Annotated in this window: 54 protein-coding genes, 1 tRNA gene and 1 pseudogene; 20 read left to right on the top strand and 36 right to left on the bottom strand. The window is 66.9% G+C overall.

Going from position 1 to position 57,516, the window contains the following annotated elements:
- Positions 1 to 16: 16 nt before the first annotated feature.
- From J7I85_RS08725 to J7I85_RS08635, 19 genes are all read right to left on the bottom strand, one after another.
- Positions 17 to 90 (bottom strand) — tRNA-Leu (locus J7I85_RS08725).
- A 20-nt stretch (positions 91 to 110) separates the two neighbouring features.
- Positions 111 to 1,061, bottom strand: a complete 951-nt coding sequence (locus tag J7I85_RS08720; protein ID WP_214849988.1) for an N-acetyltransferase — start codon at positions 1,059 to 1,061, stop codon at positions 111 to 113.
- 186 nt (positions 1,062 to 1,247) lie between these two features.
- On the bottom strand, positions 1,248 to 2,735 hold the full coding sequence (locus J7I85_RS08715) for an NAD(P)/FAD-dependent oxidoreductase (protein WP_214849977.1): 1,488 nt from the start codon (positions 2,733 to 2,735) through the stop codon (positions 1,248 to 1,250).
- A 34-nt stretch (positions 2,736 to 2,769) separates the two neighbouring features.
- Positions 2,770 to 4,167: a S8 family serine peptidase gene (locus J7I85_RS08710; protein ID WP_214849967.1), complete on the bottom strand. Its 1,398-nt coding sequence runs from the start codon at positions 4,165 to 4,167 to the stop codon at positions 2,770 to 2,772.
- Positions 4,168 to 4,185: 18 nt separating this feature from the next.
- Positions 4,186 to 5,142, bottom strand: a complete 957-nt coding sequence (locus J7I85_RS08705; protein WP_214849964.1) for a Ppx/GppA phosphatase family protein — start codon at positions 5,140 to 5,142, stop codon at positions 4,186 to 4,188.
- On the bottom strand, positions 5,139 to 5,819 hold the full coding sequence (locus J7I85_RS08700) for a DUF501 domain-containing protein (RefSeq protein WP_214849961.1): 681 nt from the start codon (positions 5,817 to 5,819) through the stop codon (positions 5,139 to 5,141). Before J7I85_RS08700 ends, J7I85_RS08705 begins: the two co-directional genes overlap by 4 nt.
- A gap of 75 nt (positions 5,820 to 5,894) precedes the next feature.
- Entirely contained in the window at positions 5,895 to 6,698 is an 804-nt protein-coding gene (locus J7I85_RS08695) for a septum formation initiator family protein (RefSeq protein WP_214849958.1), read from the bottom strand.
- An 88-nt stretch (positions 6,699 to 6,786) separates the two neighbouring features.
- Entirely contained in the window at positions 6,787 to 8,067 is a 1,281-nt protein-coding gene (gene eno, locus J7I85_RS08690) for a phosphopyruvate hydratase (protein ID WP_214849955.1), read from the bottom strand.
- Positions 8,068 to 8,188: 121 nt separating this feature from the next.
- Entirely contained in the window at positions 8,189 to 8,833 is a 645-nt protein-coding gene (locus tag J7I85_RS08685; RefSeq protein WP_251024132.1) for a MazG nucleotide pyrophosphohydrolase domain-containing protein, read from the bottom strand.
- A gap of 187 nt (positions 8,834 to 9,020) precedes the next feature.
- Positions 9,021 to 10,166, bottom strand: coding sequence for an adenosine deaminase (locus tag J7I85_RS08680; RefSeq protein WP_214849952.1), 1,146 nt, complete (start codon positions 10,164 to 10,166; stop codon positions 9,021 to 9,023).
- Positions 10,167 to 10,266: 100 nt separating this feature from the next.
- Positions 10,267 to 10,953, bottom strand: a complete 687-nt coding sequence (locus tag J7I85_RS08675; RefSeq protein WP_214849950.1) for a DedA family protein — start codon at positions 10,951 to 10,953, stop codon at positions 10,267 to 10,269.
- 102 nt (positions 10,954 to 11,055) lie between these two features.
- A complete protein-coding gene (locus J7I85_RS08670) occupies positions 11,056 to 11,673 on the bottom strand; it encodes a DedA family protein (protein ID WP_214849948.1) in 618 nt (205 codons plus the stop codon).
- 2 nt (positions 11,674 to 11,675) lie between these two features.
- Positions 11,676 to 12,989: a thymidine phosphorylase gene (locus J7I85_RS08665; protein ID WP_214849946.1), complete on the bottom strand. Its 1,314-nt coding sequence runs from the start codon at positions 12,987 to 12,989 to the stop codon at positions 11,676 to 11,678.
- Positions 12,986 to 13,387 carry a cytidine deaminase gene (locus J7I85_RS08660; RefSeq protein ID WP_214851197.1) on the bottom strand — a complete coding sequence of 134 codons (402 nt, stop codon included), beginning with the start codon at positions 13,385 to 13,387 and terminating at the stop codon, positions 12,986 to 12,988. Before J7I85_RS08660 ends, J7I85_RS08665 begins: the two co-directional genes overlap by 4 nt.
- Positions 13,388 to 13,596: 209 nt before the next feature.
- Entirely contained in the window at positions 13,597 to 14,625 is a 1,029-nt protein-coding gene (locus J7I85_RS08655) for an NADP-dependent oxidoreductase (protein ID WP_214849939.1), read from the bottom strand.
- The gene (locus tag J7I85_RS08650) at positions 14,622 to 15,053 is read right to left on the bottom strand and encodes an organic hydroperoxide resistance protein (RefSeq protein WP_214849937.1); all 432 of its coding nucleotides are present in this window, start codon (positions 15,051 to 15,053) and stop codon (positions 14,622 to 14,624) included. Before J7I85_RS08650 ends, J7I85_RS08655 begins: the two co-directional genes overlap by 4 nt.
- Positions 15,054 to 15,106: 53 nt before the next feature.
- A complete protein-coding gene (locus J7I85_RS08645) occupies positions 15,107 to 15,541 on the bottom strand; it encodes a MarR family winged helix-turn-helix transcriptional regulator (RefSeq protein WP_214849934.1) in 435 nt (144 codons plus the stop codon).
- 124 nt (positions 15,542 to 15,665) lie between these two features.
- Positions 15,666 to 16,865, bottom strand: coding sequence for an amidohydrolase (locus tag J7I85_RS08640; RefSeq protein ID WP_214849921.1), 1,200 nt, complete (start codon positions 16,863 to 16,865; stop codon positions 15,666 to 15,668).
- A 163-nt stretch (positions 16,866 to 17,028) separates the two neighbouring features.
- Positions 17,029 to 18,162, bottom strand: a complete 1,134-nt coding sequence (locus J7I85_RS08635) for a mannose-1-phosphate guanylyltransferase (protein WP_214849918.1) — start codon at positions 18,160 to 18,162, stop codon at positions 17,029 to 17,031.
- Positions 18,163 to 18,419: 257 nt separating this feature from the next.
- On the opposite strand from J7I85_RS08635, the gene sdhC reads away from it, so the two are divergent.
- The 5 genes from sdhC to J7I85_RS08610 all read left to right on the top strand — a co-directional run bounded on the left by sdhC (position 18,420) and on the right by J7I85_RS08610 (position 22,949).
- A complete protein-coding gene (gene sdhC / locus J7I85_RS08630) occupies positions 18,420 to 18,800 on the top strand; it encodes a succinate dehydrogenase, cytochrome b556 subunit (protein ID WP_076798412.1) in 381 nt (126 codons plus the stop codon).
- 3 nt (positions 18,801 to 18,803) lie between these two features.
- Positions 18,804 to 19,295, top strand: a complete 492-nt coding sequence (locus J7I85_RS08625) for a succinate dehydrogenase hydrophobic membrane anchor subunit (RefSeq protein ID WP_102970629.1) — start codon at positions 18,804 to 18,806, stop codon at positions 19,293 to 19,295.
- 105 nt (positions 19,296 to 19,400) lie between these two features.
- Complete coding sequence (gene sdhA, locus J7I85_RS08620; protein WP_214849915.1) at positions 19,401 to 21,203, top strand: succinate dehydrogenase flavoprotein subunit; 1,803 nt, start codon at positions 19,401 to 19,403, stop codon at positions 21,201 to 21,203.
- A 1-nt stretch (position 21,204) separates the two neighbouring features.
- Complete coding sequence (locus J7I85_RS08615; protein ID WP_214849913.1) at positions 21,205 to 21,987, top strand: succinate dehydrogenase iron-sulfur subunit; 783 nt, start codon at positions 21,205 to 21,207, stop codon at positions 21,985 to 21,987.
- A 191-nt stretch (positions 21,988 to 22,178) separates the two neighbouring features.
- Positions 22,179 to 22,949 (top strand): S9 family peptidase, encoded by a 771-nt coding sequence (locus tag J7I85_RS08610; RefSeq protein WP_214849910.1) that lies wholly within the window; start codon positions 22,179 to 22,181, stop codon positions 22,947 to 22,949.
- Here the strand turns inward: J7I85_RS08610 and J7I85_RS08605 are convergent.
- From J7I85_RS08605 to glyA, 13 genes are all read right to left on the bottom strand, one after another.
- Positions 22,906 to 23,970, bottom strand: a complete 1,065-nt coding sequence (locus J7I85_RS08605) for a YihY/virulence factor BrkB family protein (protein ID WP_214851195.1) — start codon at positions 23,968 to 23,970, stop codon at positions 22,906 to 22,908. The genes J7I85_RS08610 and J7I85_RS08605 overlap by 44 nt on opposite strands.
- Positions 23,971 to 24,007: 37 nt before the next feature.
- On the bottom strand, positions 24,008 to 24,604 hold the full coding sequence (locus J7I85_RS08600) for a 2'-5' RNA ligase family protein (RefSeq protein ID WP_251024097.1): 597 nt from the start codon (positions 24,602 to 24,604) through the stop codon (positions 24,008 to 24,010).
- A gap of 16 nt (positions 24,605 to 24,620) precedes the next feature.
- On the bottom strand, positions 24,621 to 25,709 hold the full coding sequence (trpS, locus tag J7I85_RS08595) for a tryptophan--tRNA ligase (protein ID WP_214849895.1): 1,089 nt from the start codon (positions 25,707 to 25,709) through the stop codon (positions 24,621 to 24,623).
- A gap of 18 nt (positions 25,710 to 25,727) precedes the next feature.
- Positions 25,728 to 26,561 (bottom strand): exodeoxyribonuclease III, encoded by an 834-nt coding sequence (locus J7I85_RS08590; RefSeq protein WP_214849892.1) that lies wholly within the window; start codon positions 26,559 to 26,561, stop codon positions 25,728 to 25,730.
- Positions 26,562 to 26,571: 10 nt separating this feature from the next.
- On the bottom strand, positions 26,572 to 27,135 hold the full coding sequence (locus J7I85_RS08585; protein WP_214849889.1) for a hypothetical protein: 564 nt from the start codon (positions 27,133 to 27,135) through the stop codon (positions 26,572 to 26,574).
- A gap of 101 nt (positions 27,136 to 27,236) precedes the next feature.
- The gene (locus tag J7I85_RS08580) at positions 27,237 to 28,070 is read right to left on the bottom strand and encodes an ABC transporter permease (RefSeq protein WP_214849886.1); all 834 of its coding nucleotides are present in this window, start codon (positions 28,068 to 28,070) and stop codon (positions 27,237 to 27,239) included.
- A complete protein-coding gene (locus J7I85_RS08575; protein WP_214851180.1) occupies positions 28,067 to 28,885 on the bottom strand; it encodes an ABC transporter permease in 819 nt (272 codons plus the stop codon). Before J7I85_RS08575 ends, J7I85_RS08580 begins: the two co-directional genes overlap by 4 nt.
- 85 nt (positions 28,886 to 28,970) lie before the next feature.
- Entirely contained in the window at positions 28,971 to 29,942 is a 972-nt protein-coding gene (locus J7I85_RS08570; protein WP_214851182.1) for an ABC transporter ATP-binding protein, read from the bottom strand.
- Between the two features lie 288 nt (positions 29,943 to 30,230).
- Positions 30,231 to 30,539 (bottom strand): SHOCT domain-containing protein, encoded by a 309-nt coding sequence (locus J7I85_RS08565; protein ID WP_214849873.1) that lies wholly within the window; start codon positions 30,537 to 30,539, stop codon positions 30,231 to 30,233.
- Positions 30,540 to 30,678: 139 nt separating this feature from the next.
- Complete coding sequence (locus tag J7I85_RS08560) at positions 30,679 to 31,344, bottom strand: response regulator transcription factor (RefSeq protein ID WP_214849870.1); 666 nt, start codon at positions 31,342 to 31,344, stop codon at positions 30,679 to 30,681.
- Positions 31,341 to 32,537: a sensor histidine kinase gene (locus tag J7I85_RS08555; protein ID WP_214849868.1), complete on the bottom strand. Its 1,197-nt coding sequence runs from the start codon at positions 32,535 to 32,537 to the stop codon at positions 31,341 to 31,343. Before J7I85_RS08555 ends, J7I85_RS08560 begins: the two co-directional genes overlap by 4 nt.
- A gap of 192 nt (positions 32,538 to 32,729) precedes the next feature.
- Positions 32,730 to 33,623, bottom strand: a complete 894-nt coding sequence (locus J7I85_RS08550) for a bifunctional methylenetetrahydrofolate dehydrogenase/methenyltetrahydrofolate cyclohydrolase (protein WP_214849865.1) — start codon at positions 33,621 to 33,623, stop codon at positions 32,730 to 32,732.
- An 8-nt stretch (positions 33,624 to 33,631) separates the two neighbouring features.
- Positions 33,632 to 34,936 (bottom strand): serine hydroxymethyltransferase, encoded by a 1,305-nt coding sequence (gene glyA / locus J7I85_RS08545; protein ID WP_214849863.1) that lies wholly within the window; start codon positions 34,934 to 34,936, stop codon positions 33,632 to 33,634.
- A gap of 304 nt (positions 34,937 to 35,240) precedes the next feature.
- Here glyA and purU point away from each other — a divergent pair, with 304 nt between their 5' ends.
- Entirely contained in the window at positions 35,241 to 36,101 is an 861-nt protein-coding gene (gene purU / locus J7I85_RS08540; RefSeq protein ID WP_214849861.1) for a formyltetrahydrofolate deformylase, read from the top strand.
- Between the two features lie 115 nt (positions 36,102 to 36,216).
- Positions 36,217 to 36,576, top strand: a complete 360-nt coding sequence (locus J7I85_RS08535; RefSeq protein WP_214849850.1) for a class I SAM-dependent methyltransferase — start codon at positions 36,217 to 36,219, stop codon at positions 36,574 to 36,576.
- Here J7I85_RS08535 and J7I85_RS08530 read toward each other — a convergent pair.
- Positions 36,491 to 37,549: a DMT family transporter gene (locus J7I85_RS08530; RefSeq protein ID WP_214849847.1), complete on the bottom strand. Its 1,059-nt coding sequence runs from the start codon at positions 37,547 to 37,549 to the stop codon at positions 36,491 to 36,493. The genes J7I85_RS08535 and J7I85_RS08530 overlap by 86 nt on opposite strands.
- On the opposite strand from J7I85_RS08530, the gene J7I85_RS08525 reads away from it, so the two are divergent.
- The 3 genes from J7I85_RS08525 (at position 37,548) to J7I85_RS08515 (ending at position 39,949) form a co-directional block, all read left to right on the top strand.
- Positions 37,548 to 38,960, top strand: a complete 1,413-nt coding sequence (locus J7I85_RS08525) for a PLP-dependent aminotransferase family protein (RefSeq protein WP_214849844.1) — start codon at positions 37,548 to 37,550, stop codon at positions 38,958 to 38,960. The genes J7I85_RS08530 and J7I85_RS08525 overlap by 2 nt on opposite strands.
- Positions 38,961 to 39,054: 94 nt before the next feature.
- A complete protein-coding gene (locus J7I85_RS08520) occupies positions 39,055 to 39,375 on the top strand; it encodes a multidrug efflux SMR transporter (RefSeq protein ID WP_214849841.1) in 321 nt (106 codons plus the stop codon).
- Between the two features lie 49 nt (positions 39,376 to 39,424).
- Positions 39,425 to 39,949 (top strand): gamma carbonic anhydrase family protein, encoded by a 525-nt coding sequence (locus tag J7I85_RS08515; protein ID WP_214849836.1) that lies wholly within the window; start codon positions 39,425 to 39,427, stop codon positions 39,947 to 39,949.
- Positions 39,950 to 40,015: 66 nt separating this feature from the next.
- Here J7I85_RS08515 and J7I85_RS08510 read toward each other — a convergent pair whose 3' ends face one another.
- Positions 40,016 to 41,740, bottom strand: a complete 1,725-nt coding sequence (locus tag J7I85_RS08510; protein WP_214849833.1) for an NAD(P)/FAD-dependent oxidoreductase — start codon at positions 41,738 to 41,740, stop codon at positions 40,016 to 40,018.
- Positions 41,741 to 41,773: 33 nt separating this feature from the next.
- Positions 41,774 to 43,312, bottom strand: a complete 1,539-nt coding sequence (locus J7I85_RS08505) for an amino acid permease (RefSeq protein ID WP_214851178.1) — start codon at positions 43,310 to 43,312, stop codon at positions 41,774 to 41,776.
- Positions 43,313 to 43,414: 102 nt separating this feature from the next.
- On the opposite strand from J7I85_RS08505, the gene J7I85_RS08500 reads away from it, so the two are divergent.
- Positions 43,415 to 45,133, top strand: coding sequence for a PucR family transcriptional regulator (locus J7I85_RS08500; RefSeq protein WP_214849824.1), 1,719 nt, complete (start codon positions 43,415 to 43,417; stop codon positions 45,131 to 45,133).
- Here J7I85_RS08500 and J7I85_RS08495 read toward each other — a convergent pair.
- On the bottom strand, positions 45,120 to 45,923 hold the full coding sequence (locus J7I85_RS08495; protein WP_214851171.1) for a nitrilase-related carbon-nitrogen hydrolase: 804 nt from the start codon (positions 45,921 to 45,923) through the stop codon (positions 45,120 to 45,122). The two genes, J7I85_RS08500 and J7I85_RS08495, sit on opposite strands and share 14 nt — an antisense overlap.
- 225 nt (positions 45,924 to 46,148) lie before the next feature.
- Between J7I85_RS08495 and J7I85_RS08490 the strand changes: the two genes are divergently transcribed.
- The 9 genes and pseudogenes from J7I85_RS08490 to J7I85_RS08450 all read left to right on the top strand — a co-directional run.
- Entirely contained in the window at positions 46,149 to 47,339 is a 1,191-nt protein-coding gene (locus J7I85_RS08490; protein ID WP_214849821.1) for an ROK family transcriptional regulator, read from the top strand.
- A gap of 129 nt (positions 47,340 to 47,468) precedes the next feature.
- Positions 47,469 to 49,025, top strand: a complete 1,557-nt coding sequence (mmsA, locus tag J7I85_RS08485; RefSeq protein ID WP_214849818.1) for a multiple monosaccharide ABC transporter ATP-binding protein — start codon at positions 47,469 to 47,471, stop codon at positions 49,023 to 49,025.
- A 44-nt stretch (positions 49,026 to 49,069) separates the two neighbouring features.
- Positions 49,070 to 50,347, top strand: coding sequence for a multiple monosaccharide ABC transporter permease (gene mmsB / locus J7I85_RS08480; protein WP_214849816.1), 1,278 nt, complete (start codon positions 49,070 to 49,072; stop codon positions 50,345 to 50,347).
- Between the two features lie 53 nt (positions 50,348 to 50,400).
- A complete protein-coding gene (locus J7I85_RS08475; protein ID WP_214849814.1) occupies positions 50,401 to 51,501 on the top strand; it encodes a sugar-binding protein in 1,101 nt (366 codons plus the stop codon).
- Between the two features lie 200 nt (positions 51,502 to 51,701).
- Positions 51,702 to 53,168 carry an ABC transporter permease gene (locus J7I85_RS08470; RefSeq protein ID WP_214849805.1) on the top strand — a complete coding sequence of 489 codons (1,467 nt, stop codon included), beginning with the start codon at positions 51,702 to 51,704 and terminating at the stop codon, positions 53,166 to 53,168.
- Positions 53,169 to 53,170: 2 nt separating this feature from the next.
- Entirely contained in the window at positions 53,171 to 53,878 is a 708-nt protein-coding gene (locus J7I85_RS08465) for an ABC transporter ATP-binding protein (protein WP_214849803.1), read from the top strand.
- A gap of 229 nt (positions 53,879 to 54,107) precedes the next feature.
- Positions 54,108 to 55,178 carry a Gfo/Idh/MocA family protein gene (locus tag J7I85_RS08460; RefSeq protein WP_214849801.1) on the top strand — a complete coding sequence of 357 codons (1,071 nt, stop codon included), beginning with the start codon at positions 54,108 to 54,110 and terminating at the stop codon, positions 55,176 to 55,178.
- Between the two features lie 128 nt (positions 55,179 to 55,306).
- Positions 55,307 to 56,509, top strand: coding sequence for a hypothetical protein (locus tag J7I85_RS08455; protein WP_214849799.1), 1,203 nt, complete (start codon positions 55,307 to 55,309; stop codon positions 56,507 to 56,509).
- A gap of 87 nt (positions 56,510 to 56,596) precedes the next feature.
- A pseudogene (locus J7I85_RS08450) lies at positions 56,597 to 57,516 on the top strand (hypothetical protein); the annotation flags it as partial.

Genomic DNA, 57,516 nt, shown 5'->3' with positions numbered 1-57,516 from the left:
CGGAGGAGAAAAGTTGTACCCCAGGTGGGACTCGAACCCACAACACGCGGATTTTAAGTCCGCTGCCTCTGCCAATTGGGCTACTGGGGCGCCCGGTCAATCGTATCGCCTCAGACGGCGGCCAAGGGCCCCGCGTACCGGAATGTGCCGTGGACCCCGCCAGGCCACAGAGCGAGGGGCAGCAGCTGGAAGTGGTCGCCCCATTTCCTGTCCGGCGCCTCGATGCCCAGGGACGACGCCGGGACGAAGCCGAACCGGGGGTAATAGTCGGTGCTTCCGAGCAGCGCGATGCCCTTCTCCCCCGCGGCATTGGCACGGACGACAGTTTCGCGCATCAGCGCCGAGCCGATACCGTGGCGCTGCAGCCGGGGCGTTACGCCAATGGGCCCGAGCCCCAGCAGCTTGAGGTCCTCCACCCACGCGCGGGTGCTGATTACATGCCCGACGATTTCGCCGTCCAGTTCGGCGACGATGCTGAACTCCGGCAGGTACTCCTCGGCGACGAACAGCTCGCGGAGCACCCTGACCTCAACAGGCTCCCCGTCCACGGGCAGTCCGGTGACCGGTGAAACGGCAAAGGCTTCGGCGGTCAGGGCAAGGACCGCGTCGCGGTCCCCGGGCTGCTCGCTGCGGAGCACCACTTCCCGCACCGGTTCGGGCTCGGGGGCGTTGGCGGCCGAGAGCTCAGACAGGACCTCCAGCGCCCGGGCGGAGTCACCCACCGGCACCAGGATATGGTCGTGGTGGAAGCCTGCGAGCATGTTGCAGCTGATCCGGGCCTGGGTCAGCGCCCTGCTGACCGCCGCGGTCAGGCCCACCGCTTCCAATGCCGAGTGGACCTCCAGAGTGACCCAGGCCGCGACGAAATCGTAGGGCAGCTCCAGCGCATCCGCTTCGGCCCGGGGCAGGACCACCGTGAGCCCCTCGGCTTCCCGGACGGCGGCTTCGATGTGCCCCGCCAGCGGCTTGCCGTGCGGCCAAAGAGCGTAGACGTACTCCCCTTCCCGGAGTACCGGACGCATCGAGGCAAGGAGCGTTTGGAGGTTCTTTTCACCCGTCATGGAGCCAGTCTATGTGTGCACCCTGCCGTGTCGGGGAGGGCTCCCCCACCGGTGGAACCGCCCCAGGGAAACGCGAAAGCGGCCGTTCCCCCTTGAAGGGAACGGCCGCTTTCGTTATTTTTGCGGGGCCACCGCCGCCGAGGGTTCCCTGGCTGAGCGGAGCGAAGCGAGGGAGGCGGTGGGGACTTACTTGGCTTCAGCCTTGACAGGGTCCTTGGCGCCGCCCTGGGCCGGGTCCGCAGGCTTGTCGGCCGGAGCCTTCCCAGCCGGCACCGGTGCGGCAGGAGCCGCGGCTGCGGGCTTGGGCGCCGGGGTGGCGGCGGCCACGAAAGCGCCGCGCGGGTTGTCCAGGTCCAGCAGCTGGGTGGTGTCGCGGCCCGCGAAGAAGCTCAGGATCCAGTTGAAGATCACGCGGAACTTGCGCTCGAACGTCGGCATGGCCATGCCGTGGTAACCGCGGTGGGCCAGCCAGGCGAGAGGGCCCTTGAGCCCGATGCGGCCGAGGAGGTTGATGTTGGCAACACCCTTCCACTCGCCGAAGCCGGCCACAGCACCGAGGTTCTTGTGCTTGTAGTCGACGAGCGGCTTGTCCCAGCGGGAAGCCCACAGGTTCTTGGCCAGGCGCTTGGCCTGGCGCAGCGCGTGCTGGGCGTTGGGAACGCAGGTGCCGTCCGGCAGGCCAGCGCCCGTCAGGTCGGGAACCGCGGCGATGTCACCGGCAGCCCAGGCGTTGTCGATGATGCCTTCGTCGCCCGAGATGCGCAGATCCGGCAGGACGCGGACGCGGCCGCGGGGTTCCAGCGGGAAATCGGTGGAGCGGACCATCGGGTTGGCCTGGACACCGGCGGTCCACACGAGGGTGTCGGACTCGAATTCCTGGGCCAGCGTCTTGTCCGGCAGGTTGATGAGTTTGAGGGCGCCCTCGGCGTTGTCCAGCGACGTGTTCAGCAGGACCTCGATCCCGCGGCTGCGGAGGTGCTCCACAACCCATTCGGCCTGCTTCGCGGTGACCTCGGGCATGATGCGGCCCATGGCCTCTACGAGGACGAAGCGGACTTCCTCCTGCTTGATGCGCGGGTTGTTCTTCACCGCAGCGCGGGCGAGGTCTTCCATTTCGGTGATGCACTCGATGCCGGCGAAGCCGCCACCCACCACCACGAAGGTCAGGGCGCGGGCGCGTTCGGCGGGGTCTGTCATGGTGGAGCCGACCTCGATGCGGTCAAGGACCTTGTTGCGCAGCGCAACGGCTTCCTCGATGGTCTTCAGGCCGATGCCCTTGTCCGCCAGGCCCTTGATGGGGAACGTGCGGGTGATGGCGCCGGCGGAAAGCACGACGTCGAAGTACGGCATCTCGAAGTTGGCGCCGCCGTCAGCCGGGGCAACCACGGCCGTGCGGTTGGCGTGGTCAATGGAGACGACGCGGCCCTGGATGAGCTCGCTCTGCTTGAGGTGCTGGCGGTGCGAGACCACTGCGTGGCGGGCCTCGATGTTGCCGCCCGCAACTTCCGGCAGGAAGGGCTGGTAAGTCATGTAGGGCAGCGGATCGACGACAGTGACGATGCCGCCTGCGTTCGCGATCTTCTTCTGCAGTTTGAGGGCTACGTAGAGGCCGACGTACCCGCCGCCGACGACGAGCACACGCGGACGATCCTGGAGCTGTGGGGTGGTTGCCATAACTCCAGAATACAGTACTTTGTGAAAATCTTCACTAACTTGGCCGGTCTGCCGGATCCACCCTCGTCACCGCGCCAGTCTCCGGCTCTTCCACTCCCCCGCCCGACGCACGGTAGGCCCGCCGCAACTGGACAGCACCCGCCACAATAATGGCTATGAAGAGCGCGCCGAACCCAATGACCACTGCCGCCGGCAACGCACTGTCCAGCTGTGACGGCGGCACGGCGACCGGCACGGTCGCCTTGGGCAGCGTGGCGTGCGGGGTGGGCACCCCTGCCGTCGGCTCGGGCGCGGGAGTGGCAAAGTTCCCGCGCCGGTGGACACGGATCCACTCCGCGATGGAACCCAGCGGGTTGGCCTTCGTTTCGGCCACATCGTCCTTGAGCGCCGCCTCCGCATTGAGGACCCCGAAGCCGTACAGCGGGTCCTTGCCCGGCGTGCCCTCGTCCTTGGCGGTGGAGACGATCCTGTTGATGACCTGCTTGGCACTCATCTCCGGCCACTTGGAGCGGATCAGCGCCGCAACGCCGGAGACGATGGGGGTGGCACCGGACGTGCCGGCCCATTCCGCGTAGCTGCCGCCGGGCAGTCCGCCGGCGAGCTTCTCCGCCGGCGCGGCCACGCCGATGCTGATGCCCTGGGAGGAGGAATCGGTGCTCGCCTGCCCGGTCCGGTCCAGGCCCGCAACGGTCAGCACGCCGGGGATGGTGGCCGGAGCCCCCACCTGCACGTTGCCGCCGACGCGGTTACCGGCCGCGGCCACGATGACCACGTCCTTCTGCTCGGCGTACAGAAAGGCGGCGTCCCAGCTTTGCGGCCACTCCGGCGACGTGCTGCCCAGCGAAATGTTGATGACCTTTGCGCCACTGTCCACCGCCCAGCGCACAGCCTCCGGGATCTGGTCCTGGTCGCTCTTGCCGCCAGGGTTGGCCGATCCCAGCCAAGTGGATACGGAGAGGATCTGCGCCTCGGGCGCCACGCCGATAATGCCGTCCGGCATGGCTTTGGATGCCGTCGCGGTGGCGTTCTGGGAGGGCTTGGCGTTGGCCGACGTCTTCTTCGGCGCCTGGTGCCCGCGGCCCGCAAGCATGGTGGCCACGAGTGTGCCGTGCTCGGGCTTGGCACCGATGCTCTTCTCGCCGTCGGGGGCGCCGGCACCGGAGACGTCATGGCCGCCGGCCAGCACGCCCTTGAGGTCGGGATGGCTTCCGTCCACGCCGCTGTCGATCACAGCGACCTTCACGTTGGCGCCTTTGGAGACTTCCCAGGCCTTGGTGATGCCGGCTTCCTTGAGCCAGTACTCCTTGTCCCGCCAGGAATCGGCCTGCGCGGCCGGTGCGGTGGCGACGGCGGACGCGGCGATGCCACCGGCAAGCACCGCGGACAGAAGGGCCGAGACCGTCCGGCGAAGCCGGGCTGTTGCTCTGGTCATTCAGAATCCAATTTTCGGTTAACTCGGTGCCTCGGCACTCAGGGCAATTCCGTCCAGAATATCGTGCTCACTGGCGGTGGCCGTAATTATGCGGCCGCCGCTGAGCTCGCCCATGCGGGTAAGGATGCGCCGCCAGACCAGCGCGCCGGCGCCGATGACGTCCACCCGGCCGGGGTGCATGTACGGCAGTTCCGCCCGCTGCGCCCGCGTCATCTGCAGCAGATCGGTGGCCGCGGCCTGGACAGCGGAGATGGACAGTTCTGCGCCGTGGATGGCCCCCGGCAGGTATTCGGGCAGCCTGAGCGCGTGCGCAGTGATGGTGGTGATAGAGCCGGCAACCCCGACGACGGCGGTGCTGCGCTCGAGCGGAACGTCCAGTCGCGCTTCGGCGATGGCGGCGTCGACGTCGGCCTCCGCGGCGGCGATCTGCTCCGCCGTGGGCGGGTCCGACGTGAGGTGGCGTTCGGTGAGCCTGACGCAGCCGATATCCACGGACCTTGCAGCGATCACGCCGCTGGCATCGCCGAGCACAAACTCCGTGCTGCCGCCGCCCAGGTCCACCACCAGGACCTTGTCCTCTGCCGAAATGGGGAGCACGCTGCTGGCGCCGGCGAAGGAAAGCGCGGCTTCCTCGTGGCCGGTGATCACCTCGGGCTCCACCCCAATGAGGTTCTGGATGCCGTCCACGAACACCTGGCGGTTCCGGGCGTCCCGGCTGGCCGAGGTGGCCACGAACCGGACTTTCTGGGCCTGGTACTCGCGGATGAGCGCCGCGTAGTCGGCCGTGGCTGCGAAGGTTCGTTCCAGCGCTTCGGGCGCCAGTTCCCCGGTGGCGTCCACGCCCTGGCCGAGCCGCACCACGCGCATTTCACGCACGACGTCGGTGAGCTTCGTGGTGCCGTTGCTGCGGTCAATGTCGGCGATGAGCAGGCGGATGGAGTTGGTTCCGCAGTCGATGGCGGCCACCCGGGTCATGCGCCTTCCTCCGTCGTGGTTGCTTCCGTCTTGGATTTGCGGACGGGCGCCGGCCGGCCGACGATATCCGGCAGCCCCTGCGGCCCGTGGCGGCTGAGGTCCCTGGACGGCGTCTCGCCGGCCGTGTCCCATGCACCCTCGCAGTAGCAGCGGTCGGCGGTCCACCATTCGCTGATGGCTGCAATGGCTTCGTCGCCCAGCGGATTCACGCCCGCACCGGCGGCCAGCGAGTGTCCCACCAGGACGTGCAGGCACTTGACTCGGGTGGGCATGCCGCCGGCGGAGACGCCGTCGATCTCCGGGACGTCGCCGATCCCCGACCGTGCCCCGATGGCGGCGCGGGCAGCCAGGTATGCCTCATGCGCCGCTTGGTAGGAGGCTGCCAGGGACTCGTCGACGGCAAGCCGGTCATTCATGTCGTTCATGAGGCCGCCGGCTTCAAGCCGGGAGACCGCTGACGTGATGACGGGGTGCGTCAGGTAGAACGTGGTGGGGAAGGGAGTTCCGTTGCTGAGGCGCGGGGATGTTGCGGCCACAAGCGGGTTCCCGCAGACGCAGCGCGCCGGGATTTCCACAACGTCGCGCACCGGCCTCCCCAGCTGGCGGCTGAGCACATCGAGGTCCTGTGCTGATGGCTGCCTGGCGTCACCGGGGGCGGTTGCCGTGTTGTCGTCCACTGGCGTGGCCGTCCTTCCTGCCCGGATCTGGCTGCCCCGAAATTCCGGTAGGCAGTCCCGCGGCGGGCGCCGCTCCTAGTCTGTTGCCGAGCGCCTGATCGACTCCCAGAGGGAATCCACCCAGGGCACGTCGGCGGGGTCTTGTGTTTCTGCTGCACTGGGCTGGCTGCCTGATGCGCCGGCCGGCAGGTCGCTGCCGAAAACCCAGTAGCCGGTCTCACCCGGCATAACCATGTTAATGCGGTCGCGTGCCTGCTGCTTGACGTAGTTGGGATCCTGCCAGCGCGAGACCTGCCGTTTGAGGTTGTCCTGTTCTGCCTTGCTGTCCGAGATGTCCGACTCCAGGGCCGCGATTTCTGCCCGCTTGTCGATGAAGATCTTCACGGTGGGGGCCAGCATGATGGTGATGGCAACCATCACCACGGCCAGCGCCAGCATGCGGCCGGAGAACGCCTTGGCAGGAACGGGGTCGAGGTTGCCTTCCCCGGCGGTGACGGCGGATGATCCGGACTTTCCGCGGCTGCTGCCTGTCTTTCCGGCGCCAGCCTTGGTGCCCGCGCCAGCTTTTGGGGCAGTGCCAGCGACTGAACCGCTGCCCTTCGTACCTGAGCCCTTCGCACCGGCGCCTGTGGTACTCGCGCCCGTGGCGCCCCTGGAACCCGTGCCAGTCTTGGCAGCAACGCCAGATTGGATACCAGCGCCGTTGGCCCTGCCCGCGGCCTTGGCCTCGTGTCCCGTTCCCGTTCCGGCTTCGTGGGTGGCCTGCGCCGAGCGGGGGCCGCGGAAGTCCGCCTGGATGACGTCTCCCCCGGCAGAGCCGGCGGAGGGCTGCTGTGCTGGTGGGGTCACCCTGGGAACTTTGGGACGGCGGGTAGCCATGACACTCCTGTAACGTGTGGGCGCCTAAAACAAAACCGGTGGCTATGGTCTTTCCACCATAGCCACCGGTCAGCTGTTTCTTTGGCTACTAGGCCTTGAAACGCGGGAACGCGCTGCGGCCGGCGTAGCGTGCGGCGTCGTCGAGTTCCTCTTCAATGCGCAGCAGCTGGTTGTACTTGGCAACGCGCTCGGAGCGGGCCGGGGCGCCGGTCTTGATCTGTCCGGCGTTGGTGGCAACGGCGATGTCGGCGATCGTGGTGTCCTCGGTTTCGCCGGAGCGGTGCGAGGTGATGGTGGTGTAACCGGAGCGCTGGGCCAGGGAAACGGCGTCCAGGGTTTCGGTCAGCGAGCCGATCTGGTTGACCTTGACCAGCAGGGAGTTGGCCGTGGCGGCGTCGATGCCCTGCTGCAGGCGCTCGGGGTTGGTGACGAACAGGTCGTCGCCCACCAGCTGGACCTTGTCACCGATGGTGTCGGTGAGGATCTTCCAGCCTTCCCAGTCGTTCTCGTCCAGCGGGTCCTCGATGGAAACCAGCGGGTAGTCGGCAACGAGTTCGGCGTAGTAGGCGCTCATCTCGGCGGCGCTCAGGGCCTTGCCTTCGAACTGGTAGGCACCGTCCTTGAAGAACTCGGAGGAGGCGACGTCCAGGGCCAGGGCAATGTCGGTGCCCGGGGTGTAGCCGGCGTTCTTGATGGCTTCCTGGATCAGGTCCAGGGCAGCGCGGTTGGACGGCAGGTTCGGGGCGAAGCCGCCCTCGTCGCCAAGGCCGGTGGAGAGGCCCTTCTGCTGCAGCACGGACTTGAGGTTGTGGTAAACCTCGACGCCCCAGCGCAGGCCCTCGGAGAAGGTCTCGGCGCCGATGGGGGCGATCATGAATTCCTGGATGTCGACGTCGGAATCCGCGTGCGAGCCACCGTTGAGGATGTTCATCAGCGGAACGGGCAGGACGTGGGCGTTCGGGCCGCCCAGGTACTTGTACAGCGGCAGATCAGCGGAAGCTGCCGCGGCGTTGGCGACCGCCAGGGAGACACCGAGGATGGCGTTGGCGCCCAGCTTGGCCTTGTTGGCGGTGCCGTCCAGGTCGATCATGGCCTGGTCGATGCTGCGCTGGTCGGTGGCGTCAAAGCCGGTCAGGGCCGGTGCGATCTGGTCGATGACGGCGTCAACGGCCTTCTGGACACCCTTGCCGAGGTAGCGGCCCTTGTCGCCATCGCGCAGTTCAACGGCTTCATGCTCACCGGTGGACGCACCGGACGGAACGGCAGCGCGGCCGATCTGGCCGTCGGAGAGGAGAACTTCAACTTCGACGGTGGGGTTGCCACGGGAATCGAGGATCTCGCGGGCGTGGATGGCATCGATAAGCGCCATGGATGTGCTCCTTGTGGGCGATTTACTGGGGACTTTAGGGGAAAAAATCTCGACGTCCTCGTCAGTGACTAGCGTAGTCGAGAGTGGTGCACGTTACGGAAACCTATCCAGAACCCGGACGTCATGATCCGGGCGCGGAAGTCTCCGGGTGGCGGTTCTGGTATCGCCGGACGGCCCCGCGGAGGGCGCGTTCGGCGTCGAACCCCCTGTTCCGGGCTGAATGGACGACGGCGAGCAGCAGCTCGCCGAGTTCGGCTTCGGTTTCTATTGTTTCGGCCAGAGAGGTTTCCACAAGCTCAACCAACGGGGTTCGTTCAACCACCGGGGTTCGTTCAACCAACGGGGCTTGCAGCCCGGCCCGCTCGGCCCGGTCAAGGGTTTTCTGGGCCCGGGCCAACGCGGGCAGAGCCGCCGGGATGCCTTCGAACGGCGTGCTGCGCTGTGGGCTTTCGGCCTTTTTCACGGCGTCCCACTTGAGCACGATCTCCTCCACCGTGGCGGGAAAGGAGTCCTGGAGGGATCCGTCCGGACGAAACACGTGGGGGTTGCGGCGGATCATCTTCTGGGTGAGGCCGCGGGCGACGTCGCCGAAGCCGAACACGCCTCGTTCCTCGGCGAGCCGGGCGTGCAGCACCACCTGGAGCAGCACATCGCCCAGCTCGCCTTTCAGTTCAGCCTCGTCCGCACCCGTCTCGATGGTCTCGGCCACTTCATAGGCCTCCTCCAGCAGGTACTCCACGAGCGACTCGTGAGTCAGGGCGCCCATCCAGGGGCAGTGCTCGCGGAGGGCGGCGATCCTCCCCAGCAGCTCCCCCACCTCGCAAGCTCGGTCGGGGACCCCTGCTGCCGTGGTCCCACCCAGCAGGTCCCCCACCTCGCAAGCTCGGTCGGGGACCCCTGCTGCCGTGGTCCCACCCAGCAGGTCCGCCGTTTCACTGGCGGGTTCACGGATTTCAGCCAAGGTCGCCGTACGCGTCGTTGATGTACTCCACGAGGGCTTCCTTTTCCTCCAGGGGCAGGAAGGACGCTTCGGCTGCGTTGAGCGTGAGTTCCAGCAGGTCGTCGAGGTCGTAGTCGAAGGTCTCCACCAGGAGCTCGAACTCGTCGGTAAGTGTCACGCCGCTCATGAGGCGGTTGTCCGTGTTGATGGTTACGTTGAAGCCCAGCTGGTACAGCATGTCCAGCGGGTGGCTTTCGATGCCCTCTCCAAAGCCGGCAACCGCGCCGGTCTGCAGGTTGGAGGACGGGCAGATTTCCAGGGCGATGCCGCGGTCGCGGATCCAGCTGGACAGGTTGCCGAGGGTGACCAGGCCGATGTTGTCGCTGTCCTCGTCGTCGGCGTCGTCCTCGTCGAACTCCACCATGATGTCCTCGGCGATGCGCACACCGTGGCCCAGGCGCAGCGCGCGGCCGTCAACCAGGGCGGACTGGATGCTGTCCAGTCCGGCGGCTTCGCCGGCGTGCACCGTGGCCGGGAAGTTGTTTTCAGCCAAGTACGTGAAGGCGTCCCGGAAGCGCGAGGGCAGGAAGCCGTCTTCGGCGCCGGCGATGTCGAACCCTACAGCGCCCTTGTCGCGGTGCCGGACGGCGAGTTCGGCGATCTCCTGACCGCGGTCGGCGTGCCGCATGGCCGTGATCAGCTGGCCCACCTGGATCTCGCGGCCGGTCTCGGCCACGGCATCCACGCCGGCTTCGAGACCTTCCTGGACGGCTTCGACAGCCTCGTCCAGCGTCAGTCCGTTCTGGAGGTGCTGCTCAGGTGCCCAGCGCACTTCGCCGTACACCACGCCGTCGTCCGCCAGATCCTCCACGAACTCCTTGGCGACGCGGAACAGGCCTTCCTTCGTCTGCATGACGGCGACCGTGTGGTCGAACGTCTCAAGGTAGCGGACCAGCGAGCCGGAGTCGGCGGATTCGCGGAACCATTCGCCCAGCGCGGTCGGGTCTGTCGACGGGAGGGCGTGCCCCACGGCCTCCGCCAGCTCGATGATGGTGGCAGGGCGCAGGCCGCCGTCCAGGTGGTCGTGAAGGGATACCTTGGGCAGGCTCTTCAGGTCGAAGTCAAGGGCAGGGGCGGCGTCAACGATTGGCTCAGTCACGTACCAACTCTAGGGTTGCACGGGCGGCAATGCCAACGCGCGCGCTGCATGGCGACAGGCGGACTGAAAGGCCGCTCAGCCGTGCTGCTAAGCAACGGCCCTAAGCCACGCGGCTGGTCTTTTCCGGGACGTTGCCCTGTTCCGCCGCCCGGCTCTCCTCCGGCGCAGCGGCGGCATCATTGCGGCCGAGCCGCTTGTGCCACCAGCGCAGGGCGTGGTCAATGATGATGCCCAGCAGGATGGCGAACACGACGGCGATGCCGGCGCCCAGCAGCGGGTTGCTGTGTAGCCACGGAAAAGAGCTGGCGACGAGGCCGATCCCGATCGAATAACCCACCCACGTGAAGCAGGCCAGGGCGTCCAGCAGGAAGAACCGGCGGTGCGGGTATCCGGTGGTGCCGGCGACGTAGTTCACCGCCACGCGTCCCCACGGGATGTAGCGCGCCGTGAAGATCAGCACGGCGCCGCGCTTCTCCAGTTCGTAGCGCGCCCAGCCGAAGACTTTCTGCACCCTGGGCCGGCGCATCCACTTCCAGCGCTCCAGGCCGATCTTCCGGCCCAGCATGTAGGCCATGTTGTCGCCGGCCATGGCGCCGGTCAGGGCAGTCAGGCCGAGGATCCACAGGTTGGGCTCCCCGCTGTGCCGGGAAAAGGCCGCCAGCGCCACGATGAGCGTCTCGCTGGGGACCACCATCGCGAACCCGTCAACGAAGAAGAACATGAGGAGAACGGGATAAATCCACCACTGCCCCGCTGCATGGAGCACGGCCTCATTAATAAACTCCACGCGGGTGTTGCTCCTCGGCAATATAACAGGACAGGAAGTGACGCAAATCGCTCTTTAGTGTCGCACGGCCGGAGGATAGTCCGCTACGCCTTGATTGGAAAGTCAACGTTCCTGGAGCGGATCCTGAATGCGGCCCCGCAGCCGGTTGATGCCGAGGTCCACCAGGATGCCCAGCACAATGGCGCAAACAATGGCGATCACGGCCCCCAGCAGGTGGTTCTCCTCGAACCACTGGCCGAAGAACAGCCCGATGGCCACGGAATACGAGGCCCAGAGGGTGGCGGAAAGCACAGTCAGCCCGATGAAGCGCGGATGGGAATAATGCGTGGCTCCGGCGGTCAGGTTGACCGCCACCCTGCCGATGGGGACGAACCGCGCCACGAGGATCAGCGACGCCGGCCGCTTGCGCAGCTCGCGCCCGGCCCACCGGAATGCCCGCTGCATCCGCGGCCCACGCATCCACCCCCAGCGCTGCGTGCCCACGCTCCGGCCGATGAGGTAGGCTGCGTTGTCGCCGGTGAAGGCGCCCAGTCCTGCCACGGCGGCGAGCAGCCACGGGTTGGGGACGTCCGCCGTCGCGGCCACGGCTGCCAGCCCCACCACCACCGATTCACTGGGAATGGGCGGGAAGAAGCCGTCGATGACGCAACAGGCCAGGACTATGAAAAGCACCCAGGGCTGCCCGGCGGCGGCCAGGATGAAGTCATTGATGGCCTGCACGGTCAGGCGATGCGGTCGATGATGAGCTGCTGGGCAGGCCTGGAGCCAACCGGTGCGATGGTGACGGCGTGTTCAAGCGCTTCCTTGGCCCGGGTAAACTTCTCAGGCGTGTCCGTCAACAGGGTCATCAGCGGTTCGCCGGCACGCACAGTTGCGCCAGGCTTGGCGTGCATGCGGACGCCCGCGGCGGCCTGCACTGCGTCTTCCTTCCGGGCCCTCCCGGCGCCGAGCCGCCAGGCCGACACACCCACGGCGAACGCGTCGAGCTCCACGAGGACTCCGTCGGCGGGCGCGTAGATGGTTTCAGATTCCCGGGCCACCGGCAGCTTCGCCCGCGGGTCCCCGCCCTGGGCCTCGATCATCCGGTTCCAGACGTCCATGGCCCTGCCGTCTTTGAGTGCCGCGGCCGGATCGGCGTCGGGAACACCGGCGCACCGCAGCATTTCCTCCGCGAGGCTCACCGTCAGTTCGACCACGTCGGCCGGGCCGCCGCCGGCGAGGACCTCAACGGATTCCTCCACTTCGATGGCGTTGCCCGCGGTGAGCCCAAGCGGTGTGCCCATGTTGGTTAGCAGGGCCACGGTTTCCACGCCGGAGTCCTTGCCGAGCGCCACCATGGTCTCCGCCAGTTCGCGTGCGCCGGCCTCGTCCTTCATGAACGCCCCGCTGCCCACCTTGACGTCCAGCACCAGCGAGCCCGTGCCCTCGGCGATCTTCTTGCTCATGATCGACGAGGCAAGCAACGGGATGGACTCGACGGTGCCCGTGACGTCGCGGAGTGCATAGAGCTTCTTGTCCGCAGGGGCGAGCCCTGGTCCGGCGGCGCAGATCACCGCGCCCACCTCCTGGAGCTGGGCCAGCATTTCGTCGTTACTCAGGGCCGCGCGCCAGCCAGGAATGGACTCGAGTTTGTCCAGCGTGCCGCCGGTGTGGCCCAGCCCGCGACCGGACAGCTGCGGCACTGCCACTCCGAAGACGGCTACGAGGGGCGCCAGCGGCAGGGTGATCTTGTCCCCCACTCCGCCCGTGGAGTGTTTGTCGGTGGTTACCTTCACGCTGCCGTCGGGCCGCCGGAGGCCGGAGAAGTCCATCCGCTCCCCGGAGGCGATCATCGCCGCGGTCCACTGCGCGATCTCCGCACGGTCCATGCCGTTGAGCAGGATGGCCATGTTCAGGGCGGCCATCTGCTCCTCCGCGATGACGCCACGGGTATACGCGTCGATGGTCCAGTCAATCTGCTCGGGGCTCAGCGCCCCCTTGTCGCGCTTGGTCCGGATGATATCGACGGCGTCGAACGCCTCGGTCCTCTGGGTCACCGGGTTCCCTCCAGGTGTTCGGGGCCAAATGCGTCGGGCAGCACTTGGTCCATGGTCTTGATCCCGCGCGTCGTCATGACCTCCATGCCGGGCGCCCGGAACTCGTACAGCAGCTGCCGGCAGCGTCCGCAGGGCATGAGCACGTTGCCGCCGCCGTCCACGCAGCAGAAGGCCCGCAGCAGGCCGCCGCCGGTCATCTGCAGGTTTCCCACGAGGACGCACTCGGCGCACAGCGTCAGGCCGTAGCTGGCATTCTCCACGTTGCAGCCGCTCACGATCCGGCCGTCCGCCGTGACGGCCGCGGCACCCACGGGAAAGTTCGAATAGGGCGCGTAGGCGGCCTTCATGGCGTCGAGCGCGGCGGCCTCCAGGGCCGGCCAGTCGATGCTGGCGCCCATTTCGTTGGCGTCGTTCTGCACGGCCGTCACCCCTTGGCGTACGGGATGCCGCTGGCCGGCACCCTGGTGCGCCGCAGCGCACTCATGAGCCCACTTTAGTGTCCTGCTCCCTGTCCGGGTAACGCGCTGAGCGCGAACGGACACTTGTGGCCCCTCAGCAGGGGCCTAAGTGTCCGTCCGCGCTCGGGGGTGACGACTGTTACCCCGGGTTAAAGCCGGACGAGCATCTTCCCGGTGTTCCCGCCGTCGAGCATGTCCATGAAGGCCTGCGGCGCGTTCTCCAGGCCGTCAACCACCGTCTCGTCGTACCGGACGGTGCCGTCGGCCAGCCAGCCGGCCATCCGCCCGGCGAACTCGGCGGCGTGCTGGCGCTGGCCGCCCACCAAGAACCCGCGCAGCGTGAGCTGCTTCCCGATAGCCACGGCAAGGTTGCGCGGCGCAGCCGGCGGCTCCGTCGAGTTGTACTGGGCGATGGCGCCGCACATGGCCACGCGGCCGCCCACGTTCAGGACGGACAGTGCGGCTTCGAGGTGGTCGCCGCCGACGTTGTCGAAGTACACGTCTATGCCATCGCTGCCGGCGGCGGCCTTCAGCTGGTCCAGGACCGGGGCATCGCGGTAGTTGAACGCCGCGTCGAAGCCCAGGTCCAGCAGCCGGGCAACTTTTTCCGGTGTGCCCGCGCTGCCAATAACCTTTGACGCCCCCATCGCCTTGGCGATCTGCCCCACGAGCGAGCCCACTGCGCCGGCGGCGCCCGAGACGAACACGGCATCCCCGGGCTTGAACTCCGCAACCTTCAGCAGGCCTGCGTACGCGGTGAGTCCCGTCATGCCCAATGCACCCAGGAAGGCTGAGGCCGGGGCGAGGTCCGTGTCCGCGGGAGTTGTCCGCTCCGCGTCCACCACCGCATGCTCCCGCCAGCCGAGTTGATGTACGACGACGTCCCCCACCTTGCGCTCATCGGACCGGGACGCGATCACCTCACCCACCGCACCGCCGTCGAGCGCTTTGTCCAGCGCAAACGGCGCTGAATAGGATTTGGCGTCGTTCATGCGGCCGCGCATGTAGGGGTCCACCGAGATGAACAGGTTCCGGACCAGGACCTCGCCCTCCTTGAGGGCCGGGACTGCCGTCTCGGCAAGCCTGAAGTTGTCCGGGACCGGCCGCCCTTCCGGCCGGGAGGCCAGCTGGATCTCCCGGGTGGTCACCGGCAATGCTGTTGCTGCGCCCGCGCTCACGCTGCGAACTCCACGAGCGTGAGTGCGACGTCCATGTTGCCGCGCGTCACGTTGGAGTACGGGCAAATGGTGTGCGCCTTGGCCATGAGGCTCTCGGCAGTGCCGCGGTCCAGTGCGGGGAGGGCAATTTCCAGCTCTGCGGCCAGGCCGTAGCCGTCGCGGTCCTCGAGGGCGCCGAAGTGGATCTTGGCGGCGACAGCGGAGTCCGTAAGGTCTGCCCGGGCCTGCCGGCCGACCACGCGGAGCGCGGAGTGGAAGCATGCCGCATAGCCGGCGGCAAACAACTGCTCCGGGTTAGTGCCCTGGCCGCTGCCGCCCAGCTCCACCGGGCTGGCGAGGTTGACGTCGAGTTTGCCGTCCTTGGTTCGCGCGGAACCGTCGCGGCCTTCGCCGGACGCCAGGGCCTCGGCTGTGTAGAGAGTCTTCAATGTGTTTCCTTCTTCCTGGGGAAGTCTGGTGGTTTGTCGTTCTGGGCGCTGCGTTAGAGCGAATCGTGCAGGGCTGCTGTGAGCTTGCCGAGGGTTTCGCGCAGCTGGTCAAGCTCGCCGGGGCTCAGGCCCGCTGCGGCAGCGAGGTGCTGGGGCACGCCGGAGGCTTTGCCGCTCAGGGCCTTGCCCGCGTCGGTCAGGTGCACCGCGACGCGGCGTTCATCCGCGGCCGAGCGCCGCCGCTCAACGAGTCCCAGCGCTTCGAGCCGCTTCAGAAGGGGCGAGAGGGTTCCGGAGTCGAGCCCAAGCTCCTCCCCCAGTTCCCGCACGCCGCGCGGCTCGTTTTCCCAGAGCACCAGCATGACAAGGTACTGCGGGTACGTCAGGCCCAGCTCCTCCAGGAGCGGGCGGTAGACGGCGGTGGCAGCCCGCGACGCGGAGTAGAGGGCAAAGCACACTTGGCGGTCAAGACGGGGAGCATCGGGCATACCCACAACGGTAGCGGGCAATTCAATTGCGCACAACTTACCTTGGGCAAAGGAAAGCGCGAACGGACACTTGCTGCCCTGGAATCGGGGCTTAGGTGTCCGTTCGCGCTGGAAGGTGGTGCGCCTAGAGGTCGCGGATGGTGCGGAGCGCTGCGGCGGTGAGGACCTGGATACCGAAGCCGAGGGCACGCTCGTCCAGGATGTAGTCGCCGCGGTGCAGGTCGTACTCCTCGCCGCCGGGAGTCTTGGTGCCGAGGCGCATCATGGCTCCCGGCAGCTCGGCGAGGAACCAGGCGAAGTCCTCCCCGCCCATGGACTGCGGGGTCAGCACCACTGCACCCTCACCGATCTCGGCGCGCGCCGCGGCCTCGATCAGTGCCGTCTCATGCTCGGAGTTGACCACCGGAGGAACACCCCGGGTGTGCTCCAGTCTCACGTCGACGCCATAGGGCGCGGCCACCTGGTGCACCACTTCATCCAGCAGTTCACCGGCGCTGTGCCAGGCGTCGCGGTCCAGGCACCGCATGGTCCCTGCCATGTATCCGGTGCCGGGGATCGCGTTGGGCGCCGAGCCCGCGGAGATGTGTCCCCACACCACGGAGACGCCGCTGCGGACATCCACCCGGCGGGACAGGACGGCCGGCACGTTCACGGCGATCTGCGCCAGCGCGAAAACGAGGTCCTCGGTCAGGTGCGGGCGCGAGGTGTGCCCGCCGCGGCCGGACAGTTCGATCCTGATGGTGTCCGACGCCGAGGTGATGGCGCCGATGCGCGTGCCGATCTTGCCGACTTCGATGCGCGGGTCGCAGTGCAGTGCCAGGATGCGGGGCACACCTTCCAGGACGCCCTGCTCGATGCAGGAGTGCGCCCCGCCGGGCATGGTTTCCTCGGCGGGCTGGAAGATGATGCGCACGGTGCCGCCCAGCGGGGACTCCTGGTGCATGCCGTGCAACACCAGTGCGATGCCCAGCATGGTGGTGGTGTGTACGTCGTGGCCGCAGGCGTGCGTGACGCCGTGGTTCTTCGAGGCGAAGGGCAGTCCCGTTTCCTCGATGATCGGGAGCGCATCGATGTCGCCGCGCAGCGCCGTGGCGATCGGGCCCTCGCCGATGTCCACGGTCAGGCCGGTGCCCTCCAGCCGGCGGGGCTCGAGGCCTGCAGCCTCGAGCCGCTCCGCCAGCTTGTCGGTGGTCCGAAATTCCCTGAAGGACAGTTCGGGGTGCGCATGCAGGTCACGGCGAAAATCGATCAGTTCCGGCAGCAGGGGCTCTAGCCACGGCCCCACCAGGGCGGTGGGCTCAGCTTCAGTAGTGTAATTGCGCACATCTCAACTGTAGCGACGCCGCGAAAATTAGCGGCATCGCCTTCTCCGCGTTACGTGTTCGCCGTCTCGGCTTTAGCTAGGGCTGGAGGGCGCCGGATTTCTGGTTAAAGCATTATTGGAGGGCGCCGGATTGCTTGCGGCGCCCTCCAATATGGTCGGCCTGCTAGAGAACGTCGGTGTCGCCGCTGGCCTTCAGCGCGTCCACTGCCTGCTTCACCCGCTGGGAGTGCTGTTTGGTGGTGACCAGCAGCGCATCCGGGGTGTCCACAATGACGACATCCTTGATACCGATCAGCGCGATGACGCGTTTGGTGTCCGAGACCACCACGCCGCTGGCGTTTTCGGTGAAGACGCGGGCGCCCTCGCCGAGGACGGTCACCTCGTCCACTTCCTTGGCGCTGTTGAGCCGGCCCACAGAGGCGAAGTCACCGACGTCGTCCCAGCGGAAGGAGCCGGGCACGACGGCGACGTCCCCGGCCACCGCTGCGGGCTCGGCCACCGCGTAGTCAATGGCGATCTTGGGCAGGGTGGGCCAGATCCGGGCCGTGACTTCGTCCCGCTGCGGGGTGTCCCAGGCCTGTGCGATTTCCTGGAGGCCGTTGAACAGCTCGGGCTGGTTCGCTTCCAGGTGCTTGAGCATGAGGGAAACGGGCGCTACGAACATGCCTGCGTTCCAGACGTACTCGCCGCTGTCCACGTACTGCTGGGCGACCTCCTCGTCCGGCTTCTCCACGAACTCCACCACCGCCTGGGCGCTGGGCGCGCCGGGGATGTTCAGCGAGTTTCCGGACCGGATGTAACCGAAGCCCGTGGATGGGTGCGTCGGCTTGATGCCGATGGTCACGATTTTGCCGGCTGCGGCGGTGTGGATGGCTTCGCGGACGGCGTCCTGGAAGAGACCGTCCGGGCTGATCACGTGGTCCGCTGCGAAGGAACCCATGATGATGTCCGGGTCCCGCTGGTGCAGGATGGCTGCGGCCAGACCGATGGCGGCCCCGGAGTCCTTGGGTTCACTCTCGAGCACGAGGTCGCCGTCCTGAACCTCGGGCAGCTGGCTGCACACGGCGTTCCGGTGCGCCACGCCAGTGACCACGAGGACGCGGTTGCCTGCCAGCGGTTCAAGACGGTCGTAGGTGGCACGCAGGAGCGTGCTGCCGGAACCGGTGAGGTCATGAAGGAATTTGGGAGCTGCTGCACGTGACAGAGGCCAGAGGCGGGTCCCCACACCGCCTGCAGGAATCACAGCGATAAAACGGCTGAGAGGTGAATCCTGGCTTATCACTTTGTCGTTACTCATCACGCCCTACTTTAGCCGACGCACCTCAGGGCGGTCTTTCGCGGCCCGCCAGCATGTGGATACAGTGGCAATAGATGTGGTCTTCGTCTCAAAATAGTCGAAAATCCGTACAGTACGTGGCGGGCAAGGAACGCCTGAATTGAATAAGCTGTGAGCGAAGCCTAGATTTAGGCCTGAGCTACGAGTGCTCTCGCAGTAGGCGTTCCCCCCGCGTGGATCCCACGCCAGCGCCACTGTTTTGCAGGGAGGTTTATTCAGTGCCGACGAAACCAGCTGGCACCTTGTACCGCGGCCGTGAGGGCATGTGGTCTTGGGTTGGACACCGCATTACTGGTGTAGTGATCTTTTTCTTCTTGTTGGTCCATGTGCTGGACACCTCCCTGGTGAGGGTGTCGCCTGAGGCCTATACCGCAGTAATCGGTGCCTACAAGAACCCGCTGATGGCCCTGGGTGAAACGGGCCTCGTCGCAGCGATCGTATTCCACGCCTTCAACGGCCTGCGGATCATCGCTGTCGACTTCTGGAAGAAGGGCGCCAAGTACCAGCGTCAGATGCTCTGGGTGGTGTTGGGCCTGTGGGTCGTCACCATGGTCGCCTTCGCCATCCGCCACTTGTCCCTCGCGCTCGGAGGTCACTAAGCCATGTCTGCAACTGAGATCCAGTCCCCGCGCAGCGGACAGATCGCCGGCAAGCCCGAGTCCGGCAAGATCGCCCCGAAATACCGCCGCAACGGCAACTCGCGCGGCAACTTCGAAATGCTGGCCTGGCTGTTCATGCGCCTCTCCGGCGTGGTCCTGGTCGTGCTGATCTTCGGCCACCTCATCGTGAACCTCCTGGTGGGCGAAGGCATCCACGCCATCGACTTCGGCTTCGTAGCCGGCAAGTGGGCAGATCCGTTCTGGCAGTTCTGGGACCTGGCCATGCTGTGGCTCGCCATGCTGCACGGCACCAACGGCGTGCGCACCATCATCAACGACTACGCCGAGAAGGACTCCACCCGCTTCTGGCTCAAGATGGTCCTCTACGCAGCCTCTGCCGTCATCATCATCCTCGGCACCCTGGTGATCTTCACCTTCAACCCGTGCCCGGTGGTGGACGGCGTCCAGCTGCCCGGCGGCTTCTGCCCCGCGTAGCATCCCGTGGCGGCCCGCCATCCACTGGCGGGCCGCAGTTTTGTGCGGAGACGGCTAAGACCGCCCGCTGTTTTATTGCGAATTTTGAGAGAAAGAGCGTCTGGTATGCAGGTCCATAAGTACGACGTCGTCATCGTCGGTGCCGGTGGCGCCGGGATGCGCGCCGCGATCGAGTCCGGTCAGCGTGCGCGAACAGCAGTACTGACCAAGCTGTACCCCACCCGCTCCCACACGGGCGCGGCGCAGGGCGGCATGTGTGCAGCCCTGGCCAATGTCGAGGAAGACAACTGGGAATGGCACACCTTCGACACCATTAAGGGCGGCGACTACCTGGTTGACCAGGACGCCGCCGAGGTCATGGCCAAGGAAGCCATCGACGCGGTGCTGGACCTCGAGAAGATGGGCCTGCCGTTCAACCGCACGCCCGAGGGCCGCATCGACCAGCGCCGCTTCGGCGGCCACACCCGTGACCACGGCAAGGCTCCGGTGCGCCGCGCGTGCTACGCCGCCGACCGTACGGGCCACATGATCCTCCAGACCCTGTACCAAAACTGCGTCAAGCACAACGTTGAGTTCTACAACGAGTACTACGTCCTGGACCTCCTGACCGTCGAGGAAGACGCCGTGCGCGAAGACGGCACGCCGTTCAAGCAAAAGCGCGTGGCTGGCGTTGTGTCCTACGACCTCGCCTCCGGCGAGCTGCACGTCTTCCAGGCCAAGTCCGTGGTGTTCGCCTCCGGCGGCGCCGGCAAGGTCTTCAAGACCACCTCGAACGCCCACACCCTGACCGGTGACGGCATGGGGATCGCGTTCCGCCGCGGCATCCCCCTGGAGGACATGGAGTTCTTCCAGTTCCACCCGACCGGCCTCGCCGGCCTGGGCATCCTCCTGTCCGAGGCCGCCCGCGGTGAAGGCGCCATCCTGCGCAACTCCGAGGGTGAGCGCTTCATGGAGCGTTACGCCCCCACCATCAAGGACCTCGCTCCGCGTGACATCGTGGCCCGCTCCATGGCCAACGAGGTCCGCGAAGGCCGCGGCTGCGGTCCGAACAAGGACTACGTGCTCCTTGACCTGACGCACCTTGAGCCCGCCCACATCGACGCCAAGCTGCCGGACATCACCGAGTTCGCCCGCACCTACCTCGGCGTGGAACCCTACACGGAGCCGGTCCCCGTCTTCCCGACGGCGCACTACGCCATGGGCGGCATCCCGACGAACATCACCACCGAGGTCCTGCAGGACAACGACACCGTGGTTCCGGGCCTGTACGCTGCCGGCGAGGTGGCCTGCGTGTCCGTGCACGGCTCCAACCGCCTGGGCACCAACTCCCTGCTGGACATCAACGTGTTCGGCAAGCGCGCCGGCATTGCGGCCGCCGAATACGCCAAGACGGCCGACTTCGTGGAGCTGCCGGAGAACCCGGAAGACTTCACCATCCGGCTGCTGGATGTGGCCCGCAACGCGAACGGCACGGAGAAGGTTTCCGCGATCCGCAAGGAGCTGCAGGACACCATGGACGCCAACATGCAGGTGTTCCGCACGGCTGACACGCTCAACCAGGTCCTCAGGGACATCGAGTCCTTCGAGGAGCGGTACCAGCGCATCAACGTCCAGGACAAGGGCAAGCGCTTCAACCTTGACCTGCTCGAGGCCGTTGAGCTCGGGTTCCTGCTGGAACTGGCACGGGTCATGACGGTTGCTGCCCTGCACCGTGAGGAATCCCGCGGCGGCCACTTCCGCGAGGACTTCCCGGACCGCGACGACGAAAAATTCATGAAGCACTCCATGGCGTACAAAGAAGACCACGCACCGGCCGACGGTTCCGCGGAGGAGGCAATCGCCGGTGTCCGGCTTGCCACCAAGCCGGTTGTCTTTACGCGCTACGAGCCGATGGTGAGGAAGTACTAATATGTCCGCTGAACTTGCTGAGCCAGCCTCCAAGATCGAACTTCCCGCCGGTGTTGGCGGCGGCGGGGAAATCCCGACGTTCGACATCACCATGCGCGTCCGCCGCTACAACCCGGAGGTCTCCGAGGAGGCCACCTGGGACGAGTACAAACTGACCATGTACGGCACCGACCGTGTGCTGGACGCCCTGCACAAGGTGAAATGGGAAATTGACGGCAGCGTCTCCTTCCGCCGTTCCTGCGCCCACGGCGTCTGCGGTTCCGATGCCATGCGCATCAACGGACGCAACCGCCTTGCCTGCAAGACCCTGCTGAAGGACCTGGACACGTCCAAGCCCATCACCGTGGAACCCATCAAGGGCCTGCCGGTGGAGAAGGACCTGATCGTGGACATGGAGCCGTTCTTCCAGTCCTTCCGCGAGGTCATGCCGTTCCTCATCAACAAGGGCCACGCACCCACGAAGGAACGCCTGCAGTCCGCCGAGGACCGTGAGCGCTTCGACGACACCACCAAGTGCATCCTGTGCGCCGCGTGCACGTCCTCCTGCCCCGTGTTCTGGACCGATGGCCAGTACTTCGGCCCGGCAGCAATCGTGAACGCCCACCGGTTCATCTTCGACTCCCGTGACGACGCCGGCGACATGCGCCTGGAGATCCTCAACGACAAGGAAGGCGTGTGGCGCTGCCGCACCACCTTCAACTGCTCAGAGGCATGCCCCCGCGGCATCCAGGTCACGCAGGCCATCGCAGAGGTCAAGCAGGCCATCCTGGCCCGCAAGATCTAAGGATTTAACGCGGACGACGGCGTCGCTCACCACGTACGGTAAACGTACGGTGAGCGGCGCCGTCGTCGTTTCAGATACTGGTGATCGAGCCCGTCGAGGTCCCGGTTTCTCCTCACCCGCCCCCTGACCTCGCAAGCTCGGCCAGGGAACCCGGCGGGCGTGGGCCCAGCTCAACCACCAGGAGGACACAGATGCACCGCTCCGAAAAAGTCTCGTTCCAAGGCACCACCGGCGAACTGCTCTCCGGCATCCTCGATGTGCCGGACGGCCCGGTGAAGGGCTGGGGCGTCTTTTCGCACGGCTTCACGCTGGGCAAGGACAGCCCCGCGGCGTCCCGGATGTGCAAGGCGCTGGCGGACAACGGGATCGGCATGCTCCGTTTCGATAACGTGGGCCTCGGCGGCTCAGCGGGCCAGTGGTCAGCAGGGTCCTTCAGCCACAAGGTGGCGGACACCGTCCGGGCTGCGGAGTACATGCGGGCCGAGGGCCGGGCCATCTCACTGCTGGTGGGGCATTCCTTCGGCGGCGCCGCCGTCCTCGCGGCCGCGTCCGAAATCCCGGAACTCGATGCGGTCGCTACCGTCGGGGCGCCCTTCTCCCCCAAGCATGTGGCCCACGTCTTCGATGCGGCGCTCGACAAGATCCTCAGCGAAGGCAGCGCCGAGGTGGACCTGGGCGGCAAGCGCGTGGAGATCCGCCGGCATTTCGTGGAGGACCTCGAGAACGCCGACCTCACGGACTGCATCAAGCGGCTACACAAGCCCCTGATGGTCCTGCACTCCCCCACGGACAACACCGTGGGCATCGAGAACGCCAGCACGATCTTCCAGACCGCCCGCCATCCGCGGAACTTCGTCTCGCTGGAGGGCAGCGACCACCTGCTGACCGGCAAGGGGCAGGCGGCGCGGGCGGCGAAGATTATCGCGGCGTGGGCCGACCAGTACCTCGACGCCGGACACTGACGCCCACGGGGCGCGGGTGCTCGGCCGGGTGGCGCACTTCCACGGGCGTCTTTCCGGGCTGCACCTGCCGTGACCCCCAGCCGGTGGTCTTGGCTGCAGGCGAGGCCTTCAGATCCTCCTCACGGATGGCTGACCAGGACGCGGCCACAAGGTAAACCCGGCTGACCAGGTTGAACCAGATCAGCAGCCCGATGATGATCGCGAACGGCGCCAGGATGGGGTTGCGTCCGGCACCGGCCAGCAGTTCGGTGCTGAAGACCTGCAGCACAGTGGTGCCCACGCCCGCGAGGATCGTTCCTTCCAGCAGCGCCCGCCGGGACAGCTTCAGGCCGCCGGCCAGGCGGAACATGATCAGCGCCGTGATCCAGCTCAGGACCAGCGGCACGGCGATCTTAATCAGGGCCGCCAGCGGGCCGGCCACGGCCGGGTCCAGGCGGAGCTGCTCCATCGCCCAGCCCGCCGCGGTGCCGAACACGAGGGACGCACCCGAGCTGATGATCAGGGCGACGCCGAGCAGAAGCAAGGTACCGGCGTCGTGCAGTTTGAGGATCACGGGATTGAGTTTGAGCGGTCCCAGCATCATCACGCCGCGGAGCCCCTCCCGGAGGCCGGCGATCCAGCCCAGGGACGTAACGATGGTGACGACGGCGGCGATCACTGCCGTCCAGCCGAGTCCGTCCGGGTTCAGGAGGTCCTTCGGGTCCACCAGCCCGTCGCCGCCGTCGACCTTCAGCAGCCCGGGGGCGCTTTCGGCCACGCTGGCGGTGATTCGGTCCAGGAGCGCGGGCTGGCCGCGGAGCGCCAGACCCGCGATTGAGAAGCCTGTAGCCAGCAGACCGGTGATGGAGAAGAACATGTTGAAGCCGGTGCCCGCGCTCATCAGCGGGCCGTGCTGCCGGGTGAAGTGCTGCCAGGCCCGCATCGGCCGGAAGGCGTTCAGCCGGGCCTGGAGCCACTGGACCAGGGCCATGAGCTGGGGAAACGCTCCCTGGCCGGACCTGCGAGCCTTGCCCCACTCCACCTGCTTGCGGATGACCTCCAGCAACAGCTGCGCACGCTCAGTGGGGAGCGGTGGCTCCGTCGGCGTTTGTTGCCCGGAGTGCGTCCCGTTCGTCGTCTGGTTCGGTACCAAAGTCAAGCTCTTCCCGTAGCTGCCAAATACCGTCGGTGTCGTGCTCGTAAAGTCCCATGCTAACCACCGGGAAGGTGGCCCTGTAGTCTTTCAGCACCGTTTCGGCCTCATCGAGGCTCTCGGGTGCGACGTCGTGGGCAATGGTCACATGGGGATGGTAGGCAAAAGGCAGCTCACGTTCGAGCGGCCCGGTCTGGAGCTTTTCGTGCAGGTCGACGCATTCCCGGAAGCCGTCCTCCACGTTGATGAAGACCACCGGGGAGACGGGCCGGAAGGACCCCGTTCCGCAGATGGTCACCATAAACGGCGCCTGCTTCCGGGCCACCTGCCGCACGTGGTCACGGGCCGCTTCCCAGTCATGGGTGGGCGTGGTGGTGACCAGCGTGATGTGCGCCGGGATGACGGTGGCCATGGGGTCCCCGAAGGACGCCCGCCACCGCTGCAGTTCCTCGGCGATTTCAGGCGGGAAGCCCAGAATGACCCCTAGGCTCATTCCGTTGCTGACTCCGCTGTTGGCGGGCATAGGCGCCGGCATCTCGCTAGCGGGCTCCGGCATATGGCAGGAAGCCGGTCTTGGCATAGACATCTGCGAGGGTGGCAGAGGCGATTGCGCGGGCCTTGTCGGCGCCGTGGGCCAGCAGCCGGTCCAGCTCGGCCGGGTCGGCCAGCAGCTCGTTCGCGCGGTCGCGGATCGGGGTCAGGCGCTCCGTCACCACCTCGGCAAGGTCCACCTTGAGGTGGCCGTACATCTTGCCCTGGTAGTCGCCAACGAGTGCATCCACAGACCGGCCCGTGATGGCCGAGTAAATGGTCAGCAGGTTCGAGACCCCAGGCTTGGTTTCCCGCTCGAACCGGATTTCTGTCTCCGTGTCCGTGACCGCCGACTTGATCCGCTTGGCGATGACCTTCGGATCATCCAGCAGGTTGATCAGCCCGGCCGGGGATTCTGCCGACTTGGACATCTTGGCGGTGGGGTTCTGCAGATCGTAGATCTTCGCGGATTCCAGCTGAATGAAGGGCTTAGGCACGGTGAAGGTCTCGCCGAAGCGGGAGTTAAACCGGGTGGCAAGGTCGCGGCTGAGCTCGACGTGCTGGCGCTGGTCCTCGCCCACCGGAACGCCGTGGGGCTGGTACAGCAGGATGTCCGCGGCCTGCAGGACGGGGTAGGTGAACAAGCCCACGCTCGCCTGATCCGAGCCCTGCTTCTGCGCCTTGTCCTTGAACTGTGTCATGCGGGACGCTTCGCCGAAGCCCGTGATGCAGTTCAGGACCCAGGCCAGCTGGGCATGTTCGGGAACCTGGGACTGGACGAACAGGGTGCACTTGTCCACGTCCACGCCGCCGGCGATGTACTGCGCCGCCGTGACCCGCGTCCGGCGTGCCAGCTCGGCGGGGTCCTGGGGAACTGTGATGGCGTGCAGGTCCGGGATGAAGAAGATGGCGTCGTACTCATCCTGCATCCGCACCCAGTTCACGAGGGCGCCGAGGTAGTTGCCAAGGTGCAGCGAGTCGGCGGAGGGCTGCATGCCGGACAGGATGCGGTGCCGGATCCCGGCAGCCGCCTGGGTTCCGTTTGCTGCTTCGGGCTGCGCAGCTGCGGCGTCGGTCACGGTGGAAGTGGAGGTCATTCGTCGGAGCCTTTGGAACTAGAGCCGGTAGTCCACTACCAGCGGGGCATGGTCAGAGAAGCGGGTGTCCCACGAGGGCGCCCGGTCCACGACGGCCGAAACTGCTGCGGCCGCGAGGGCGGGGGTGGCCAGGTGGTAGTCGATGCGCCAGCCGGTGTCGTTGTCGAAGGCCTGGCCGCGCTGCGACCACCAGGTGTAGGGGCCGTTGACGTTACCCGCCAGGCCCCTGTGAACATCCTTCCAGCCGATTTCCTCACCGAAGAAGCGGTCAAAGTAGGCGCGCTCCTCGGGCAGGAAGCCGGCACGCTTGACGTTGCCCTTCCAGTTCTTGATGTCCAGCTCGGTGTGGCCGACGTTCAGGTCACCGGTGACCAGGGCGTGGTCGCTGTGCTTGGTGAGCTCGGGCAGACGCGTGCTCATGACATCCAGGAAGCGGTATTTGTCCTCCTGCTTGGGGGTGCCGGCCTCGCCGGAGTGCACGTAGGCGCTCACAACGGTCAGCTGGGACGCGTTGCCCTCGGCGTCGCGGACCCGGAAGTCCGCCTCCACCCAGCGGCCGGCGGTGGCGAAGTAGTCATCGCCGATGTGGTCGCGGGTAACGAGAGGCTCCTCGCGGGAGGCGATGGCGACGCCGGCGCGGCCCTTGGCCTCGGCTTCCGCGTGCAGGATGTGCCACCCTTCCCCGATGAGCTGGCGGACGATGGCGTCAGGGGCCCGGACTTCCTGCAGCGTCAGGATGTCCACTTCGCGGGTCGCGAGCCATTCGGACATGCCCTTTTTGTAGGCAGCACGGAGGCCGTTGACGTTGACTGTTGCGATGCGAAGGTGGTCCTTCTTCAATGCCGAGCTCACCCGTTCCACTCTAGTCGATGATGGTTCCGGTCACGGGCTCGCCGGAGCCGCCGGACGACTTGATCATGTCACGTGCGTTGGTGGCGGTGATTTCGATGGTCTCCAGGGCGCGGCGGATGGTGTCCTGGTCCGCGGCTGCGCCCTTGGCCCGCTCCTGCTCCACCACGCGCACCTGTACCTGCACGATCTTGAAGGAGTGGTCGAGCTTCATGTCCCGGATCTCCTCCACCTCGCCGCGTTCGCGGACCAGACGGGTTCCGCCGTGGTCGGCCGAAACGGTGGAGGGCGCGCGGCCTGCGGCGGCATTGAACGCGTTGTGTGCCTCGTTGATCTTCGCCCCGGCCTTCTTGGCCGCCCGCTGGATGCTGAAGACCACGAAGGACGCCAGCGCCAGCCAGAACAGCGCGATGACCGCAACAACCCAGCCGACGACGTCGTTCTGGTTGGCGGCGAAGATCACTGCCACCAGGAAGGCGGTGATAAGGACCAGCAGGCCCGGACCGCTGATGCGGAACATGGAAAATCCGCCCCGGCCCGGGGTGGATGAAGACTTGGAGCTGCCCAGAGATTGCATGAAGCTATTCTCTCAAATCCCCGGACCGCACCAGGACGCTTCCACCGGCGGCGAACATCTGCAGGCGTGCAGCCGGCGGACACCTCACCCGGAAAGCAGCGCTACTTCAGGAACAGGCTCCGCAGCCTGCCGGTGGTGAGCATGAGGCCCAGCACGATCATCACCAGGTAGTAGCCCACGTGGATGGCCGTCGCCGGCGTGAAGGAGGCCGCGCTGATCTGTCGCAGCAGCTCCACGCCGTGCCACAGCGGCATGGCCTGTATCAGCCACTGGATGTACTCGGGGTAGACGCTCAGCGGATAGAAGGTGGCACTGAACAGGAACATCGGCAGCATGATGAAGTTCACCCAGTCCATCTGCTGGAAGGTCTTCATGAAGCTCGTGATGCCCATGCCGAAACTGGCGAACCCGAACGCGATCAGCACCGAGGCCGGAATCATCAGCAGCGCCCACGGGGTGGTGATCAGGCCCATCAGCCCCATGACCGCCGTGAACCCGGTGGCGTACAACAGGCCGCGCAGCAGGGCCAGGAAGATCTCACCGATGGCCACGTCCAGGGGCCCGAGCGAGGTGTACAGCATCCCTTGGTAGAGCTTGGCGAAGTTCATCTTGAAGAAGACGTTCCAGGTGGAGTCGTACACCGCCCCGTTCATGGCCGAGACCGCAAGGAGCGCCGGCGCGATGTACGCCGCATAGCTGATCTCCTGGCCGCCCGGACCGGCGACGGAGCCCACCACGGCACCCATCCCGACGCCCATGGAAATCAGGAACAGTACCGGCTCGAAAAACCCGGACAGCATGACCATCCAGTTGCTGCTCTTGGTGGCCATCAGCCCGCGCCCGATCACCGCCCGGGCGTTGCGCGAATACAGCGGGCCGAAGCGCCGGTTCCGGGCTTCCTCGGTGACGGCGTGGCCTTGGGTCAGGAGTGTCACTGCCCCATCCTCCTGATGAATTGGCGCTTGGTGAGGACCCAGCCGAACCAGGCCAGGCCCAGCAGGAACAGGACATGGATGATGGTCAGCACCGGGGATTCCTCGTAGCCGAAGGTCATCACCCGGCCCAGCTCCGTGCCGTGCCAGATGGGTGAGATCCAGCCGATCCAACGGACCAGCACGGGCAGGGTGTCCAGCGGGAAGAACGTGCCGGAGAACAGGAACAGCGGCATGACGATGAACCGCATCACCATGGCGAACTGGCCCTTGTCCTCCTTGATGGATGTGGCGTAGGCCATGAGCGGCAGGCCGAACGAGAGCCCGGCCAGGGTTGCCACCAGCACGGAGCCCCAGCCCCAGCCACTGGGTGATGCGCCAAACAGGGCGACGATGGCGAAGTAGATGACGGACTGCAGCAGGAACCGCAGGGTCACCGCGATGATCTGGCCGGCCGCGATCTGCTCCGGTGTGAGCGGGGAGGCGTGCGGCCCGTAGTAGACGCGGCGCCATTTGAAGCCGTCCATCACGGGGAACGTGAATTCGGTGGCGGCGGTCATGACCGCGGCAGAGACGAGCAGTGCCGGGGCGATGAAGGCGATGTAGCTGACGCCGCCGAACGCGGAGACAGCGCTGGTGTCCACCAGCGTGGCCAGGCCGACGCCCATCGCGAAGAGGTACGCGGCGGGCTGGCCCACGCTGTACAGGAAGATGGACCAGCCGTACCCCTTCATGACGCGCAGGACCTGCTCGGCGTAGTAAAAGGCGCCCCAGCGCCGCGCCTTGGCGGCCGACACCTCGGGAGGGTGCGCGCGCAAGGTGCGTCCCGCCGTCGGGCTTTCCGACGAACTGGCGCTGGCCTCTCCGCTGGCTGATCCGGCAGCGCGCCCGGCGGTGGACGGCTCAGTCAACGAGGCTCCTGCCGGTAAGCCGGAGGAACACGTCCTCCAGCGAGGACCTGCGCACCAGCGACGTCAGCGGGCGCAGCCCTCGCGCCGAGACTTCCTCCAGCGCGGCCTCGCCGTCGTGTGTGTAGATGAGCACCCGGTCCGGGAGCGTTTCCAGGCGTTCGCCGATGCCCTCGAGCTCGGCCCCGATGCTGGCGTTGCGCTCCGATCCGAACCTCAGCTCCAGGACCTCGCGGGTGGAGTAGTCCCGGATGAGCGCAGCCGGCGAGCCCTCCGCCATGATCCGGCCCTTGTCCACCACGATCAGCCGGTCGCAAAGCTGCTCCGCCTCATCCATGTAGTGCGTGGTGAGGATCAGCGTGACGCCCTGCTCCTTCAGGCGGAACAGCCGGTCCCACAGGATGTGCCGCGCCTGCGGGTCCAGGCCGGTGGTGGGCTCGTCGAGCAGCAGGATGCGGGGCTCATTGATCAGCGAGCGCGCGATGGTGAGGCGGCGCTTCATGCCGCCGGACAGGGCGTCCACCTTGGACTTGGCCTTGTCCGTCAGCTGCGCGAACTCGAGCAGTTCGTCGGCCTTGGGCTTGAGGTAGCTCATGGGCAGGCCGAAGTAGCGGCCGTAGACCAGCAGGTTGTCCCGGACCTTGAGTTCCTCGTCCAGGTTGTCCTGCTGCGGCACCACGCCCAGGTGCGCGCGCACCTCGGGCCCGTTCTGCTCGGGATCCAGCCCCATGATGGTCAGGTTCCCGGACGTCCGCTGGGACACTCCGCCGATCATTTTCATGGTGGTGGACTTACCCGCGCCGTTCGGCCCGAGTAGCCCGAAGGACTCCCCCGCTGGAACGCTGAAGGAAATGCCGTCGACGGCGGTGACGTCGCCGTAGGTCTTGGTCAGGTTCTCTGCGGTAATCACGTACCGCGGCGCGGCGGGCTCTTTATCTCTCTCGGGACCTGTTTCGTTAGCGGGCACAGGCTTCTTGGACGTTCCTTCAGCGGAATGGAGTTCGGGCACCCCATCACGCTAGTACGCGGCGGAGGCCAAAGGAATAGCTAAATCTCAAAAACCCGAACAGCAACGTGGCCCACGCCCGCCGGGTTCCCTGGCCGTGGAGCCGCTCCGGCGAGGGCCCCGGCCCGAGCTTGTGAGGGCAGGGAGCCGGATCGGACTTGCGAGGGAAGGGGGCGGGTGGGGAGGGTCAGATGTCGCCCAATGGGGACGCATAATCGGGCGATATCCGACCCCGCGTTGCGGCGGGCGTTATCTGCGGTTCCCCCGCGGATCCCCCCGCAGGACCTCCAGCCGCTGGTGGTATTCGGTCTCGTCAATTTCGCCGCGTGCGTAGCGCTCGCGCAGGACGCTTTCGCCGCCGCGGGCAGTGGCCCACTCGTGGTTCCTGCGCCAGGTGCGCCGGGCGAAGAAGATGAACAGTCCGATCACCAGGATCCAGAACAGCGGGAACAGCAGGAACCATGGCGAGAATCCTGTGCCCCACGGGCCGTGGGCGACGGGATCGGCCAGCAGCTGCGCGGACTGGACCGCGAAAGTGGTGGCTGGGGATGAAGTCATGTCGTGCTCCCAAAATCTCGGTAAGGGCCGTCTTTCGGCTCTGGTTCGAGTCTGGCCGTCCGACGGCGGCGGGTCGTCCGACGCCGGGAGTCACCTTGGGTGCCCCGCATACTCCGCCGGGAGTCACGAGCCTGCTGCCTCAGCCGGTCCAGCCGGGCCGGACTAGCCCCGATTCGTAGGCCAGCACCACCAGCTGCGCCCGGTCCCGGACCAGCAGCTTGGTCATGATGCGCGAGACGTGCGTTTTGGCGGTGAGCGGCGTGATCACCAGCCGCTCCGCAATCTCGGCGTTGTTCAGGCCCTCGCCCACGAGCCGCAGGACTTCACGCTCACGCTCGGTGATGTTCGCCAGCGACACCGGAGCCGCCGTCGCCCGGGACTGCAGCGCCAGCTGGGCCATGATGCGCCGGGTGACCGACGGCGAGAGCAGCGCGTCTCCGTCGTGGACCACGCGCACGGCCCGGAGCAACTCCTCGGGTTCGGTGTCCTTCACCAGGAACCCTGCCGCCCCGGCCCGCACCGCCTCCGCGATGTATTCGTCCAGTTCGAAGGTGGTGAGGATGATGATGCGCGTGCCGGCGAGGCCCTGGTCCGCCATGATCTTCCGGGTGGCCGCCAGCCCGTCCGTCTCGGGCATCCGGATGTCCATGAGCACCACGTCGGGACGCTCCCGGGCGGCCAGGCGGACGGCGTCGCGGCCGGTGCCGCACTCGGCCACCACCTCCATGTCCGGTTCGGCGTTCAGGAGGGCGCGGAAGCCGGCGCGGATGAGGGTCTGGTCATCGGCCACCAGGATGCGGATCACCGCGCCTCCCGTTCGGGTCCCGGCAAGGGCCCGGCCAGCGGCCAGGCTACCGGTATCACCGCGCGGACCCGCCAGCCCGGATGCAGCGGCGCCAGGTTCAGCGGCGCCACGTGCAGCGAACCGCCCACGGCGGCCGCCCTCTCCCGCATCCCCGTCACGCCGTTGCCTTCCGGCACCCCGGTGGCCCCGGCGCCGTCGTCATCAACGGTCACGGTGAGCTGCTTTCCGGGGCTCCCCACCGGCGTCGTGCCCTCCAGGGCAAGGACGACGGCGGCCTTCCTGGCTCCGGAATGCCGCACCACATTGGTCAAGGCCTCCTGGACGATCCGGTACGCCGCTTCCTGTACGGCGTCCGGAAGCTGCTGCACAGCAGCTGCCTCCGGCTGGGTCAGGCTGACCTCGAGCCCCGCGCGGCGGGCGTCGTCGGCTAGCCCGGGAATCCGATCCAGCCGCGGCGGCGGCGCGGGACTCAGCGGGGCGTCCTCGCGGAGCACGCCCAGGAGCTGGCGGACCTCCGCGAGCGAATCCTTGCTCGCCGCCTTGATGGCTTCCAGTGCGGGACGGAACTGGGCGGGGTCCTTCTCCCCCAGGTGCAGCGCCACCGAGGCGCGGACGTTAATGAGCGACAGTGAGTGCGCGACGACGTCGTGGATGTCCCGGGCGAGCGCCAGCCGGTACTCGTCGCGGGCGGCCTGTTCGCGGGCCTCGTGCTGGCGGCGCCGTTCCGCCACCCGTTCGGTGCGCAGCCGCGCGCCCTCCCCCAGCAGCACAAGAATGGCCAGCCACGAGGTGCCGGCGAACGCCCGGATCAGGGCGAACTCGTCGCCGCCAACTGCCGCGCCCGCCACCAGGACGGCTGCACATGCGCCGGCCACGGTCCAGGTCTGCCAGCGCTTCCCGGCCGCGGCGGAGAGCACGATCGCCAGCGCCAGCGACAGGAACACCGGACCCCACGCGTAGCCGAGCGCCAGATACGCCGCGACGGACGCCGCCGCGGCCGGAAGCATCACCAGCGGAGCGCGGCGCCGGAACGACAGGGAGGCCGGTCCCGCGAGCAGCAGGACGAACGCGAGGGCATCCAGCGGCCGGTGGTCCGGCTGCCGGGCGGAGGCGAAGACGGTGCCCACCACCTCGAAGAGGGCCACGGCAACCACGATGGCTGCTGTGGGCGGTCCCCGGAAACGGCGCTGCATACGTCCGAGCCTAGCCGGGTACGCCCGGACCGTCGTCGGCTTAACGGCGTAGGGAGCCTACTCCCGGAGGAGTAGGCTCCCTACGCTCCTGGCCGAGCTTGCGAGGTCAGGGGCGGGTGGGGGCGAAACCCTGGATCTCGACAAGCTCGATCAGCGGTTCAGCTCGAGCAGCGGTTCAGCTCGAGCGACGGTTCAGCTGATGCCCGCCTGGCGTTCCGCGGCTTCGACCACGTTGGTCATGAGCAGCGCCACGGTCATGGGACCGACGCCGCCGGGGTTCGGCGAAATCCAGCCAGCTACCTCTGCAGCGGCGGGATCGATGTCGCCGTGGACCTTGCTCTTGCCCGTCTCGGGGTCGGTTTCACGGGTGACACCGACGTCGATCACCGCGGCGCCCGGCTTTACGTCAGCAGCCTTGACGATGTGCTTGGCACCCGCCGCGCCCACAATAACGTCCGCCTGCCGCAGCAGCTCCGAAAGGTTCTTGGTTCCGGTATGCGTCAGCGTCACGGTGGCGTTCACGGCCCGCCGGGTAAGCAGCAGGCCGATCGAGCGGCCGATCGTGACGCCGCGGCCGACCACCACGACGTGCTTGCCCGCGAGGCTGTAGCCGTTGCGCTCCAGGAGCTCGATGACGCCACGGGGCGTGCACGGCAGCGGCGAGGTGATCTCGTCGTTGACGTTGAGCACCAGCCGGCCAAGGTTGGTCGGGTGCAGGCCGTCGGCATCCTTGGCGGGGTCGATCCGCTCGAGGATGGCGTGCGTGTCCAGATGCTTGGGCAGCGGCAACTGCACGATGTAGCCGTGGCAGGCGGGGTCCGCATTGAGATCGTCAATGAGGGCCTCAACCTGGGCCTGGGTGGCGTCCGCCGGAAGCTCGCGCTGGATCGAGTTCATCCCGATCTTCACAGACTGCTTGTGCTTCATGGACACGTACAGCTGAGAGGCGGGGTCCGCGCCCACGAGCACGGTGGCAATGCCCGGAGTGACGCCGCGGGCCTTCAGGGCCGCGACACGCTCAGCCAGCTCGGACTTGATGGCAGCCGAGGCTGCCTTGCCGTCAAGAACCTTGGCGGTCTGCGCCATAGACGGGTTTACCACTGCTCGTGCTGCGGGTACAGCGGGAAGTCAGCGGCGAGCTTGTCCACGCGGGCCTGCAGGGCCTCGACGTCCGTGGCGGAGCCGGCCTTCAGGGCGGTGGCAATGATCTCGGCAACCTCAGTGAATTCGGTGGCGCCGAAGCCGCGGGTGGCCAGGGCCGGGGTGCCGATGCGCAGGCCGGAGGTGACCATCGGCGGGCGCGGGTCGAACGGCACGGCGTTGCGGTTGACGGTGATGCCCACGGAGTGCAGGAGGTCCTCGGCCTGCTGGCCGTCCAGCTGCGAGTTGCGCAGGTCGACCAGCACCAGGTGAACGTCGGTGCCGCCGGTGAGGACGGAGACGCCGGCCTCGGCAACATCGGACTGGTTGAGGCGGTCGGCGATGATCTTGGCGCCTTCCAGGACGCGCTCCTGGCGCTCCTTGAATTCGGCGGTGCCGGCGATCTTGAAGGCCACGGCCTTGGCGGCGATGACGTGCATGAGCGGTCCGCCCTGCTGGCCCGGGAAGACATTGGAGTTGAGCTTCTTGGCCCACTCCTGCTTGGCCAGGATCACACCGGAGCGGGGGCCGGCGAGGGTCTTGTGCACAGTGGAGGTGACGACGTCGGAGTGCGGCACCGGGCTCGGGTGCAGGCCTGCTGCAACGAGGCCGGCGAAGTGTGCCATGTCCGTCCAGAGCAGGGCGCCCACTTCATCGGCGATGGAGCGGAACGCGGCGAAGTCGAGGTGGCGCGGGTATGCGGACCAGCCGGCGATGATCACCTGCGGCTTCTCGGCGATGGCTTGCTCACGGAGCTTGTCCATGTCAACGCGGAAGTTGTCCTGCTCCACCTGGTAGGCGGCCACGTTGTAGAGCTTGCCGGAGAAGTTCAGCTTCATGCCGTGCGTGAGGTGTCCGCCATGGGCCAGGGACAGGCCCAGGATCTTGTCACCGGGGGTGATCATGGCGGACAGCGCGGCCGCGTTGGCCTGGGCACCGGAGTGCGGCTGGACGTTGGCGTATTCGGCGCCAAACAGGTCCTTGACCCGGTCAATCGCCAACTGCTCGGCGACGTCCACGTACTCGCAGCCGCCATAGTAGCGGCGGCCCGGGTAGCCCTCGGCGTACTTGTTGGTCAGAACGGAGCCCTGGGCTTCCATGACCGCGCGGGGGGCGAAGTTTTCGGAGGCGATCATTTCCAGGGTGCCGCGCTGGCGGCCGAGTTCCTGGTCCAGTACTGCGGCGATCTCGGGATCGAGCTCAGCCAGCGGCTGATTGCTGACGAAGGAGGTGCTAACGGAAGTCGGTGAAGTAGTCACGAAGAACTCCTGGCTAGGGATGGGCACTGCTAAAGGTCAGGCTACCGGCTGGAACGTTGCTCCGCCCGTCGAAGACCACCATCCGGAAAGCGTTCCGGGCGCAGCTCTATCAGGGCGCCGCAGCGCAATGGGGTGGCCGCTCTTCGAGAAGCGCAGCGCTACCGGCAAAACATGACCCTCGGCCCAGGCGTACGATCCGTGGTCTTCGTGAATGCCGCTCCCTGGTGGTTAGCCACCCAAACGCCAGTTGCGACGCCACCACACTATCAAAAAGCGGGACCGACGCGCGGGTAGGCTGTTCTTCGTGAATGAAGACCAGCTCGCCAAATCGTACGTAGTAACCCTGTCCTGCCCCGACCGCCCGGGAATCGTCCACGCCGTGGCCGGCGCCCTGCTCGTGGGGGGCTGCAATATTACGGACTCCCAGCAGTACGGCAGCGAAGCCACCGGCACCTTCTTTATGCGCGTGGAAGCCACCACCACCGCACCCCACACTGAGGTGGTCGCGGCCCTGGAGCCGGTGGCCGAGGCCTTTGGCATGCAGTGGAGCCTGAACCCCGTGGGCCGCAAAGTGCGTACCCTGCTGATGGCCAGCAAGTCCGCCCACTGCCTGAACGACCTCCTGTTCCTGCAGCGCTCCGGCACCCTGCCCATCGAGATTCCGGCCATTGTCTCCAACCACCGCGACCTGGCCGGGCTGGCCGAGTTCTACGGCATTCCGTTCCACTACATCCCGGTGACGGCCGACACGAAGGAACAAGCCGAGGATCAGCTGCGCAAGATCATCGCCGAAGAGGGCGTCGAACTGACCGTCCTGGCCCGTTACATGCAGATCATCTCCGACGATTTGTGCACCGAGCTGACCGGCAAGGCCATCAACATCCACCACTCCTTCCTGCCGTCCTTCAAGGGCGCCAAGCCGTACCACCAGGCCCATGCCCGCGGCGTGAAGCTGATCGGTGCCACCGCGCACTACGTCACTGCCGCATTGGACGAGGGCCCGATCATCGAGCAGGAAGTCATCCGGGTGGACCACGCGCGCACGCCGGAGCAGTTCGTGCAGATGGGCCGGGACGTGGAAGGCCGCACCCTCGCCCAGGCCGTGCAGTGGCACGCCGAACACCGCGTGCTCCTGGACGGCAACCGGACGGTCGTCTTTAACTGATCCCGCTTCAACCGAGCACCGCCGCCGCGGGCAGCATGCCCGCGGCGGCGGTTCCGGGTTCCCGTGGGCGCAGCGGTTCACACTCGGCGGGTTTTAACCAAGACTGGTTAACACAATGACTCTGCTGACGGAAACTTCGCTGGAACCCTTCATCGCACTGCTCAAGGCACAGGGCAGGCACGCAGTGCTGGATGTATGCTGCGGCCCGGGCGACGACGGTCTCCGGTTCGTCCAGGCCGGCATCCACTACACGGGCGTTGATCCCTTCGACGGCAACGTAAGGTACGCCATGGGCCGCCGCCTGAGCGTGTCGGTGGCGGAGCCCACCCGCCTGCCGTTCGCCGCGAATACGTTCCCGGCAGTCTGGGCCGTCCAGTCACTGGAGGGCCTCACGGCAGACCAGGCGGACGACGTCGTGCGGGAGCTTGAGCGGGTGGCAGAACCGGGTGCGCCGATCGCCGTCGTCCTCCCCTGACCACCGCCGGAGCTGGCTCCCGGTTGAGCCGTACGCGGACCGCGGCGCCGGCGCAGAGTACGACGGCGGCTCCGCCGAAGACGGCTGCCCACGTCAGCTGCTCGCCGAGCAGAAGCGCAGCCCAGCAGATGCTCATCACCGGCTGGGCGAGCTGGACCTGGCTCACCCGGGCCATGGGCCCGATAGCGAGGCCGTGGTACCAGGCAAAGAAGCCCAGAAACATGCTGACGACGCCGAGGTAAGCAAAGGCGGCCCACTGCACCGGAGTGCCCGAGGGCGGCTGCTGGGACACGGAGAAAGCCACAAGACCCACCATCAGGGGCGAGGCCAGGACGAGGGCCCAGGATATGGTCTGCCACGCGCCAAGCTCGCGGGCCAGCAGTCCACCCTCGGCGTACCCCACGGCAGCTGCCAGCACAGCGCCGAAGAACAACAGGTCCGTCCAATGAAGCTGGCCAAAGCCACCGGGCTGCGCGACGGCGAAGCCGACAGCGGCTGTCGCCCCCGCTCCTGTCGCGACCCAAAATGCTACTCGTGGACGCTCGCGGCCATGAAGGACCGCCATCGTCGCCGTTGCAGCAGGAAGCAGGGCGATAACCACGGCCCCATGACTGGCCGGCGCGGAGGTGAGTGCGAAGGACGTGAGCAGGGGGAAGCCGACAACGACGCCGGCGGCGCCCACCGCCAGGCGACGCCACTGCACGCCGCGGGGCAGGCGCTGCCGCGTCAGCAGCAGGGCCGCGGCGGCAAGGACAGCCGCCACCACTGCCCGGGCCGAGCCGATGAACAACGGCGAGAGCCCCTCTACCGCCAGGCGGGTGAAAGGAACGGTGAACGAGAAAGCCACTACTCCCAGGAGGCCCCACCATATTCCGGCGCGGGACGATCCAGTGAGTGACCCAGTGGGTGACACTCCAGCCGGCGACGATATCACTGGGCGAACTGGAACAGTAGCGCTACTATTGTCTCTCATGAACAACGATAGCAGTTCGCGAATCGCGTTGCGGCTGAGGGAATGGGTCGCCGGCGCGGCACCGGGGTCCAGACTGCCGTCAACCCGGTCACTCGTCGCGGAGTATCAGGCCAGCCCCGTTACCGTCCAGAAGGCACTGCAGGCCCTCACGAGGGAGGGTGTCATCGAGAGCCGCCCAGGCGTGGGGACATTCGCGCGGGCCGTCCGGACAGCGCGGCCGTCGGATTACGGCTGGCAGACGGCCGCCCTGCGATCACCACAGGCGCCGCTTCGGCCGTCCTCCGCCGCGATGCGCACCGCACCGAACGATGTCATTGCGTTCCATTCCGGCTATCCGGACCGCGAACTCCTGCCCGAGCGGCTGGTGCGCGCAGCGCTTACACGGGCGGCCCGCGGCGAGGCGGCGTTATCGCGTCCCCCGGCTGCAGGGCTGCCCGAGCTGCAATCCTGGTTCGCCCACGAACTCGGAAGCTCCACCCCAGCCGGCATTTCCCCGCCAACCCCGAGCGACGTCGTCGTGCTTCCGGGCAGCCAAAGCGGCCTCAGCTCCATCTTCAGGGCGCTCGTCGGCCACGGGCAGCCGCTCCTCGTCGAGTCCCCGACCTACTGGGGGGCCATCCTGGCCGCGGCGCAGGCCGGCGTCCGGGTCGTCCCCGTGCCCAGCGGCGCCGGCGGACCCGACCCGGAGGAACTGGCCCGAGCCTTCGAGGAGACGGGGGCACGGATGTTCTATGCCCAGCCGAACTACGCGAACCCCACCGGCGCGCAGTGGGACGGCCGGCGCTGCGAACAGGTGCTGGACGTCGTGCGGAAAAACGGCGCCTTCCTCCTCGAGGACGACTGGGCACACGACTTCGGCATCACCACCACAGCCCAGCCTGTGGCGGCCCGCGACGACTCCGGCCACGTTGTATACCTCCGGTCACTGACCAAAAGCGTCTCCCCTGCCGTCCGTGTGGCCGCCGTCATCGCCCGCGGGCCTGCGCGCGAACGCATCCTTGCCGACCGGGCAGCCGAGTCGATGTATGTCAGTGGCCTGCTCCAGGCGGCGGCACTCGACGTCGTCACGCAGCCGGGCTGGCAGACCCACCTGAAAAGCCTCCGGCACCAGCTCCAGTCCCGCCGCGATCTCCTGCTCACGAGCCTGCTTCAGCACGCACCCCAGGCGCACGTCGAGAACGTTCCCAAAGGTGGACTGAACCTCTGGGCACGCCTTCCCGACGGGACCGACGTCGAACAGCTCGCCCGGAACTGCGAAAGCGCCGGCGTCATCATTGCGGCCGGAACGGAGTGGTTCCCCGCCGAACCGGCCGGGCCTTTCATCCGGCTCAACTACGCGGGCCCCAACCCGGGCGCCTTCCCCGAAGGCACCCGGATTCTCGGCGAGGAGCTCTCGCGGACCCTCGGGTGAGTCCGCGTTCCGCGCGCACCTAGGATGGGACCTTGGGTGCGCAGCGCCGGCAGCACGCCGGTTAGGCCCCAGCATTGGGAAAGGACACATCTTCTTGGGCTACGTATATCTGGCACTGGCGATCGCCGCGGAGGTCCTGGGCACCAGCTTCCTGAAGTCGACAGAAGGATTTAGCCGGCTCTGGCCCAGCGTCTGGTGCCTGGGGGCCTACGGGGTTGCCTTCGCCCTGCTGTCGCAGGTGGTCAAGAGTGTGCCCGTTGGCGTCGCCTATGCCCTGTGGTCAGGCCTCGGAACGGTTGCCATCGTGGCAATCGGTGCCGTCTTCCTCGGCGAGGAACTGAACCTGATGAAGATCCTCGGGATCGGCCTGGTGGTCGCCGGCGTCGTCGTCCTGAACGTCGGCGGAGCCCACTGACGGTTCCGGCTCACCCGGCGAACCAAGCCGGTGTCCTAGGCTTGGGGGCATGGCTCCCATTTACCCCTTCGCCGGTGACACGCCGGACATCCACCCCTCCGTTTTCGTGGCGCCGACGGCGTCAGTCATCGGCCGTGCCACGCTCGCCGAGGACGCCAGCGCGTTCTACGGCGTTTCGGTGCGCGCGGACACCGCCGCCATCACCGTTGGCACCGGCAGCAACCTGCAGGACAATGTGGTGCTGCACGCCGACCCCGGCTTCCCCTGCAGCGTGGGGGCGCGGGTCAGCGTCGGGCACAGCGCCGTCGTCCATGGCTGCACCGTGGAAGACGACTGCCTCATCGGCATGAGCGCCACCATCCTCAACGGGGCGGTGATCGGCGCCGGCTCGCTCGTGGCGGCCGGCGCCGTCGTACTGGAAGGGACGGTGGTACCGCCCCGTTCGCTGGTGGCCGGGGTCCCGGCCAAGGTGCGCCGCGAACTCACCGACGAGGAGTTCGACGGCGTCAAGCGCAACGCGGCGCACTACCGCGAGCTGGCCAAGGCCCACCGCGAACTCCACGCACCCAAGTAGGTCGCAGCACAGGGCGTTCCCAGCGCTGGGAACGCCCTGATCTGCTACTCAGTTGAGAACCGCCACTCAGTCCAGGCTGATCGGGCCCAGCTCGTCCAGCAGGTCGCCTGGCCCGGGGTTGCCTGGCGCCGATGAGCCACCGAGGTGGTTCACCACGCCCCACACCGCGTTCAATCCCGTGGTCACCGCACCCTCGGCCCATCCTGCCGTGAAGGACACGTCGTCGCCGGCGAGGAAGATGCCGCGCTGGCTTTCCGGCAGCTGGTCCTGCTTGAAGTGCGTGAAGAGCCGCTGCTGGTAGCGGTAGTGGCCGGGCAGGTTGGCCTTGAACGCGCCCATGAAGTTGGGGTCGGCCTCCCAGGAGACGGTGATCGGCTGGCCCACGATGTGGCTGGCGATGTCCACGCCGGGGTAGATCTGCTCGAGCGAGTGCAGCATCAGCTCCACGCGTTCGTCGGCGTCGAGCGCCAGCCACTTCAGCGCGTCGTCGTTCCACGTGTAGGACAGCAGGATCACGGCGGGCTGGTCCGGGCCGTTGTCCAGCAGGTAGGTGGCACGGTTCAGCCGGTCCGTGAGCGTCATGGACAGGACCTCCCTGCCGGTTTCCGGGTCGATGTCCTTCCAGAACGGCCGGTCCACCATCACGAACGTCTTGGACGACTGCATGTAGTGCGAGCGCTCGATCGCCGTCCACAGCTCGGCCGGGAACAGCGCCTCCTCGGTGTGGATCCGGGTGGACAGCAGCCACGACTGGCAGGTGGTGACCACCGCCGGGTAGGAGGCTTCCCTCCCCCAGCGCTCCCGGATGCGGAGGTTGCCGTCCGCCTCACGGCTGATCCGTTCCACGGCTCCGCGCGGGGAGCCTGAGTGCAGGGACGCCAGGGACGTCCCTGCCGGCCAGTGCACCATGCCCGACGGCGCGTGGCGCCAGAGTGCCTCGGGGAGCCTTTGCGCTCCCCCGGAGATGAGGCGGTGCTGGTCGTCGGCGTCGGTGTAGACGACGCGGAGGATTTCCAGGATGGAGTTGGGGAAGTCGGTGTCCCAGCCGCCGGTGCCGAAGCCGACCTGGCCGAACGCCTCGCGGTGCGCGAAGCCCGCCTTCCGGAACGCCTGGCTACCGGCGATGAAGCCGTAGAAGGTCTGTTCGTCCAGCTCCGGAAGAAGCTCGTTCCACAGCTCCTTGATCCGGGCCGTGTCCCTCGCCCGGATGGCTTCCTGCATCTGCGTGAACTGCGCACCGTCGTTCACGGCGGCCTTCCAGGCTTCGGCCACTTCGCGGAAGAACGGCGGCAGGTCCGCCGAGGTGGCGGCATAATGCCTCTGCCCGGCCAGCTCAATCACGGTGCTGGAAGTCGCCGGGGCCAGCGGGTTGGGGAAGTCCCGCGTCTCCAGTCCCAGCAGGTCCACATAGTGGTAGAAGGCCTTGCCGGATACCGGGAACCGCATGCCGCCCAGGTCTGCCACCACATCCGGTGCCGACGGGAAGCTGGCCGTGCGCAGGCGTCCGCCGAGCTGATCCGCCTCGTAAAGCACCGGACGCAGCCCGAGCCTCATCAGCTCGTACGCTGTCACCAGCCCGGACAGCCCGGCACCCACCACGGCGACTTCGGTGCCGTACAGTTCAGGCGGCACCGAACCCAGTCCGTCAGGGTGGGACAGATAGTGGTCGTAGCTGAACGGGAAGTCCGGGTTCAGCATGGTCACCGGGGCCTGGCCTGGTGCTCCGGGCGGGACGGACGCCGTGGTGGCGCTGGACGGATCGGATGCCGGCAGTTCGGTAGCGGTTGTCATGGAAGGTCTGTCTCCGTGGTCTCGTCTGTTGTCTTACTGGTGCGAAGTTGTCTGTTCAGCAGGTGTGGGAGCTGGGGAAGAATCACGGGCGGATAGTTCACGGTATTCCTCCTGCCCCAGCGCGGCCACCCGCGAGTGCCGCCTGCCGTAGCCGAAGTAGGCGGCCAGTCCCACCAGCATCCAGATCCCGAAGGTCACCCACGTTTCGGCGCCCAGGTTGGCCATCAGGTAGACGCACATCAGCGCGCCCAGGATCGGTGTCAGCGGGAACAGGGGAACCCGGAAGGTCCGCCTGAGCTCCGGCCGGGTGCGGCGGAGGTGGATAACGGCCATATTCACCAGGGCGAAGGCGAACAGGGTGCCGATGCTGGTGGCGTCCGCGAGCGCCCCGAGCGGGACCAGCCCGGCGGTGAGGGCGACGGCGGTTCCCACGATCAGGGTTCCGGCAACAGGCGTGCCGGTGCGGTGGGAGACGCGGCCAAAGACGCTGGGAACCAACCCGTCGCGGGACATGGAAAGAAGGATGCGGGTCTGTCCGTAGAGGACGGTCAGCACGATGCTGGCAATGGCGAGCACAGCGCCGACAGCGAACACCAGTGCCATCCACGGCTGGCCGGTGATTTCCTCCAGGATCTTCACCAGTGCGGCCTCGGTGCCGTCGAACCAGCCCCAGGGGCGGGCACCGATGGCGGCAACGGCAACCAGCACGTAGATGGTGGTGACGATCAGCATGGAGAGCATGATGGCCCGGGGCAGGTCGCGCTTGGGGTTGCGGGCTTCCTCGCCCGCGGTGGAGGCGGCGTCGAAGCCGATGTAGGAGAAGAACACCCGGGAGGCGGCGGCGGACACGCCGGCGGCCCCCATCGGCAGCAGCGGCTCGAAGTGGCCGCCGTTGAACGCGGTGAAGGCCACCGCGCAGAAGAAGACCAGGATCCCTACCTTCACCAGCACGATCGCGGTGTTGATCCATGCGCTTTCCTTGGCGCCGCGGACCAGGAGAACCATGGCCAGCACCACAATCACCATGGCCGGGATGTTAACCAGGCCGCCGCCGCCCGGCGGCTGCGACACCGCATCCGGCAGGGCCAGCCCGAAGACCGCCAGCGCTTCGTTGACGTACTGGCCGGCGCCCACTGCCACGGCAGCGACGGAAACGGCGTATTCGAGCACGAGGCACCAGCCGCAGATCCAGGCCATGCCCTCGCCCATGGTGGCGTACGTGTACGAGTAGCTGGAGCCTGCGGCCGGCACCAGGCCGGCCATTTCGGCGTAGGACACGGCGGACAGCAGCGCGGCCAGGCCGGCGATGGCGAACGAGATCCAGATGGCCGGCCCGGCCAGCGGCACGGACTCGCCCAGGATCACCAGGATGCCAGTGCCGAGGGTGGCGCCCACGCTGATCATCGTCAGCTGCATGACTCCGAAGCTGCGCACCAGGCGGGTTCCGCCATGGCCCGTCTCGGCCTCCTGGACCATCTGCCCGATCGGCTTGCGACGGAGCAGCTGGGCTGCCAGTCCTAGGCGGCCGGCCTGCACCGGAGGCCGCTGTCCTGCTTGGGTGGGCACAGTCATCATTGACGTCCGTTCGTAAGTAGTTGGGGGCTTTCCGTCGCTCCAGCCTAGGCGTGTGAGTCACCTCTCAATGCTGTGCAAAATGACCTAGAGTGTTCTGGCATGGGACGTAATGCACAACCGACGGGTGCGCCTGAGGCGGTCGGAGGCACCCCTCCGGCAGCCGGTTCGGCAGGAGAACATCGGAGCGGGGTCACCCTGGACCAGCTCCTGGCGAAGCTGCCCGCGGAGCTGGTGCTGCTGCACGACGGCGGCAACGGTTCGGGCCTGCTGCGGTGGGTTGAACCGAGTGAGCTGGAAGACCCCACGCCCTATCTGCTCGACGGCGAATTCCTGCTCACGGCGGGGTTGCCCTTCGTGGGCGGCGCAAGCGGCGACGCGGGCGACGCCCCAGGAGGCGGCGCATTTGGGGCCGACGCCTACGTCCGGCGCCTGGTGAAGGCCGGGGTGGTGGCACTCGGCTTCGGCCTGGAGCCCTACTTCAGCGCCGTCCCGGATCCGGTGGTGGCCGCCTGCGTCCGGCACAACCTGACGCTCCTGCAGGTGCCGAGCACGGTCCCGTTCGCCGCCATCGGTCTCGAATTCTCCCGGCTCCTCGAGTCGGACAACGCGAAACTGTTCAGGCACCTCGCGGACACGAACCGGCAGCTGATGCGGGCCGTCCTGTCCGCCCGGCCGGAACACGAACTGCTTGCCGCCCTGGCCCAGCGGGTTCCGGTGTGGGCCATGCTGATCGGTGCCGACGGGCGGGTGCGCGCCCGGGCGGGCTCCGGCGTCGAGGTTGCCGCCCTGCAGCCGCTGCTCGGCCGGCTCCTGGGCGGAAGCGGTCCCCGCGTGGAGATGGAGTCCCTGGACCGCCCGGGTTCCCGGCTCGTGTTTGGACATCCGCTGCGCAGCACACGCGATGCCAACCTCGGGGCGCTGGTGCTGGGCACTGACACGCCGCTGACCCCAGCACAGAACAGCGTGGTCTCCTCCGCCGTCGGACTTCTGGAGCTCTTGGTCCGGCAACGGACCAGCGGCTCTCTGGCACCGAGCCAGCTGGCGACGTCGCTGCTGTTGCACCCGGACAGCCTGTCCGCCGGCGGGGCACGGCATCTCAACGGGCTCCGGGACCTGCTCGCTCAGAGCACTTCCTCCACGCGTTCAGGTGCCTTGCGCATTGTGCAGGGAATCAGCGCGGCGCAGGGCATTGGGGCTGAGCAAGGCATTCGGGCAGATCAGGCCGCGGGGCAGCCTGCCGGGCGCGCCGGTGACAGCCCCGTCCGCGAGCTGCTGCAGTGGCGCCGCCTGTTCGACACCAAGCTCGTGGAGCTCACGGACTACGGCTTCGCTGCCATCACCCGGCTTAGGGTTGACGACGCGCTGCTGGCCGAAGTCGAGAAGCTGGGCTGGCGGCTGATTATCGGGGACGCCAGCGAGCTAACGGATCTGAGCAGCGCGTATCAGCGGGTGACGGCGCTGCGGCAGCGCGTCCAGACCACCGGCAAGAGTGCCAGGGTGGGTGAAGTGACGTGGACGGTCGCCGGACTGCTGGGCCAGGAAGCCGGAACCATGCTGGCCGGGCGGCTGCTGGAGCCGGTGCTCAGCCAGGACAGCGATCGCCGGACCGCGCACCTGTCCGTATTGAGGGCGTGGCTCGGCGAGAACGGGAACTGGGATGCCACCGCCAAGGCGCTGGGCCTGCACCGGAACAGCGTCCGGCGGCAGATCAACGCGGTGTCCGAGCTATTGGACACCGACCTGAACCAGGCGCAGGTCCGGGCCGAACTCTGGATTGCGCTGCAGTACGTGGACGGGCTGCCACCTAGCCCCGATTAATGCCGCCGCCGTTCTCGTCCCAGGCGCGATAAACATCAGGGCGGCGTTCGCGCAGATAGGGCACGGCATCCCGAGCCTGGCGGGCCGCCTCGGCGCTGACCTCCGCGTACAGCAGTTCCGGACCGGCGCCGGCGGCAGCCAGCAGCTCACCGTCGGGGCCGGCAACGACGCTTCCGCCCAGGAAGGTGCAGCCGCCCTCCTCTCCGGAGTGGTTGGCATAGGCGACTGTCAGCTGACTCTCCAGAGCCCGGGCACGCAGCAGTACCTGCGGCACCGATTCGAAGCCATGGGCCAGCGCCGTGGGAACCAGGAGCAGGTCTGCGCCGGCCGCGGCGGCTGCGCGCACCGTCTCGGGGAACTCCACGTCGTAGCAGATGGCCAGCGAGGCTTTGATGCCGCCCAGATCGACGACGGCGGGGGGTGCTTCCGCGGGGCTGAACGCCTTACGCTCCTCCGGACCAAAAAGGTGGACCTTGGCGTAGCTGAGCAGTTCGTTCCCGCGATCGTCCAGGATCGTCGCCGTGATCTGCCACTGCCCGTCGGCCGTAACGGCGGGCAGGCTGTAGACCAGCGCAATCCGGTGCGTGGCAGCAATGCCGGCGAGGGTCCGCCGGACGCCGGGCAGGATGCCGGGGTCCAACTCCGCCCTTACGCGCAGCGGGGCGTAGCCCACCGGGAAAAGCTCGGGAGTCAGCAGCACCGCGGCACCCGCTTCCGCGGCCGCCCGCGCCGCCCGGTCAATGGCTCCGCAGTTCCGTTCGATGTCCAAAACACTGGAGTTCGCCTGCATCAGCGCCAGCTTCACCGTGATCACCTCAAGTCTTCGTGGACGCCTGCCCAACACCGGACGTCGTTCCCCTCAGCGTATCCGCGGCCAGCGGCCGCCGATCCGGTCCATTTGCACCGTCCCAACCTGCCCGCGGGACGTATTGTCCGGCCGGCGCGCCCTTCGACGCGCCGGGTCGTTGCGTTAACTTCTTGACTACAAGGCCGCCGATGGTGCAATGTTCATTCCATGCCCTCACCAGCGCGCTCAACGAGGAGCCGAACCAAAAACCCCGGGTCGCAATCCGCCCTCAGGCACCTGAACCAGCAGCGGATCATCGAATGCCTGCTCAACGGCCCTTCCACCCAGGCGGAGCTCGCGCGGCAGACGGGACTGTCCACCGCGACGGTGTCCAACATCGTCAAAATCATGCAGGACTCCGGCCTGGCCTCCACCGAGCCGACCACCAGTTCCGGGCGGCGCGCACTCAACGTCCGGCTCAACAGCAACGGTGCCGTGGCGGTGGGCATCGACTTCGGCCGGCGGCACCTGCGGGTGGTTCTGGCCTCGCTCAGCTACCACATCATCGCCGAGGAATCGGTCCTCCTGCCCCTCGGGCACCAGGCAGAGCAGGGCATCCAGGCCGCCGTCGCCCTGCTCGATAAACTGCTGGCGGACAGCGGGGTGGAGCGCAGCGCCGTGGTGGGTGCCGGCGTCGGAATCCCCGGCCCCATCGACCGCCGGACCAGCACCGTGGCGCAGGGGGCGATCCTGCCCGAGTGGGTGGGCATCGACATCCAGGAACGCCTCGAAGACGCGTTCCTGTTTCCCATTTTCATAGACAATGACTCGAATCTGGGCGCCCTGTCCGAGGTCACCTGGGGACCGCACAGCGGCATCAGCAACCTGCTGTTCATGAAGATCGGTTCCGGCATTGGCGCGGGCCTGATCCTCAACGGCAACCCGTACTACGGCAACGTCGGGATCACCGGTGAAATCGGCCATGCGACCATTCACGAACACGGGCTGATCTGCCGCTGCGGCAACAGGGGGTGCCTCGAGACCATCGCCTCCACCACCACCATGATCGAGCTGCTGAGCCGCGGCGAGGAGCGCCCGCTGACCCCCGCGGACATCGTTCGCAAAGCGCTGGCGAGGGATGCCGCCACCCTGCGCGTGGTGGACGATGCCGGCCTCGCGGTGGGCCGGGCCCTCGGGAATGTGGCCAACCTGATCAACCCGGAGGTCATTGTGGTGGGTGGCCCCCTGGCCGGGCTGGGCGACATCCTGCTGGACCCCATCCGGCGAGGTTTAGTGCGGCACGCCGTGCCGGTCATCGGCGAAACCACCACCCTGACCATGTCCTCGCTGAACGACCGGGCCGAGGCTCTCGGCGCCGCGTCGCTGGTCTTCCAGCACGCCGGAATCCGGCGCACGTAGTGTTTCGTTATCCCGCCGTTGCGTTAAAGACTTGACGACAAGGGCATGCTCCATCTACTTTTTTCATCAGACGGCCCTGCGGATTGCAGGGAAGACAACGAAGTCAATGCATTGGAGGCGTAAGGGCACATGACGTCCCTCAACACGCAGAGCGAGCCGGTTCTTCTGGAGATGCGCTCCATCACCAAGGAATTCCCCGGCGTTAAAGCCTTGTCCGATGTGAGCCTGACGGTGAAGGCCGGCGAAATCCACGCGATCTGCGGGGAGAACGGTGCCGGAAAGTCCACGCTGATGAAGGTCCTCTCCGGCGTGTACCCCTACGGCAGCTACACCGGCGACATCGTGTACCAAAACGAGGTGCAGCAGTTCAAGGACATCCGCGCCAGTGAGCACGCCGGGATCGTGATCATCCACCAGGAGCTTGCCCTGATCCCGGAACTTTCCATCACGGAAAACATCTTCCTGGGCAACGAACCGGTCAAGCGCGGCGTGATCGACTGGGCCGAGGCCCGCACCCGCTCCCGTGAGCTGCTGGCCCGCGTTGGCCTGCGCGAGGACCCCGACACCCCGATCAAGGAAATCGGGGTCGGCAAGCAGCAGCTGGTGGAGATCGCCAAGGCGCTGAACAAGTCCGTGAAGCTCCTCATCCTCGACGAGCCCACGGCGGCCCTGAACGAATCCGACTCCCAGCACCTGCTGGACCTGATACTGGGCCTGAAGGGCCGCGGCATCACGTCCATCATCATTTCCCACAAGCTCAACGAGATCGAGCAGATCGCGGACTCCATCACGATCATCCGTGACGGGAAGTCCATCGAGACGCTCAACGTGAAGGCCGACGGCGTCGACGAGGACCGGATCATCAAAGGCATGGTGGGCCGCACGCTCGAATCACGCTTCCCGGATCACGAGCCCAAGATTGGCGACGTCCTGTTCGAGGTCAAGGGCTGGACGGTCGGGCACCCGCAGGTCCAGGACCGCCTGGTCTGCAAGAGCTCCAATTTCTTCGTCCGCCGCGGCGAGATCGTGGGCTTCGCCGGGCTGATGGGCGCCGGCCGCACCGAACTGGCACGGTCCGTGTTCGGCCGTTCCTACGGCCGCTTCATCAGTGGCCAGATCTACAAGAACGGCAAGGAACTTCACCTCAAGAGCGTTAAGCAGGCCATCGACGCCGGTCTGGGCTACGTCACGGAGGACCGGAAGTCGCTGGGCCTGAACCTCCTCGACGACATCAAGACCACCACCGTCTCGGCGGCGCTGCACAAGGTCAGCAAGCACTTCGTAGTGGATGCCAACAAGGAATTCACCGTGGCTGAGCAGTACCGCAAGTCGCTGCGCACCAAGACGCCATCCGTGGAGGAAGGTGTGGCCAAGCTCTCCGGCGGCAACCAGCAAAAAGTGGTCCTGGCCAAGTGGATGTTCACCGATCCTGACCTGCTGATCCTGGACGAGCCCACCCGCGGCATTGACGTCGGGGCCAAGTACGAGATCTACGGGATCATCCAGCAGCTGGCCAACCAGGGCAAGGGAGTCATCGTCATCTCCTCCGAACTGCCTGAACTGCTGGGCCTCTCTGACCGCATCTACACCATTTTCGAAGGCGCCATCACCGGCGTCCTAGACAAAGACGACGCCAGCCAGGAAAGCCTCATGAAACTCATGACTTCCGCCAGAAAAACCGCCTGACCCTCTGGAATCCTCCAGAACCTTCCAGAACAAGGACTGACACAATGAACGCGCTCAAGAAGCTCTTTGGCGGCAACACCCGCCAATTCGGCATGATCTTCGCCCTGGTTGCACTGATCGTTTTCTTCCAAATCGCCACCGAAGGCCGCACGCTCACCCCGGGCAACGTCATCAACCTCTTCAATGGCAACTCCTACATCCTGATCCTGGCCATCGGCATGGTGCTGGTGATCATCGCCGGCCACATCGACCTGTCGGTCGGCTCCGTGGCGGCATTTGTCGGCGTCACAGTGGCCCTGGCCATCAGGGACTGGGGCATCCCCTGGTATCTGGGCATTCTGCTCGGACTCGCGCTGGGAGCCCTGATCGGCGCCTGGCAAGGGTTCTGGACGGCCTATGTGGGGATTCCAGCCTTCATCGTGACGCTGGCCGGCATGCTGCTGTTCCGCGGCTTCAACCAGTTCGTCGGAAAGTCCAACACCATCCCCGTTCCCGCCGATTTCCAGTACATCGGTTCCGGCTACCTTCCCGAGGTGGGCCCGAACACCGGCTTCAACAACCTCACCCTGCTGCTCGGCCTGCTGGGCGTCGCGTTCGTGATCTTCAGTGAACTCCGCGCCCGCCGCACTGCCAAGGCCCTCGGCGCCGAGGTCCCCGAGGGCTGGGTCGTCGTCACCAAGCTCGTGCTGGTCTGCGGCGCCATCCTGTACGCCACGTACCTGTTCGCCACCGGCCGGCCGGGAACCTCGTTCCCGATCCCCGGCCTCATCCTTGCCATCCTGGTTCTTATCTACGGCTTCATCTCCGCCAAGACGGTCGTCGGCCGCCACGTCTACGCGGTGGGCGGTAACCGGCACGCGGCCGAGCTTTCCGGCGTGCAGTCCAAGAAGGTTAACTTCCTGGTCATGATGAACATGGCCATCCTGGCCGGCCTCGCCGGCATGATCTTCGTGGGCCGTTCCACGGCCTCCGGACCGTTCGACGGCGTGGGCTGGGAACTGGACGCCATCGCAGCTGTGTTCATTGGCGGCGCAGCGGTGACCGGCGGCGTGGGCACCGTGATCGGCTCGATCGTCGGTGGCCTGGTCATGGCCGTGCTGAACAACGGGCTGCAGCTCCTCGGCGTCGGCGCCGACCTGACCCAGATCATCAAGGGCCTCGTCCTGCTGATCGCCGTCGCGTTCGACGTCTACAACAAGAGCCAGGGCAAGCGCTCCATCATCGGCATGCTGACGCAGAGCTTCAACCGCCCCAGCGGCGGCACCCCGCTCCAGCCTGACGAAGTTACTTCCACGAAAGAAACCATCTCCCGGGAAGCCTGAGCCCTGCCGCTCCCCGGAAGCATGTCCCACCCCTAAAGAAAGTGAACCAAGCAATGCGAATGATTGGTAAAGCAGGAAAGGCGGCAGCAATCGCTGCCATTGCGGCACTGGCGCTGACAGCCTGCGGCCGTTCCGATACCGGCACAACGGGCGGCGGAACCGCTGGCGGCGAGGCCTTCCCCAAGGGCTCCTCGATCGGCGTCGCACTTCCCCAGAAGACCAGCGAGAACTGGGTCCTCGCGGAGAAGCTGTTCAATGACGGCCTCAAGGGGGCGGGCTTCAAGGCGGACGTCCAGTTCGCCAACGGCGGCGTCTCGGAGCAGCAGAACCAGATCAGCGCCATGATCACCAAGGGCGCCAAGGTCATCATCGTGGGCGCAATCGACGGCGCCCAGCTGGGCACCCAGCTGAAGCAGGCCAAGGACGCCGGCGCCACCATCATCGCCTACGACCGCCTGCTGCTGAACACCGAGAACGTGGACTACTACGTGGCCTACGACAACTTCAAGGTGGGCGAGCTGCAGGGCAAGGCGCTGCTGGACGGCATGAAGGCCAAGAAGCCGCAGGGCCCGTACAACGTCGAACTCTTTGCCGGTTCCCCTGACGACGCCAACGCAAAGGTCTTCTTCGATGGCGCCATGAGCGTCCTGCAGCCGAAGATCGACGACGGCACCCTGAAGGTCCTCTCCGGACAGAAGTCCTTCGGGCAGGCTGTCACCCAGGGCTGGAAGGCCGAGAACGCCCAGCGCCGTGCGGATACGCTCCTGACCGGCAGCTACGCCTCCGCGTCGCTGGACGGTGTCCTGTCTCCGAACGACACCCTGGCCCGCGCAGTGCTGACCGCCGTCAAGGCTGCCGGCAAGCCGCTTCCGGTGGTCACCGGGCAGGACTCCGAGGTTGAGTCGGTCAAGTCCATCATGGCCGGCGAGCAGTACTCCACCATCAACAAGGACACCCGCAAGCTCGTTGAGCACTCGATCGTCATGGTCAAGGACATCCAGGCCGGCAAGACGCCTGAGATCAACGATGACAAGTCCTACAACAACAAGGTCAAGACCGTTCCGGCCTACCTGCTGGAGCCAGTCATCGTGACCAAGGAAAACGTCAAGACGGCCTACGTGGACGATCCGGTTCTCGGCCCGATCACCAAGTAACACCGCAGACGCTGTCGCCACAGAGCCCCGGCTCCCCCGCAAGTGACCAGTTCACAGGGAGGGCCGGGGCTCTTGCGTTGCCGCGCCCGGGTGTCACTTCACAGCGCAAACATAGGTTCGGCCCGTTTCGCGCACAGCAGCGGGCACCAGTGTGGGATCCGAAGCCGACCAATCCCCGGCATGTGATCCCAAGGAGTGCAGTGAGCGTCCTCGCCCGAAGTGTAGGCAATGCGTTTAGAAACAAGGTCCGAACAGCGGCGGTTGTGGCCGTACTGGCGGTCGCCATTGGCCTGGCTTTGGCCATGCTGGTGGCCAACCAGGCCGTCGGCGCCAAAGTCCAGGAGCTGAACGCTTCGGTGGGGACCGTGCTGACGGTGAACCCGGCTGGCGTCCAGGGCTTCGAAGGCGGCGGCGAGCCGCTCACCGCTGAGCAGGCGGCCACGGCGGCGGACGTCCCGAACGTGACCGCCGTCGTCGGAACCAAGGCGCTCAGGCTGCGCAACGCGACCGAGGCCGCGGCACAGACGGCAGCCGGGACCTTGGCCGGCCCGGGCGGCGGGCAGGGCGGCCCCGGCGGCCAGACCACCACCACGCTGACCACCAGCCTCACCGCGGCAGTCGACGCCGGAACGCTGGGCGCGCGCAACCAGGACAGCTCCGGAACAACCGGAACCACGGGAAGTACCGGAACCACGGGAACCACCGGGACCACCCAGCCGGCGAGGTCCCTCCCCATCACCGCGACCGGAACCGGCGCAGTGGTGGACAGCACCGGCAAGGCACTCGTCCTGACTTCGGGCACCGGCCTGGGCGACTACACAGCGGAGTCCACCAAGGCGCTGCTGGGCACCACCCTTGCTGAAAAGAACAACCTCAAGGTCGGCTCCACCTTCACGATCAACAGCAAGACCTTCACCGTCGCCGGCATGTTCGACGCCGGCACCACGTTCGGCAACAACGCCCTCTACGTCACGCTCCCCACCGCCCAGACCCTGGCCGAGCTGCCGGGCGAACTGTCCACGATGATCGTCACGGTGGACAGCATGGAGAACGTCGACACCGCCAAGACGGCACTGCAGAACGCCCTCGGCACCGACAAGGCAGACGTCACGCAGGGCCAGCGCAACCTCGAAACCGCCGTCACGTCGCTGGACAGCGTCAAGAACATCTCCATGGTGGCGTTCATTGCGGCCCTCGGCACGGCGGGGCTGATCATCCTGCTGATCATGGTCATGCTGGTCCGCGAGCGCCGCCGCGAAATCGGCGTTCTGAAGGCCATCGGCGCACCGAACCGAACCATCGGCCTGCAGTTCGTGCTCGAGGCACTGGTCCTGGTGGCCCTCGGCAGCGTGGTGGGCGCCGTCATCGCCTCCTTCGCCAGCGGCGGCATCGCCTCCGCACTGGTCAGCTCCAGCACCAGCACGACGGCGGCCCCCGCCGGCCAGCGCGGCGGCGGGTTCGCCGGGGCGGCCGACGGATTCCCCGGCGGACAGGGCGGACCGTTCGGCGGCGCCTCCCAGCTGCTCACCTCCGTGACCGCCAGCGTGTCCCCCGGCATCCTTGCCGCCGGCATCGCGGCAGTGTTCGGCGTCGCCATCATCGGCGCGCTGGTTCCGGCCCTGCTCACCGCCCGCATCCGCCCCATCGAAGTCCTCCGAGGAGAATAGCCATGATTGAAGTCAAGGATCTGGTCCGCACGTTCAAGTCCGGCGACCGCACCATCAAGCCGGTCAACGGCGTCAGCTTCGAGCTGGAGCAGGGCACGCTGGCGTCCATCGTGGGCAAGAGCGGCAGCGGCAAGAGCACTCTCTTGTCCCTCCTGGGCGCGCTGGACAAGCCCACCAGCGGAGACGTCGTCGTCAACGGCGTGAGCCTGGCGGGCATGCCGGACGGCAAGCTGACCGAATACCGACGCCGGGACATCGGGTTCGTGTTCCAGCAGTTCAACCTGGTGCCCAACCTGTCCGCGCTGGACAACGTCATGCTGCCCATGGAGTTCGCCGGGGTGCGGAAGGCGACTCGGGCAGAGCGGGCACGGGCACTGCTGGAGCAGGTGCAGCTCGATCCGGACAAGCACGGCCGCCGCATCAACCGGCTCTCCGGCGGTGAACAGCAGCGCGTGGCGATTGCCCGGGCCCTCGCCAACGAACCCAAGCTGATCCTCGCCGACGAGCCCACGGGCAACCTTGATGAACAGACGGGCGAGCACATCATCGAACTGCTCAGCTCCCTCAGCCGCGACCACAACACCACCATCCTCGTGGTCACGCACGACCGCACGCTCGCCAACAAGACGGACCGCCGGTTCCGGCTGCAGCAGGGCAGGCTGGCGGAGGAACCCGTCCGCGGCCGCGCTGCGGAGCCGGCGGCAGTCTAGGTCGACGCGGCTGCGCCGTAGCTAGGGCGTCGTAGAAGGGACGGAAAGGTGGGGGCGGGCGGGCCCAACACCCTCCCTCACCTTTCGCAGGTTTCGACCGTATCCTTCCTCACCTTTCGCAGGTTCCGACCCGATCCTTCCTCACCTTTCGCAGGTTTTGACCCGACCCTTCCTCACTTCCTGCCGGTTTTGACCGAACGCTCCCCCACCCGGGTGAGAGGATGGCGTCATGACGTCACCGATCGCCAAGCCGTGGCTCTTCAGCCAGTCCAACCAGGATCCCCTTGCCGCCACGGGCCGCCGGCTGCGCTGGGGTGTCATTGCCACCGGCCGGATCGCTTCCCTGGTGTCGCGGGACCTGGCGCTTCTGGAGGACGCGGAACTGTACGCCGTCAGCTCACGTGCCCAGCACACCGCAGACGCATTTGCAGGCGAGTTCGGCTTTGCCGTGGGGTACGGGGACGACGGCGGACAGCACGGCTATGAACGGCTCCTCGCCGACGACTCTGTGGATGTGGTCTACGTGGCCACGCCGCACGCTCAGCACCACCGGGTGGTGCTGGCTGCGCTTCGGGCAGGCAAGCATGTGCTCTGCGAAAAGGCGTTCACCATCAACGCCCGTGAGGCTGCCGAGCTTATCGACGTGGCCCGCGAAAAGAAGCTGTTCCTGATGGAAGCCGTGTGGAGCCGCTTCCTGCCCAGCATGCAGAGGGCCTTCGAGATCGCGCATTCCGGTGAACTCGGAACCGTCCAGTGGGTCACTGCGGACCTTGGCTTCCCGGCGCCCTACTCTCCCACCGCCAGGCTCTGGGCCGTCCAGGACGGCGGCGGCGCGCTTCTGGACATCACCGTCTACCCGCTGCTGTGGGCCCTCGGGACCTTGGGTTTCCCGCAGACGGTCAGTGCCATGGGCACTTTGAACGACGACGGCGTGGACGCCCAGAATGCGCTTACGCTGGGTTACCACCACGGCGCGCAGGCACAGCTCACCTCGTCCCTGCTCGCCCACGGCCCGCGCGCCGCAACGATTGCGGGCAGCCTCGGGTACCTGCAGACACTCGGCTCGATCAACAACCCCAAAAAGCTGGTGGTGGGGATCGGGCAGGAGACACCCCGGACGGAACACTTCGAGGTGACGGGGCGGGGTTATACGTACGAGCTTCGTGAGGTAACCCGGTGCGTCCAGCAGGGCCTCACCGAGAGTCCGGTCATGCCACTGGAAGACTCCCTCAACACGATGCGGCTGTTCGACGGCGTGCGCGCCCAGCTCGGTGTCGCGTATCCGAATGATGCCCATTGAGGAGCCTTTCCGGCCCCTTCATCGAATCGAAAGGATTATTGTTGTCCCGGGTCTGGACTCTCACTTTGGGGCAGGCTTAGGCTGTAGTCGATCGTCGATTCACTCGGTGAGCTCTGGGGGTGGTAAGCATGACCATTGCGGCTTTGTCGTGGTCTGCGCTGCGCCCTTTGCGCCCGGTTCTTTTGGCCGGCGCCGCTGCTGTGGCCTGGCTGGCGGTATCCGCCCCGGCCGCCGACGCCGACAATTCAGACGGACCTGATCTGCTGGCCGGCAGCATTTCCTCGGCTGTCTCGTCCGCCAAAGGCAGTACGGACAGCGTGGCGGAAAGCGTTGGCGCGCTGATCTCCGCGAAAGCACATGAAGCCGGCGCGGTTGCTCAGCCCACACCGGCTGTAGCTCCCCTGCCGCTTCCGGCCATCGATCCGGCAGCCCTCCCGGCATCATTGCCGGCTGCGGCTGGGCCGGCGCCGGCCGAACAGCCTCCGGTTGTTGCGCCTCCACCTGTGACTCCCGTTCCTTCCACGCCAGCGCCCCCTGTCCCCGTCGTTGCGCCGGTTGCGGCGGACATTCTGGAGCCCGTTGATGCCGCACTCGGCGGACTGCCTCTGGGCGAGGCGCTTCCTGATGACACCATGGCTGGAGTTAGCGGCCCCGTAGCCTCCGTTGCTGATGGAGCGCTGACGGACACGGCCGAAACTATCGTGAAGCCGGTGGCTGAGGCCGTTAAGCCAGTGGCCGAGGTCGTGGAACCAGTAACCGACGTCGTGAGCCCGGTGACTGACACTCGCCCTGTTGAGCTTCCCGTCGAGACGGTCACTGACGTGCTCACCCAGGCACCTCCTCTGACGACACCGATAACTGTGCCCGTCACGGACGTCGTGGCGGGCCTTGTCGCGGTTCCAGAACGGCTACCCGCAGTTGACCTCGCCGAAGCGAGGCAAATTTCCACAGGTCCAGAGGCCTCGCTCGGCATCGTCGCCGGGCCCTCTGTGGTGTCCGCGCTGCCTGTCCACCCGGCCGTCGGATCACCCGCTCATTTCAGCCACTCTGTTGCGCCGAAAGCTGCCAACCCCACGGGGTCCGCCCCAGAGGTTCCTGCCGGCGGAGACTCGCCATCCGGCGAAGACCGCGTGCCATCACCGGAGGCGCTGCTTCCGGCTCCTGCCTCAGGCTCGGGAAGCGGCACGTCATCCGGTGGCCCTTCCGCTTCGGCCGCCTGGCTGAACAGCCTCTTTGAGTACCTGCCGCTCATGGGTTTTGTCCCTGTCAGCGGACCCCTTCAGCATGTTCCTTCGCCGGTGGCCATCGACCCCGGCTCCTCTCCTGACTAGTTGGGCCCCTTCTGCCTCCCTGCGGCAGACACACGGCCAATCAGGTTGCCATGGGCACCTGACAACAACTTTTCAGGAGACATCACAATGCACCAGACAGTTCGCAGGGGCCTATTAGGCACCCTCTTTGCCGGCGGGCTACTTGCCCTCGGCGCAACCGCGGCGAGCGCGGATACCACTGCCACAGGCGCTATCAACATCGCGCCTGAAGCCGCTTCGGCGGACCTAAATGCTTCGACGTCGCTGGGTCTGCTGGGTGGCCCAGCGCCGTCGAATTCTTCCGCGGTCAGCGTCAATGCCGACCTCAACACCGGTACTTCGAACGGCAGCACTGCCGTGGCACCGGCCGCCACCTCCCTGGTCGACGTCAATCTTGGTGGCACCGGAACGGGAACTGGGACGGCTGCTCCTGCGGCTGACGCCACCGCCCTGGTCGACGTAAACCTCGGCAATGCAGCACCCGGAACGGACACTGCAGTTCCCATAGCCAACGTAGCAGCCGCCGCAGACGTCAACCTCGGCAGCACCGCAGTGACAGGAACGGACACCACTGTTCCGGCAGCCGACGCCACCGCCGTGGTCGACGTAAACCTCGGCAACACGACGACGGGTACCACCCCGGCTGCTCCCATAGCCGACGCCACCGCCGTGGTCGACGTAAACCTCGGCAACACCGCAGTGACGGGAACGGACACCACTGTTCCCGCCGCCGACGTAGCAGCCGCCGCAGACGTCAACCTCGGCAACACCACCGGCACGGGAACCGACACCACTGTCCCCGCCGCCGACGTAGCAGCCCTGGTCCACGTAAACCTCGGAAACACCACCGGCACGGGAACCGACACCACGGTTCCCGCCGCCGACGTAGCAGCCCTGGTCGACGTAAACCTCGGAAACACCACGGGAACGGATAGCACGACTCCGGCCGCAGACGTGGCAGCCGCACTCGACGTCAACCTCGGCAACACCGCGGTGACGGGAACGGGCACCACTGTCCCCGCCGCCGA

It is taken from the genome of Arthrobacter sp. ISL-65, assembly GCF_018613795.1.
Classification (GTDB): domain Bacteria; phylum Actinomycetota; class Actinomycetes; order Actinomycetales; family Micrococcaceae; genus Arthrobacter.
Note: the sequence above shows the minus strand (reverse complement) of the source record. Positions and strands in the feature narration are given on the sequence as shown.

Coding starts and splice junctions, on each gene's coding strand:
- J7I85_RS08720 (WP_214849988.1), bottom strand. CDS start 1,061: ATGACGGGTGAAAAGAACCTCCAAACGCTCCTTGCCTCGATGCGTCCG.
- J7I85_RS08715 (WP_214849977.1), bottom strand. CDS start 2,735: ATGGCAACCACCCCACAGCTCCAGGATCGTCCGCGTGTGCTCGTCGTC.
- J7I85_RS08710 (WP_214849967.1), bottom strand. CDS start 4,167: ATGACCAGAGCAACAGCCCGGCTTCGCCGGACGGTCTCGGCCCTTCTG.
- J7I85_RS08705 (WP_214849964.1), bottom strand. CDS start 5,142: ATGACCCGGGTGGCCGCCATCGACTGCGGAACCAACTCCATCCGCCTG.
- J7I85_RS08695 (WP_214849958.1), bottom strand. CDS start 6,698: ATGGCTACCCGCCGTCCCAAAGTTCCCAGGGTGACCCCACCAGCACAG.
- eno (WP_214849955.1), bottom strand. CDS start 8,067: ATGGCGCTTATCGATGCCATCCACGCCCGCGAGATCCTCGATTCCCGT.
- J7I85_RS08685 (WP_251024132.1), bottom strand. CDS start 8,833: ATGGGCGCCCTGACTCACGAGTCGCTCGTGGAGTACCTGCTGGAGGAG.
- J7I85_RS08660 (WP_214851197.1), bottom strand. CDS start 13,387: ATGGGCGCCAGCATCGACTGGCCGGCCCTGGAGGCCGCCGCGCTCGAC.
- J7I85_RS08645 (WP_214849934.1), bottom strand. CDS start 15,541: ATGCCCGATGCTCCCCGTCTTGACCGCCAAGTGTGCTTTGCCCTCTAC.
- J7I85_RS08635 (WP_214849918.1), bottom strand. CDS start 18,162: ATGAGTAACGACAAAGTGATAAGCCAGGATTCACCTCTCAGCCGTTTT.
- J7I85_RS08625 (WP_102970629.1), top strand. CDS start 18,804: ATGTCTGCAACTGAGATCCAGTCCCCGCGCAGCGGACAGATCGCCGGC.
- sdhA (WP_214849915.1), top strand. CDS start 19,401: ATGCAGGTCCATAAGTACGACGTCGTCATCGTCGGTGCCGGTGGCGCC.
- J7I85_RS08615 (WP_214849913.1), top strand. CDS start 21,205: ATGTCCGCTGAACTTGCTGAGCCAGCCTCCAAGATCGAACTTCCCGCC.
- J7I85_RS08610 (WP_214849910.1), top strand. CDS start 22,179: ATGCACCGCTCCGAAAAAGTCTCGTTCCAAGGCACCACCGGCGAACTG.
- J7I85_RS08600 (WP_251024097.1), bottom strand. CDS start 24,604: ATGCCCGCCAACAGCGGAGTCAGCAACGGAATGAGCCTAGGGGTCATT.
- trpS (WP_214849895.1), bottom strand. CDS start 25,709: ATGACCTCCACTTCCACCGTGACCGACGCCGCAGCTGCGCAGCCCGAA.
- J7I85_RS08585 (WP_214849889.1), bottom strand. CDS start 27,135: ATGCAATCTCTGGGCAGCTCCAAGTCTTCATCCACCCCGGGCCGGGGC.
- J7I85_RS08565 (WP_214849873.1), bottom strand. CDS start 30,539: ATGACTTCATCCCCAGCCACCACTTTCGCGGTCCAGTCCGCGCAGCTG.
- J7I85_RS08555 (WP_214849868.1), bottom strand. CDS start 32,537: ATGCAGCGCCGTTTCCGGGGACCGCCCACAGCAGCCATCGTGGTTGCC.
- J7I85_RS08550 (WP_214849865.1), bottom strand. CDS start 33,623: ATGGCGCAGACCGCCAAGGTTCTTGACGGCAAGGCAGCCTCGGCTGCC.
- J7I85_RS08535 (WP_214849850.1), top strand. CDS start 36,217: ATGACTCTGCTGACGGAAACTTCGCTGGAACCCTTCATCGCACTGCTC.
- J7I85_RS08525 (WP_214849844.1), top strand. CDS start 37,548: ATGAACAACGATAGCAGTTCGCGAATCGCGTTGCGGCTGAGGGAATGG.
- J7I85_RS08530 (WP_214849847.1), bottom strand. CDS start 37,549: ATGAGAGACAATAGTAGCGCTACTGTTCCAGTTCGCCCAGTGATATCG.
- J7I85_RS08515 (WP_214849836.1), top strand. CDS start 39,425: ATGGCTCCCATTTACCCCTTCGCCGGTGACACGCCGGACATCCACCCC.
- J7I85_RS08510 (WP_214849833.1), bottom strand. CDS start 41,740: ATGACAACCGCTACCGAACTGCCGGCATCCGATCCGTCCAGCGCCACC.
- J7I85_RS08505 (WP_214851178.1), bottom strand. CDS start 43,312: ATGACTGTGCCCACCCAAGCAGGACAGCGGCCTCCGGTGCAGGCCGGC.
- J7I85_RS08500 (WP_214849824.1), top strand. CDS start 43,415: ATGGGACGTAATGCACAACCGACGGGTGCGCCTGAGGCGGTCGGAGGC.
- J7I85_RS08495 (WP_214851171.1), bottom strand. CDS start 45,923: ATGCAGGCGAACTCCAGTGTTTTGGACATCGAACGGAACTGCGGAGCC.
- J7I85_RS08490 (WP_214849821.1), top strand. CDS start 46,149: ATGCCCTCACCAGCGCGCTCAACGAGGAGCCGAACCAAAAACCCCGGG.
- mmsA (WP_214849818.1), top strand. CDS start 47,469: ATGACGTCCCTCAACACGCAGAGCGAGCCGGTTCTTCTGGAGATGCGC.
- mmsB (WP_214849816.1), top strand. CDS start 49,070: ATGAACGCGCTCAAGAAGCTCTTTGGCGGCAACACCCGCCAATTCGGC.
- J7I85_RS08475 (WP_214849814.1), top strand. CDS start 50,401: ATGCGAATGATTGGTAAAGCAGGAAAGGCGGCAGCAATCGCTGCCATT.
- J7I85_RS08465 (WP_214849803.1), top strand. CDS start 53,171: ATGATTGAAGTCAAGGATCTGGTCCGCACGTTCAAGTCCGGCGACCGC.
- J7I85_RS08460 (WP_214849801.1), top strand. CDS start 54,108: ATGACGTCACCGATCGCCAAGCCGTGGCTCTTCAGCCAGTCCAACCAG.
- J7I85_RS08455 (WP_214849799.1), top strand. CDS start 55,307: ATGACCATTGCGGCTTTGTCGTGGTCTGCGCTGCGCCCTTTGCGCCCG.